The 57,458-nt window shown below is 47.2% G+C and carries 57 protein-coding genes, 10 tRNA genes, 1 pseudogene and 1 riboswitch (1 of these 69 cut by a window edge); of the genes and pseudogenes, 10 read left to right on the top strand and 58 right to left on the bottom strand.

Annotated features, from left to right (window positions below):
• The 9 genes from glpD to K3G25_RS00300 all read right to left on the bottom strand — a co-directional run.
• Window positions 1-91, bottom strand: the start of a protein-coding gene (gene glpD / locus K3G25_RS00340) for a glycerol-3-phosphate dehydrogenase (RefSeq protein WP_014417285.1). The gene continues 1,577 nt to the left of window position 1, outside the view; only the first 91 of its 1,668 coding nucleotides appear in the window; the start codon lies at window positions 89-91; the stop codon falls past the left edge of the window.
• A gap of 138 nt (window positions 92-229) precedes the next feature.
• Entirely contained in the window at window positions 230-1,720 is a 1,491-nt protein-coding gene (glpK, locus tag K3G25_RS00335) for a glycerol kinase GlpK (protein ID WP_095060939.1), read from the bottom strand.
• Window positions 1,721-1,736: 16 nt separating this feature from the next.
• A complete protein-coding gene (locus K3G25_RS00330) occupies window positions 1,737-2,564 on the bottom strand; it encodes an MIP/aquaporin family protein (protein WP_021494903.1) in 828 nt (275 codons plus the stop codon).
• 172 nt (window positions 2,565-2,736) lie between these two features.
• Window positions 2,737-3,312 carry a glycerol-3-phosphate responsive antiterminator gene (locus tag K3G25_RS00325; protein WP_007610287.1) on the bottom strand — a complete coding sequence of 192 codons (576 nt, stop codon included), beginning with the start codon at window positions 3,310-3,312 and terminating at the stop codon, window positions 2,737-2,739.
• Window positions 3,313-3,328: 16 nt separating this feature from the next.
• The gene (locus K3G25_RS00320; RefSeq protein WP_232489512.1) at window positions 3,329-4,681 is read right to left on the bottom strand and encodes an aspartate aminotransferase family protein; all 1,353 of its coding nucleotides are present in this window, start codon (window positions 4,679-4,681) and stop codon (window positions 3,329-3,331) included.
• 242 nt (window positions 4,682-4,923) lie between these two features.
• Window positions 4,924-6,462: a bifunctional GNAT family N-acetyltransferase/carbon-nitrogen hydrolase family protein gene (locus K3G25_RS00315; RefSeq protein ID WP_007408451.1), complete on the bottom strand. Its 1,539-nt coding sequence runs from the start codon at window positions 6,460-6,462 to the stop codon at window positions 4,924-4,926.
• Window positions 6,455-7,144, bottom strand: a complete 690-nt coding sequence (locus tag K3G25_RS00310; protein WP_003155347.1) for an HAD family hydrolase — start codon at window positions 7,142-7,144, stop codon at window positions 6,455-6,457. Before K3G25_RS00310 ends, K3G25_RS00315 begins: the two co-directional genes overlap by 8 nt.
• Before the next feature lie 128 nt (window positions 7,145-7,272).
• Window positions 7,273-7,695 (bottom strand): CBS domain-containing protein, encoded by a 423-nt coding sequence (locus tag K3G25_RS00305; RefSeq protein ID WP_007408449.1) that lies wholly within the window; start codon window positions 7,693-7,695, stop codon window positions 7,273-7,275.
• Window positions 7,696-7,825: 130 nt separating this feature from the next.
• The gene (locus K3G25_RS00300; protein ID WP_007408448.1) at window positions 7,826-8,221 is read right to left on the bottom strand and encodes a DUF5365 family protein; all 396 of its coding nucleotides are present in this window, start codon (window positions 8,219-8,221) and stop codon (window positions 7,826-7,828) included.
• A 109-nt stretch (window positions 8,222-8,330) separates the two neighbouring features.
• Here K3G25_RS00300 and K3G25_RS00295 point away from each other — a divergent pair, with 109 nt between their 5' ends.
• Window positions 8,331-9,239, top strand: a complete 909-nt coding sequence (locus K3G25_RS00295; RefSeq protein ID WP_014417281.1) for an RluA family pseudouridine synthase — start codon at window positions 8,331-8,333, stop codon at window positions 9,237-9,239.
• Here K3G25_RS00295 and K3G25_RS00290 read toward each other — a convergent pair.
• Both K3G25_RS00290 and K3G25_RS00285 read right to left on the bottom strand, forming a co-directional pair.
• Entirely contained in the window at window positions 9,236-9,832 is a 597-nt protein-coding gene (locus K3G25_RS00290) for a class D sortase (RefSeq protein ID WP_014720915.1), read from the bottom strand. The two genes, K3G25_RS00295 and K3G25_RS00290, sit on opposite strands and share 4 nt — an antisense overlap.
• A complete protein-coding gene (locus K3G25_RS00285) occupies window positions 9,829-11,883 on the bottom strand; it encodes a bifunctional metallophosphatase/5'-nucleotidase (protein ID WP_014417279.1) in 2,055 nt (684 codons plus the stop codon). The genes K3G25_RS00290 and K3G25_RS00285 overlap by 4 nt, the downstream gene beginning before the upstream one ends.
• A gap of 192 nt (window positions 11,884-12,075) precedes the next feature.
• On the opposite strand from K3G25_RS00285, the gene K3G25_RS00280 reads away from it, so the two are divergent.
• The gene (locus K3G25_RS00280) at window positions 12,076-12,741 is read left to right on the top strand and encodes a spore coat protein (protein WP_007610275.1); all 666 of its coding nucleotides are present in this window, start codon (window positions 12,076-12,078) and stop codon (window positions 12,739-12,741) included.
• On the opposite strand, the gene K3G25_RS00275 is transcribed toward K3G25_RS00280, so the two are convergent.
• Both K3G25_RS00275 and K3G25_RS00270 read right to left on the bottom strand, forming a co-directional pair.
• Window positions 12,742-13,644 carry a hypothetical protein gene (locus K3G25_RS00275; protein WP_232489511.1) on the bottom strand — a complete coding sequence of 301 codons (903 nt, stop codon included), beginning with the start codon at window positions 13,642-13,644 and terminating at the stop codon, window positions 12,742-12,744.
• Window positions 13,645-13,764: 120 nt separating this feature from the next.
• Window positions 13,765-14,304, bottom strand: a complete 540-nt coding sequence (locus K3G25_RS00270; RefSeq protein WP_003155362.1) for a YhcN/YlaJ family sporulation lipoprotein — start codon at window positions 14,302-14,304, stop codon at window positions 13,765-13,767.
• Window positions 14,305-14,448: 144 nt separating this feature from the next.
• On the opposite strand from K3G25_RS00270, the gene K3G25_RS00265 reads away from it, so the two are divergent.
• Window positions 14,449-15,021: a hypothetical protein gene (locus K3G25_RS00265; RefSeq protein WP_094295648.1), complete on the top strand. Its 573-nt coding sequence runs from the start codon at window positions 14,449-14,451 to the stop codon at window positions 15,019-15,021.
• Window positions 15,022-15,113: 92 nt separating this feature from the next.
• On the opposite strand, the gene K3G25_RS00260 is transcribed toward K3G25_RS00265, so the two are convergent.
• Window positions 15,114-16,505: an L-cystine transporter gene (locus K3G25_RS00260; RefSeq protein ID WP_014417276.1), complete on the bottom strand. Its 1,392-nt coding sequence runs from the start codon at window positions 16,503-16,505 to the stop codon at window positions 15,114-15,116.
• Between the two features lie 151 nt (window positions 16,506-16,656).
• Between K3G25_RS00260 and K3G25_RS00255 the strand changes: the two genes are divergently transcribed.
• Window positions 16,657-17,736 (top strand): GGDEF domain-containing protein, encoded by a 1,080-nt coding sequence (locus K3G25_RS00255; protein ID WP_065180683.1) that lies wholly within the window; start codon window positions 16,657-16,659, stop codon window positions 17,734-17,736.
• A gap of 16 nt (window positions 17,737-17,752) precedes the next feature.
• Here K3G25_RS00255 and K3G25_RS00250 read toward each other — a convergent pair whose 3' ends face one another.
• Window positions 17,753-18,583 (bottom strand): MetQ/NlpA family ABC transporter substrate-binding protein, encoded by an 831-nt coding sequence (locus tag K3G25_RS00250; protein WP_021494896.1) that lies wholly within the window; start codon window positions 18,581-18,583, stop codon window positions 17,753-17,755.
• 382 nt (window positions 18,584-18,965) lie between these two features.
• Here K3G25_RS00250 and cspB point away from each other — a divergent pair, with 382 nt between their 5' ends.
• The gene (gene cspB / locus K3G25_RS00245; RefSeq protein WP_003155376.1) at window positions 18,966-19,166 is read left to right on the top strand and encodes a cold shock-like protein CspB; all 201 of its coding nucleotides are present in this window, start codon (window positions 18,966-18,968) and stop codon (window positions 19,164-19,166) included.
• Between the two features lie 90 nt (window positions 19,167-19,256).
• Here cspB and K3G25_RS00240 read toward each other — a convergent pair whose 3' ends face one another.
• The 18 genes from K3G25_RS00240 to queG form a co-directional block, all read right to left on the bottom strand.
• Complete coding sequence (locus K3G25_RS00240; RefSeq protein ID WP_014417273.1) at window positions 19,257-20,204, bottom strand: ABC transporter permease; 948 nt, start codon at window positions 20,202-20,204, stop codon at window positions 19,257-19,259.
• Window positions 20,197-21,114 (bottom strand): ABC transporter ATP-binding protein, encoded by a 918-nt coding sequence (locus K3G25_RS00235; protein WP_012117151.1) that lies wholly within the window; start codon window positions 21,112-21,114, stop codon window positions 20,197-20,199. Before K3G25_RS00235 ends, K3G25_RS00240 begins: the two co-directional genes overlap by 8 nt.
• Window positions 21,115-21,831 carry an ATP-binding cassette domain-containing protein gene (locus K3G25_RS00230; RefSeq protein ID WP_017417327.1) on the bottom strand — a complete coding sequence of 239 codons (717 nt, stop codon included), beginning with the start codon at window positions 21,829-21,831 and terminating at the stop codon, window positions 21,115-21,117.
• Window positions 21,821-22,198 (bottom strand): GntR family transcriptional regulator, encoded by a 378-nt coding sequence (locus K3G25_RS00225; RefSeq protein ID WP_031304429.1) that lies wholly within the window; start codon window positions 22,196-22,198, stop codon window positions 21,821-21,823. Before K3G25_RS00225 ends, K3G25_RS00230 begins: the two co-directional genes overlap by 11 nt.
• A 2-nt stretch (window positions 22,199-22,200) precedes the next feature.
• Window positions 22,201-22,968 (bottom strand): hypothetical protein, encoded by a 768-nt coding sequence (locus K3G25_RS00220; protein WP_021494893.1) that lies wholly within the window; start codon window positions 22,966-22,968, stop codon window positions 22,201-22,203.
• A 119-nt stretch (window positions 22,969-23,087) separates the two neighbouring features.
• Entirely contained in the window at window positions 23,088-23,459 is a 372-nt protein-coding gene (locus tag K3G25_RS00215) for a hypothetical protein (RefSeq protein ID WP_014417269.1), read from the bottom strand.
• A 12-nt stretch (window positions 23,460-23,471) separates the two neighbouring features.
• Window positions 23,472-24,005 carry an NAD(P)H-dependent oxidoreductase gene (locus K3G25_RS00210; protein ID WP_003155386.1) on the bottom strand — a complete coding sequence of 178 codons (534 nt, stop codon included), beginning with the start codon at window positions 24,003-24,005 and terminating at the stop codon, window positions 23,472-23,474.
• A 24-nt stretch (window positions 24,006-24,029) separates the two neighbouring features.
• Window positions 24,030-25,625, bottom strand: coding sequence for an MFS transporter (locus tag K3G25_RS00205; RefSeq protein WP_003155387.1), 1,596 nt, complete (start codon window positions 25,623-25,625; stop codon window positions 24,030-24,032).
• A gap of 40 nt (window positions 25,626-25,665) precedes the next feature.
• Entirely contained in the window at window positions 25,666-26,331 is a 666-nt protein-coding gene (locus tag K3G25_RS00200) for an HlyD family secretion protein (protein ID WP_007610259.1), read from the bottom strand.
• Window positions 26,332-26,367: 36 nt separating this feature from the next.
• Window positions 26,368-26,832, bottom strand: a complete 465-nt coding sequence (locus tag K3G25_RS00195; protein ID WP_003155389.1) for a MarR family transcriptional regulator — start codon at window positions 26,830-26,832, stop codon at window positions 26,368-26,370.
• Window positions 26,833-27,018: 186 nt separating this feature from the next.
• Complete coding sequence (yhbH, locus tag K3G25_RS00190) at window positions 27,019-28,197, bottom strand: sporulation protein YhbH (RefSeq protein ID WP_017417325.1); 1,179 nt, start codon at window positions 28,195-28,197, stop codon at window positions 27,019-27,021.
• A gap of 190 nt (window positions 28,198-28,387) precedes the next feature.
• Complete coding sequence (prkA, locus tag K3G25_RS00185; protein ID WP_003155391.1) at window positions 28,388-30,283, bottom strand: serine/threonine protein kinase PrkA; 1,896 nt, start codon at window positions 30,281-30,283, stop codon at window positions 28,388-28,390.
• Between the two features lie 358 nt (window positions 30,284-30,641).
• Complete coding sequence (locus K3G25_RS00180) at window positions 30,642-31,352, bottom strand: hypothetical protein (RefSeq protein WP_014417267.1); 711 nt, start codon at window positions 31,350-31,352, stop codon at window positions 30,642-30,644.
• Between the two features lie 11 nt (window positions 31,353-31,363).
• Window positions 31,364-32,077 carry a polymer-forming cytoskeletal protein gene (locus K3G25_RS00175; RefSeq protein WP_029973228.1) on the bottom strand — a complete coding sequence of 238 codons (714 nt, stop codon included), beginning with the start codon at window positions 32,075-32,077 and terminating at the stop codon, window positions 31,364-31,366.
• Entirely contained in the window at window positions 32,068-32,700 is a 633-nt protein-coding gene (locus K3G25_RS00170; protein ID WP_015417094.1) for a YhbD family protein, read from the bottom strand. The genes K3G25_RS00175 and K3G25_RS00170 overlap by 10 nt, the downstream gene beginning before the upstream one ends.
• 136 nt (window positions 32,701-32,836) lie before the next feature.
• Entirely contained in the window at window positions 32,837-33,319 is a 483-nt protein-coding gene (gene trmL, locus K3G25_RS00165; RefSeq protein ID WP_007610253.1) for a tRNA (uridine(34)/cytosine(34)/5-carboxymethylaminomethyluridine(34)-2'-O)-methyltransferase TrmL, read from the bottom strand.
• A 36-nt stretch (window positions 33,320-33,355) separates the two neighbouring features.
• The gene (locus K3G25_RS00160; RefSeq protein ID WP_029973232.1) at window positions 33,356-34,267 is read right to left on the bottom strand and encodes an amidase domain-containing protein; all 912 of its coding nucleotides are present in this window, start codon (window positions 34,265-34,267) and stop codon (window positions 33,356-33,358) included.
• A gap of 76 nt (window positions 34,268-34,343) precedes the next feature.
• Window positions 34,344-35,504: a tRNA epoxyqueuosine(34) reductase QueG gene (gene queG, locus K3G25_RS00155; protein ID WP_029973233.1), complete on the bottom strand. Its 1,161-nt coding sequence runs from the start codon at window positions 35,502-35,504 to the stop codon at window positions 34,344-34,346.
• A gap of 84 nt (window positions 35,505-35,588) precedes the next feature.
• On the opposite strand from queG, the gene K3G25_RS00150 reads away from it, so the two are divergent.
• Window positions 35,589-36,212, top strand: a complete 624-nt coding sequence (locus K3G25_RS00150) for a hypothetical protein (RefSeq protein ID WP_022552809.1) — start codon at window positions 35,589-35,591, stop codon at window positions 36,210-36,212.
• A gap of 90 nt (window positions 36,213-36,302) precedes the next feature.
• On the opposite strand, the gene K3G25_RS00145 is transcribed toward K3G25_RS00150, so the two are convergent.
• A tRNA-Gly gene (locus K3G25_RS00145) sits at window positions 36,303-36,376 on the bottom strand.
• A gap of 189 nt (window positions 36,377-36,565) precedes the next feature.
• On the opposite strand from K3G25_RS00145, the gene K3G25_RS00140 reads away from it, so the two are divergent.
• Window positions 36,566-36,769: a helix-turn-helix transcriptional regulator gene (locus tag K3G25_RS00140; RefSeq protein WP_003155407.1), complete on the top strand. Its 204-nt coding sequence runs from the start codon at window positions 36,566-36,568 to the stop codon at window positions 36,767-36,769.
• Window positions 36,766-37,233 carry a hypothetical protein gene (locus K3G25_RS00135; protein ID WP_012117138.1) on the top strand — a complete coding sequence of 156 codons (468 nt, stop codon included), beginning with the start codon at window positions 36,766-36,768 and terminating at the stop codon, window positions 37,231-37,233. The genes K3G25_RS00140 and K3G25_RS00135 overlap by 4 nt, the downstream gene beginning before the upstream one ends.
• Before the next feature lie 20 nt (window positions 37,234-37,253).
• Here K3G25_RS00135 and rpsN read toward each other — a convergent pair whose 3' ends face one another.
• The 6 genes from rpsN to K3G25_RS00105 form a co-directional block, all read right to left on the bottom strand.
• The gene (rpsN, locus tag K3G25_RS00130) at window positions 37,254-37,523 is read right to left on the bottom strand and encodes a 30S ribosomal protein S14 (protein WP_007610245.1); all 270 of its coding nucleotides are present in this window, start codon (window positions 37,521-37,523) and stop codon (window positions 37,254-37,256) included.
• A gap of 174 nt (window positions 37,524-37,697) precedes the next feature.
• On the bottom strand, window positions 37,698-38,834 hold the full coding sequence (gene ssuD, locus K3G25_RS00125; protein ID WP_017417315.1) for an FMNH2-dependent alkanesulfonate monooxygenase: 1,137 nt from the start codon (window positions 38,832-38,834) through the stop codon (window positions 37,698-37,700).
• Window positions 38,835-38,858: 24 nt separating this feature from the next.
• Window positions 38,859-39,692 carry an ABC transporter permease gene (locus K3G25_RS00120; protein WP_021494885.1) on the bottom strand — a complete coding sequence of 278 codons (834 nt, stop codon included), beginning with the start codon at window positions 39,690-39,692 and terminating at the stop codon, window positions 38,859-38,861.
• A complete protein-coding gene (locus K3G25_RS00115; protein ID WP_208480219.1) occupies window positions 39,692-40,681 on the bottom strand; it encodes an aliphatic sulfonate ABC transporter substrate-binding protein in 990 nt (329 codons plus the stop codon). Before K3G25_RS00115 ends, K3G25_RS00120 begins: the two co-directional genes overlap by 1 nt.
• Before the next feature lie 15 nt (window positions 40,682-40,696).
• A complete protein-coding gene (locus tag K3G25_RS00110; RefSeq protein ID WP_014417255.1) occupies window positions 40,697-41,464 on the bottom strand; it encodes an ABC transporter ATP-binding protein in 768 nt (255 codons plus the stop codon).
• A 222-nt stretch (window positions 41,465-41,686) separates the two neighbouring features.
• Entirely contained in the window at window positions 41,687-42,622 is a 936-nt protein-coding gene (locus tag K3G25_RS00105) for an amidohydrolase family protein (protein ID WP_095284601.1), read from the bottom strand.
• 256 nt (window positions 42,623-42,878) lie between these two features.
• Here K3G25_RS00105 and katA point away from each other — a divergent pair, with 256 nt between their 5' ends.
• On the top strand, window positions 42,879-44,324 hold the full coding sequence (gene katA, locus K3G25_RS00100; protein ID WP_003155420.1) for a catalase KatA: 1,446 nt from the start codon (window positions 42,879-42,881) through the stop codon (window positions 44,322-44,324).
• Between the two features lie 71 nt (window positions 44,325-44,395).
• On the opposite strand, the gene K3G25_RS00095 is transcribed toward katA, so the two are convergent.
• The 6 genes and pseudogenes from K3G25_RS00095 to K3G25_RS00070 all read right to left on the bottom strand — a co-directional run bounded on the left by K3G25_RS00095 (window position 44,396) and on the right by K3G25_RS00070 (window position 50,182).
• The gene (locus K3G25_RS00095; protein ID WP_014417253.1) at window positions 44,396-45,361 is read right to left on the bottom strand and encodes an ABC transporter ATP-binding protein; all 966 of its coding nucleotides are present in this window, start codon (window positions 45,359-45,361) and stop codon (window positions 44,396-44,398) included.
• Complete coding sequence (locus K3G25_RS00090; protein ID WP_014417252.1) at window positions 45,354-46,340, bottom strand: ABC transporter ATP-binding protein; 987 nt, start codon at window positions 46,338-46,340, stop codon at window positions 45,354-45,356. Before K3G25_RS00090 ends, K3G25_RS00095 begins: the two co-directional genes overlap by 8 nt.
• Window positions 46,337-47,242: an oligopeptide ABC transporter permease gene (gene opp4C / locus K3G25_RS00085; RefSeq protein ID WP_017417311.1), complete on the bottom strand. Its 906-nt coding sequence runs from the start codon at window positions 47,240-47,242 to the stop codon at window positions 46,337-46,339. Before opp4C ends, K3G25_RS00090 begins: the two co-directional genes overlap by 4 nt.
• A gap of 12 nt (window positions 47,243-47,254) precedes the next feature.
• Window positions 47,255-48,211, bottom strand: a complete 957-nt coding sequence (locus K3G25_RS00080) for an ABC transporter permease (protein WP_007610211.1) — start codon at window positions 48,209-48,211, stop codon at window positions 47,255-47,257.
• 68 nt (window positions 48,212-48,279) lie between these two features.
• Window positions 48,280-50,000 (bottom strand): annotated as a pseudogene (locus K3G25_RS00075) (ABC transporter substrate-binding protein).
• A 2-nt stretch (window positions 50,001-50,002) separates the two neighbouring features.
• Window positions 50,003-50,182, bottom strand: a complete 180-nt coding sequence (locus tag K3G25_RS00070; RefSeq protein ID WP_021494877.1) for an FbpB family small basic protein — start codon at window positions 50,180-50,182, stop codon at window positions 50,003-50,005.
• Window positions 50,183-50,441: 259 nt separating this feature from the next.
• Between K3G25_RS00070 and K3G25_RS00065 the strand changes: the two genes are divergently transcribed.
• Complete coding sequence (locus K3G25_RS00065; RefSeq protein ID WP_029973240.1) at window positions 50,442-51,797, top strand: FAD-binding oxidoreductase; 1,356 nt, start codon at window positions 50,442-50,444, stop codon at window positions 51,795-51,797.
• 40 nt (window positions 51,798-51,837) lie between these two features.
• Here the strand turns inward: K3G25_RS00065 and thiC are convergent, their stop codons facing one another.
• The 12 genes from thiC to K3G25_RS00005 form a co-directional block, all read right to left on the bottom strand.
• Window positions 51,838-53,610, bottom strand: coding sequence for a phosphomethylpyrimidine synthase ThiC (thiC, locus tag K3G25_RS00060; RefSeq protein WP_029973241.1), 1,773 nt, complete (start codon window positions 53,608-53,610; stop codon window positions 51,838-51,840).
• A 121-nt stretch (window positions 53,611-53,731) separates the two neighbouring features.
• Window positions 53,732-53,842, bottom strand: a riboswitch (TPP riboswitch).
• A gap of 49 nt (window positions 53,843-53,891) precedes the next feature.
• A complete protein-coding gene (locus K3G25_RS00055) occupies window positions 53,892-54,590 on the bottom strand; it encodes a Type 1 glutamine amidotransferase-like domain-containing protein (RefSeq protein ID WP_061861996.1) in 699 nt (232 codons plus the stop codon).
• 84 nt (window positions 54,591-54,674) lie between these two features.
• Window positions 54,675-56,246 carry a Na+/H+ antiporter NhaC family protein gene (locus K3G25_RS00050; RefSeq protein WP_232489510.1) on the bottom strand — a complete coding sequence of 524 codons (1,572 nt, stop codon included), beginning with the start codon at window positions 56,244-56,246 and terminating at the stop codon, window positions 54,675-54,677.
• A 145-nt stretch (window positions 56,247-56,391) separates the two neighbouring features.
• Window positions 56,392-56,473, bottom strand: a tRNA-Leu gene (locus tag K3G25_RS00045).
• A 245-nt stretch (window positions 56,474-56,718) separates the two neighbouring features.
• A tRNA-Leu gene (locus tag K3G25_RS00040) sits at window positions 56,719-56,807 on the bottom strand.
• Between the two features lie 7 nt (window positions 56,808-56,814).
• Window positions 56,815-56,885: transfer RNA gene (locus K3G25_RS00035), tRNA-Cys, on the bottom strand.
• 6 nt (window positions 56,886-56,891) lie between these two features.
• A tRNA-Gly gene (locus tag K3G25_RS00030) sits at window positions 56,892-56,966 on the bottom strand.
• 53 nt (window positions 56,967-57,019) lie between these two features.
• A tRNA-Gln gene (locus K3G25_RS00025) sits at window positions 57,020-57,091 on the bottom strand.
• 9 nt (window positions 57,092-57,100) lie between these two features.
• A tRNA-His gene (locus tag K3G25_RS00020) sits at window positions 57,101-57,176 on the bottom strand.
• Window positions 57,177-57,205: 29 nt separating this feature from the next.
• A tRNA-Trp gene (locus K3G25_RS00015) sits at window positions 57,206-57,279 on the bottom strand.
• Between the two features lie 10 nt (window positions 57,280-57,289).
• A tRNA-Tyr gene (locus K3G25_RS00010) sits at window positions 57,290-57,374 on the bottom strand.
• Window positions 57,375-57,385: 11 nt separating this feature from the next.
• A tRNA-Thr gene (locus K3G25_RS00005) sits at window positions 57,386-57,458 on the bottom strand.

Raw genomic sequence — 57,458 nt, 5'->3', positions numbered from 1 at the left:
CTCCGCCTATAATAAACAGATCGTATGTTTTTTTAGTCATGTCTTCCAGCATATGATCCCGTTCCAAACTTGAAAATTGGTGATTCATCATTACGTTTCCTCCTTGTTGTCACGGTATAGAAAAAGAGACCACAACAGCCAAAGCGCATGTCATCACTTTGGTGCTGTGGTCTCTCCTCATCTCAGGACCGTTCCTATTAACTTGTTTTCAGTATACCACATTTTTATCTTATTTAAAAGCCATAGCTGCATTTACTGCTTTTTTCCATCCGCCGTACAATTCATCGCGTTTTTTATCTTCCATTTCCGGTTTGAATTGCTTATCAAGGTTCCATTGATCGGCGATTTCAGTGCTGTCCTTCCAGTATCCGACAGCGATTCCGGCCAAATACGCGGCACCGAGCGCCGTCGTTTCATTAATTTCCGGACGTTCGACCGGCACATCAAGCAAGTCGCTTTGGAACTGCATGAGGAAGTTATTTTTTACCGCTCCGCCGTCTACACGCAATGTTTTTAAAGAGATGCCTGAATCAGCCTCCATGGCATCAAGCACATCTTTCGCCTGATAAGCGAGAGATTCAAGCGTAGCCCGGATGAAATGCTCCTTCGTCGTTCCGCGTGTCAGGCCGAAAACTGAGCCGCGCACGTCACTGTCCCAGTACGGTGTGCCTAATCCGACGAAAGCGGGCACGACATAAACACCGTCAGCGGAATCCACGCGCTCTGCGTATGTCTCGCTTTCTTTTGAATCCTGGAACATCCGCATGCCGTCTCTCAGCCATTGGATGGCAGAACCTGCGACAAAGATGCTTCCTTCCAGTGCATACTCGACTTTTCCGTCTAATCCCCAGGCGATTGTCGTCAGAAGGCCGTGATCAGAAGTGATGGCTTTTTCTCCGGTATTCATCAGCATAAAGCAGCCTGTGCCGTATGTGTTTTTCCCCATGCCTTCTTCAAAGCACGCCTGGCCGAACAGCGCTGACTGCTGGTCTCCCGCCGCTCCCGCAATCGGAATGTTTTTACCGAAGAAATGATAATCAACCGTTTTCGCGTACACATGAGAAGACGGTTTCACTTCCGGCAGCATTGATTTCGGCACGCCTAAAATATCAAGCAGCTCGTCATCCCATTTTAATTCATGAATATTAAACATCAGCGTTCTTGAAGCGTTGGAATAATCCGTTACGTGCGCCGCCCCTCCGGACATTTTCCAGATGAGCCATGAATCAATCGTTCCGAACAGAAGATTTCCGTTTTCCGCTTTTTCCCGCGCGCCTTCTACATTGTCAAGAATCCATTTGACTTTCGTTCCTGAGAAATAAGGGTCGATCAAAAGTCCCGTTTTTTCTCTGAATGTATCATTATATCCTTTTTCACGAAGCTCTTCGCAAATGCCGGATGTTTGTCTCGATTGCCACACAATCGCATTGTATACCGGCTTTCCGGTATCTTTATCCCATACGACCGTCGTTTCCCTTTGGTTCGTGATGCCGATGCCGGCAATTTGATCAGCGCTGATTCCGGACTCGGAGATCACAGTCGCGATAACGGCGAGCACCGATCCCCAGATTTCGTTCGCATTGTGCTCCACCCAGCCCGGCTGAGGGAAATGCTGTGTGAATTCCTTTTGAGCGGAATGCACGATTTTTCCTTCTTTATTAAAAAGAATCGCTCTTGAACTTGTTGTGCCTTGGTCAATTGATAAAATATAGGTCTCCATGATGCCGCTCTCCTTTTTAAATATATTCAGAATTTGATAATATTTTCCGTGATTGAGATTTCTTGGTATAAATATAGAGTATGAAAAGCACTACAACCATTATAACGCTTACAAACCAAAAGCTAGGTGTCACATTTCCTTTAAACGCGGCATTGTAAAATACGCCGCCGAACGCACCGCCCATGATCGGACCGACTACGGGAATCCAGGCATATTTCCAATTTGACGGCCCTTTTTTCGGAATCGGCAGAAAGGCGTGAGCGATTCTCGGCCCCAAATCCCGCGCAGGGTTGATCGCATATCCGGTCGTCCCTCCAAGAGAAATCCCGATGGCAACGATGAGGAATCCGACAATCAGCGGGTTCAGCCCTTTTGTAAATTCATTCGCTCCGATTGCCAAAATGCCGAGCACAAGCACAAACGTACCAATGACTTCACTTATCATATTCCCAAATGTATGAGGAATACTCGGGCCGGTCGAGAAAACGCCCAGTTTAGCGGCCGGATCATCCGTCGCCTTCCAATGCGGCAGATAATGAAGGTACACAACAACCGCACCGATCATTGCTCCGATCATCTGCCCCGCAATATAAACAGGGACCTCTTTCCAAGGAAAGCTGCCTTCAAGCGCAAGGCCTATCGTTAAAGCCGGATTCAAGTGGGCGCCGCTGATACTGCCGACGGCATATGCCGCCATGGCTACTCCCAATCCCCAGCCGAATACAATAACAATCCATCCGGATTGGTATGAAAGCGATTTCTTTAAATTGACTCCCGCACAAACGCCGCCGCCGAAAATAACAAGCAGCATTGTACCGATTACTTCTCCCCAAAATGCTGTCATCATCATTCCTCCTAAATGACAAAATAGCAGGTTTGACAGAGTTATAGAGAATAAAAAACCCACAACAAACCGCTTTACGCTTTATTGCTTCCGTAAAGAGCTGTTGTGGGTCTCCGGGTCTCCATCACATAGTATTAACCTAGGTCTATTGTAACAATGGGTGTAAGCGGTGTCAATCTTTTTTTGTCATAGAATGTTCATATTTAGCCCATAGTTCGGTGTCTGAAGTCGTCACGGCCGTGGCTCCTGCCTGCAAGGCGTTTTCAACGTCCTGCTCCGTGCGGATGAAGCCGCCGGCAAAAATCGGAATCCCCGTCATTTCTTTAATTTCTCTGATTAAAGTCGGAACGATGCCCGGGAGAACCTCGATAAAGTCAGGCTTATGCTTTCCGACGAATTCCATGCTTTTCTCCATGGCGCTCGTATCCAAGAGAAACAGACGCTGGATCGCGTATATTTTCTTTTGTTTCGCTTTGACGATGACTGATGATCTCGTCGAAATGATACCCGCGGGCCGGATATCCTGACAAATAAACTCCGCACCGTATTCGTCATGCTTAATGCCGTGAATTAAATCGACGTGAACCATCAGAAGTTTTCCGTGTTTTTTCGCTTCATTCACGACACCTTTTAATTGACCGAGGTGGATATCTAAAATGACGCCGTATAAGAACGGACTTTCTAAAAATGCATCGAATTGCTTCATGTTCCGGATTGCCGGTAGAATCTGCTGGTTGTGAAAACTCATGTTTTACTCCTTTACATTAAAAATCAATGCTCAGCACGCTTTCCTTGACGGTCGAAATGATGAAAGAGAGCTCCTCGTCCGACAGGCAAAAAGGCGGAGACAGCTGAATGACATTATTATATCCCGCTACAGTATCGCCATTTTTCCCGACAAGCAGGCCTTTTTCTCTGCAGGCGGTGATGACGTGCTGCACAAGGGCGGCATCAGCGGGTTCCTTCGTGACTTTGTCCTTGACGAGCTCAATGCCGGCAAGAAGGCCCTTGCCCCGTACATCTCCGACCGCCGGATGTTCTCTGATCGGCTCAAGCTCACGGAGCAGCCTTTCTCCAAGCTCACGGGAGCGGGCGATCAGATGTTCGTCCTCCATCAATTGCAGGTTTTTCAAGGCCAGGGCGCAGGCTGCCGGATTGCCTCCGAATGTATTCACGTGCCGGAAGCGGCCGTACGGCTCACCGCCCGAATACGCCTCAAAAATCTCCCGTTTTACTGCCGTTGCCGACAGCGGCAGGTAAGCGCTCGTAATGCCTTTTGCCATTGTGACGATGTCCGGTGAAACGCCGTAATGCTGAAATCCGAACGGCTCTCCCGTGCGGCCGAAACCGCAAATGACTTCATCACTGATCAGAAGCGCGCCGTGGCGGCGGCAAATGCCCTCTACCTTTGCCATATACCCGTCCGGGGGCATCAGTATCCCTCCGCCTGTAATAATCGGTTCCATAATAACGCCGGCAATCGTTTCGCTTAATTCCCACGTCATGATCCGGTCGATGTCATGCGCGCTTTCCAATGTGACGGCATCTCCGGGATTCCGATAAAGATCAGGCGGCGCCGCATGCAAAAAACCTTGTGAGAGCGGCTCATATTTATATTTTCTCTGCGCCTGGCCGGTAGCGGCGAGCGCCCCCATCGTATTGCCGTGATAGCCTCTGTACCGGGAGATGAATTTGAAGCGGCTGTGATCGCCGTTTTCAATGTGGTATTGGCGGGCAATTTTGAACGCGGTTTCATTTGCTTCCGATCCGCTGTTGGAAAAGAAGATCACATAATCGCCGCCGAGCCATTCATTCAGTTTTTCCGCAAGCTCAATCGCGGGTTGATGGCTTTGGGTCAGCGGATAATAAGGAAGCTCCTTCAATTGGCTGTAAGCCGCATCGGCAAGCTCCTTTCTCCCGTACCCGATATTGACGCACCACAGGCCTGACATGCCGTCCAAATACCGTCTGCCGTCAATGTCCGTAACCCAGGCGCCTTCCCCTTTTTGAACGATTATGCTGTCATCCGGCTCCGCCCCTTTCATCGCGTGCCAAATCAGCTCTTTATCCTTTTGTTTGAGTGACTGATTTTTTTGTACATGTTCCACACCGCTCATCTCCCTTTCAATATCATTGCACTGTATCGAAAGCTGCCCGGCTTCTGACGCCGATTCTCTTGGTGAAGTTTTCCTCTTAATAAGAATATAAAGGCGCGGCATGGGCGAGTCAATAAAGCGGCGGCAATTAAAAAAACGCTTTCTCCCAGAAAGCGAAAGGGCTACAAGAGCATATCCCGAAACCGGGGCCGGCGCAAGTGTTTTTATAAAAAACCCGCCCCTTAAGCGGAGCGGGCGTTTTTTTATTTCAGGTGCGTAATCCGGTAAATATCTTTGCGCCGGTCTTTCAGCTGGCGCACGGTTCCGTTTTCACGCTGCCTTCTTAAGATTTCAAGGTCCACGTCCCCGATCACGACCATTTCGATATTCGGATTCGTTTCACCGACGATTCCGTCTCTGGCGAATTCAAAATCAGACGGAGCAAAAATGGCTGACTGCGCGTATTGAATATCCATATTTTCTGTTTGCGGAAGGTTTCCGACCGTACCTGAGATGACGGTGTAAATTTGGTTTTCAACCGCTCTCGCCTGAGAGCAGTATCTTACGCGCAAGTAGCCTTGGCGGTCTTCAGTGCAGAACGGCGTAAAGATAATTTTCGCTCCTTGATCCGCGGCAATTCTCGCAAGCTCCGGAAATTCGATATCGTAACAGATCTGAATGGCGATCTTTCCGCAGTCCGTATCAAATACGCGCACCCTGTCTCCGGCGCTGATGCCCCACCATTTCCGCTCATTCGGCGTAATGTGAAGCTTATATTGTTTTTCAATCGTGCCGTCACGTCTGAATAAGTAGGCGATGTTATAAATTTTCCCCTCTTCTTCAACGAAGTGGGAGCCGCCGATGATGTTGACATTATATTTCACCGCGAGATCTGTAAAGAGGCTGATATAGTCCTCGGTATATTCGGTAATCCTCTGAATGGCCAGACTCGGCGAACGCTCCTCGAGAAATGACATGAGCTGCGTCGTGAAAATCTCCGGGAACACCGCGAAATCAGATCTCGCATCGGAAGCCACATCGACATAATATTCAACCTGATTGGCAAATTCCTCGAAGGAGTAAATCTTTTTCATTTCATATTGAATGACGCAAATGCGCACCGGAAATGCCGATTTGTAATAGCGCTTCGACTGCGGCAAGTAATCGACATTGTTCCATTGCATTAATGTCGCATATTTAATGGACGCGGTGTCATCCGGGAGATAATTCGGATTGATCCGCATGAGCGTAAATCCGTTCATCAGCTGGAAAGAAAGCACCGGATCATAAATCTGATGGCGCGTCACCTGTTCGACATAGGCTCTCGCCGTCATTTCTTCCGCATACTTATGATAATTCGGAATCCGCCCGCCGATAATGATGCTTTTCAGATTCAATCGTCTCGCCAAGTCTTTTCTCGCCTCATACAGCCGGTGTCCGATTTTCATCCGTCTGTATTCCGGGTGAACCATTACCTCAATCCCGTACAGATTCAATCCGTCCGGGTTGTGGTTCGTGATATAACCGTCGTCTGTAATGTCCTGCCACGTGTGGCGGTCATCATATTCATCGAAATTGATGATCAGGCTTGAGCATGAACCGATAATTTCCCCTTCATACTCGGCGCAAAACTGACCTTCCGGAAAGTGCGCGAGATGGCTGATTAAATGCTCAGGCTCCCACGGCTCCATCCCCGGAAAACAATCCTTTTGCAGCTCAATTATTTTGTTGATATCTTTCTCTTCCATATTCCGTATGACCATTTTCTTTTCAAAACGGGTCAGATCAAGTTTCTCAGACAATGCTGCTTCCCCCTGCCGGTTCGTTTTGATCGTTCAATCGCTGTAAGAGTAATTCAAGTTCCATTTCCGCCATCGATTCCAGTCTGTGATCGTATTCTTCAAATAACAGGGCGCTTGTTACCTTATTCGGGACGATGACACATTTCATTCCGGCACGTTTGGCTGCGATTGAGCCGTTGACCGAATCCTCAAAGGCCAGACATTCAGATGGTTCAACGCCTAAATGTTCCGCAGCTTTCAGATAGAGCTCCGGATTCGGCTTCACTTCTTCTACGTCGTCAGCCGTCTGAATCACTTCAAATTCATCAAACAGGCCTAATTCCTTCAGATGGCCCGATACCCATTTAAAATCTGAGCTGGACGCGAGCCCCACTTTCAATCCTAATTCTTTTGCCGCGGCTAAATAAGCCTCCACCCCGGGACGCGCCGTTTCCGTCTTCATCCGCTGTTCGAAGCGCCCGCGCCTGATCGCCGTCAGTTCATCATGATCGAGCTTTCTTCCCAGCTGCTCCTCTAAATATGCGAACGGCTTAAACCCCGCGGCCGTTCCGATCACCTTTCCCCAGACGGATAAAGGCAATGTTGAACCGTGTTCTTCAAACATTTCCTGCAGCACTTCATATTCATGGGTTTCTGTATCTAAAATTAACCCGTCAAAATCAAAGATTAATGCTTTTATCAATGGTTACAGCTCCTTTAGCTAAAACGTACTGACCTATGTATACACTATACCGTGAATTTCTTTCGCGTTCAAAATGTAACATTCTGACGGAAAGAAGAGCCTGCATGAGTGCAAGCTCTCTTCATCCGTTACTGTGTGTTTTGACTGGAAATATTGGAAAGAGCTGCTCCCGCAGACTCATTTGAACGCTGATCGACCGCTAAGTCTCCAAGCGCAACGATCCCGACCAGATGATTTTGATCGACAATGGGAAGGCGGCGGATTTGGTGTTGGGCCATCAGATGTGACGCCTCTTCAAGACTCATTTCCGGGTTTCCGGATACAACTGCAGAAGACATCACGTGTGAAACAGGTGTTTGGCCGTCGCGGCCTTGAGCCGTTGTTCTCAATGCGATATCACGGTCTGTCAGCATTCCTTTTAATTCCCCTCCGTCAACGACGGGAATTGCTCCGACATTATGCTGGTGCATCAGCGCAGCCGCTTCCTGAATCGTTTGATTGGGAGAAACGGTAGCCACGTGGGTAGTCATTGATTGTTTGATTGAACTCATTGTAAAGCACCCCTTTCGACATTTATTATGCTCGGGGATTTGTCTCATTATAAAGGGAGTTAGAGGAAAGAAATTGTGGTATCATGTCAAGGAAGCAAAAAAGAGCCTGTTAAAAGGCTCTTTATACCCGTCAGATCAGCCTTCTGTGACCGCAGGCTTCTGATCCGGCCCCTGTCTCGAAATCATCATAGGTAAAGGGAAAATTCATTCCGCATTCATTCAGCAAAGCGCAATTTTTATCAAACAGCGCCCGCTCTTTGACGTCATATACCGGGTGCGGCTTTGACAGCATGATATGTACCGTTTGCAGACAAGCCATAATTTGAAACGCTTCTTTTAAAGTTCCTTGGTAACGTTGGTTTTGTAATGATAATACGCCCCTTTTTTTAAAGCGCTGAATTTCCAGTTCGGAGAAATAAAGAGGAAAGACATTTTGAAACAATTCAGAGGAAAGCTCTTGTATCGCGCTTTCTTGTCCGTCAGTCGCTGCGTTCACAATTCTCACATCAATCACCTTTCTTGCCATGTGAATATCCTTAATCTTTATCAAGAATAGCATAGAAAAAAACGCGAAAGCTAAGGTAAGTGTTTCCTATTGAAACAGCCGCTTTCCGCTTGAAAAGGAGCTTTATGATATGAAACAAAATGACCGCGGTCTGGAACTCCTGATTACGGAAAAGCACGCCGGACAATGGCTGTTTTCAGTCCTGAAATCTGAATTCCAGGCGTCAAAACCCGTAATTACGGAATGGATGAACCAAGAAAGCATTCAGGTGAATCGGACATCCCCGAAAAACAATATCATACTGAAGACCGGAGATCGCTTATTCATTGATCTTCAGGAAAAAACGGGTTCTTCGGTGACTCCGGAATACGGAGAGCCGGACATTTTATTTGAGGACAATCATATGCTGATTGCAAATAAGCCGGCGGGAATGCCGACTCATCCAAATGAAGAGGGTCAGACCGGCACCCTCAGCAACCTGATCGCTTACCATTTTCAAATCAACGGCGAGCAGGCGAAAGTGCGCCACGTTCACCGTCTTGACCGTGACACGTCAGGCGCGGTCGTTTTCGCGAAACACCGCCTGGCCCATGCAATCCTTGACCGTCAGCTCGAAACCAAAACATTAAAACGCACCTATATCGCCGCGGCGGAAGGAAAAATCACGCCGAAAAAAGGCACGGTTGACTCGCCGATCGGCCGCGACAGGTCACATTCCGTCAGACGGCGCGTCTCACCCGGCGGACAAGCCGCCGTCACCCATTACAAAGTGAAAGGCTATCATCCCGGTGCGCAGCTTACATTGGCAGAGCTTGAACTGGAAACCGGGAGAACACATCAAATCAGGGTGCATATGGCAAGCATCGGCCATCCGTTGGCGGGCGATGACCTGTACGGCGGAAGCAGGACGCTGTTTCACAGGCAGGCGCTTCACGCCAAAAAAGTCAGTGTCGTCCATCCGATCTCAGGAGAAGAAATCGTTGCCGAGGCGCCGATGCCGGCTGATCTGGCTCATTTTACCGAAACGTATTTTTCTTAAACCGGGTCGGCATATATAATATATCGTTTCGGCGCATTTCCAATGTAAGAAAACGGATAGCAAGTGGTCAGGATCAGTTCCTCCCGCTTGTGCTGAAGGGTGATGACAGATGTATCATCCCGGCTGACGATTTTTGTACGGCTGAGTTTATAAGAAAACGTGCCGTAAGACAAAATCACGTTCAGTCTGTCTCCTTTTTTCAGTTCGCCGGTCCGGCGGAACACCGTGTCCCTGTGGCCGGATAACACAATTTGGCCGTGATCGCCCGGATAATAGCTGTCCTTATAATGTCCGACGCCTTTTGCTAAATCATCTGCGTCAGTCCCTTCGACGATCGGGAGCTCAGCGTCGATTTCAGGAATTTCTAAAATGCCGCTTGCCTCACCCGTTTCGGGGTGAAATTCTTTTTTGCGCTGTGTCAGCACAGCGCTTTTTGTTTCGTTCTTTTCCAAGACAGGTTCTGTTGCTTGTTTTGCTTCTTCAAGCGATTGGTTCGTTTTCATATGTGAATCAATGATCTTCCAGCTTCCGTAACATGTGATGATGATACCGGCGATGATGACGAGAAGCGGAATATGTTTCAGTTTGTTCATCGTGTGCGGATTCCCCTTTTCTTTCTGAAAAGCCAATATACGCCGGCACCCGTGATCACCAGGCCGGCCAATGCCGTCTGATGGCTGCCCGCTGAAGTATCAGGCAATGGGCGGCCTTTTTGTGTGCCGCTTTCAGTCTGTTTTGTGCTTTGTTCCGAATTTGCGGCAGACGCCGGACGGGATTCAGGAATTGACTGCACTGTATCAGATGCTGTTTCTTTTACGACAGGACGTTCAGGTTTTTTGGTTTGATCAGGCTGTTCTGCTGCATCCGGTTTTTTAGCGGGTTTTTCCGCTTGAGGTTTTTCTCCTTTATCAGGCCTGGTGCCGCCCGGTGTTTCCCCGCTTCCCGGCTGATTGCCGGTGTCATCAGGTGTTTTGGCGGCTGATGCCGTGCGGATGCGGCCGTCGGTTTGATAAGAAATCGGTGCGGAAAAGCTTTTGACATAGTCTGCTGTCGCTTCCAAATCCTCAGGCCCCGTCACCGGATTCTTGCCGAGTTTCCCGATCGGACCGTATTTTGCCCCCGCCGCCGTCGCCATAAATTGATTGACTGTTACTGTATATCCTTTTTCGGGCTGTATGTCTGTCCCGTCCGCCATTTTCATATCAACCGCTTGTCCGGTTTCCGGGTTCCATGTATAGGAAAATCCGCTGATGCTGTAATCCGGTCCGTACACCGGAGAAATTTGCGCGTTGATGATCTCCCGCAAATCTTTTCCTTTGATTTCAAGCTTCGTCAGCACATTGCCGAACGGCTGTACATTATAAAGGTCTCCCCATATGATCGGCCCTTTTTTTATGCCGTCCCGGATGCCTCCCCCATTCATAAGCGCAAAATCGGATTTCATCTTCGCTTTCATACCGTCGGCAATCAGATTTCCGAGCGCCGTGTCGCCGTCATTTGAATACCCGCCCGTTATATCATGGGCCGCTTCCCCGACCGTTTCGCTGATAATCGGTTTCACTTTCTCTTCATATTTGCTTAATATGCCTGCCGCAGCCGGGTCAGGCTTGATTTTACTTTGATCGATATATTGGATTTCCGCTGATTTTTTCACGATATCCTTCGACTCTTTATCAAGTTCAAGATCGGCGATTCCGATTGCTTTTCCGTATTCAAATGCCTGCACAATCAGCTTGCCGTTGATTTCTCCGTTTACGACTTTATGATTGTGCGCGGCGAAAATCACATCAATCTCTGAGTCTGTTCCGCTTGCAAGCTTTGCGGATTCTCCAGTGATTGCTGAGCCATTTTGTTCAGCAGACATATGGGCGAGTACGGCGATTGCTTTAATTCCTTTTTTCTTCAAGTCAGCGGCGGCGTCATTGACGGCCTTTACCTCATCCGTAAACGTAATATTTTTAATTCCGTCCGGGATGACCATGCCTGCCGCCGATCTGGTTACAACCCCGATAAATGCGACCGGAATTCCGGAAACGTATTTGATTTCATACGGCGGCAGAAAGGACTCCCCTGACTTCAGTTTACAGTTTGCGCAGACGAGCGGGAAATTTTGGCCGTCATAACCGCTTGTCCCCTTACCGTCCGGATGATCTCCTCCATTGATGATCCGTTTAAGCTCATCCGTTCCTTCATCGAATTCGTGATTGCCGACAGTTCCGACATCAAAACCGATGTCTTCCATCAATTCTACTGTCGGTTCATCCTGAAAAAGGGCTGACACGGGAGAGCTGCCCCCGATCATATCGCCCGCATGCACGACAAAGGCGTGTTCTTTCTCGGCTTTCGCCTTTTTAATGTACGCGGCGGCGTAGTCCATCCGCCCGAAAGTGCCATCCGGTTTACCGTCTCCGTTAAGGTCAAGCTCATATTGCTGATCAATTTTTCCGTGCAGATCATTCATGCTGATGATTCTGAGCGGGACACGGCCCGAGTCTTCAGTCTGCCGTTCTTTATACGCTTTATCCGTTCCAGCTTCATTCAGTGATCCGGCTTGTCCGATTGCTTCCGCATCTTTCACGCTGAACATCATAAAACAAACCGTCAGCAAACAGCACGAAAGACGCATACCCCTTTTTTTCTTCATTCATTTCCCCCCTGTCTTCTAAGAAATACGTTAGCTTATTTTCTTAAAAATCACATCACTTTTTTGTAAAGATTGTCTTCACTGGCGCAAAATAGTAAATAATCCCCACGTAACGAAATAGGTCTTGATGTATAACGGATCGGCTTTTTTCACATCTTAATGATGATTTGACATGAAGGAGGAAAACAACCAGTGGAACAGCAGCAGAATCAGCAGCAGCCGCCAGTAAATCAGGGGATCCCGGGTTCACCGCAAGTGAATCACGGAGGACATGAGCTTTTCGATATGCATGAAGTGCTGGCCGGAACAGTCGGCGTTTTGGATCAATTTATGATGCTCAGACAGTTTATACAGGATCAGCAGCTGGCCGACATCCTTGACCGCCAGTATCAATTCATTCTCGGACTCTATAATCTGACGGCAGAATGCTTTAAAACCGGCCAAAAGCCTTCTCAGGAAACGTCGACATATATGATGAAGGAACAGAACCAGGCCGTCTACGGTATAAAACCGACTCAGCCGAAAAAACCGAATCAATCATTAAATGATGTCAAAGATCTCGGGATCAGCGGCCATATGCTCGGCCTGATTAAAGCTCAAGCTTCTCTCTTGACGATGAGCTCGCTTGAAATGACCAATCCCGTCACAAGAAGAGTGCTTTCCGCCCAAATTCAGCAATATGTCGAAATGGCGTTTGAAATCTTCTTATACCAAAACAAACACGGTTATTATCAGGTTCCTCAGCTCAATGCACAAGATATGCAGACCATGCTGAATTCATTTGCACCGGCCCAGGGACAGCCGCAAATGCCTCCGATTAAAGGACAAATGGGACAGCAGCAGCAAAACCTCCATTGATTAAAAAACGGCGTTGGAAACCTGACTCTCCAATGCCGTTTTCTTTTTTCCATATGCTTTTGTGAAATCATGTTCAAATCGTTTTAGGCTTTCTTTCGTAGCCGCTTCAAAGCCTTTTTCAAAATCCTGTGTTTCGGCGGTTTTGTTGATAATGGTTAAGATAATGCCTTCTCCGAATGTTTCGGTTAAGTCCTTTATCATATAGAAGCTTTGCAAATAGACATCCGTTTCATATTCCATACGCGATTTCTGCCATTTTCGGTCGGTCGTTAATTGATCAAACGGCACGACGGAAAATGCAATCGGATCAATGACTACATCATAATGCGCGACCCACTCGCTCAGCCCCTCATGAAACCAAAGCGGAAATACAGACGTATCCGTCCCCAATTGCCGCGTTTTTTGATGAAACGCGTAGTGTGTATATTCATGTATAATCAATTGCTTATACATGAAAACGGCCAGCTCATCTTTTTTCAAAAGCTGTTTTTTCTCTTCAGGCAAAAGCCCCATCATCTGCTCCTGTTCTGAATAAAAACCGACTACATTTTTCAATCCTGAATATTGCTCCATTTCAGCTTCATCCGAAAAGAAAATGAGTTCAAGCGGCGCTGCACCTTTATAGCCGACAATGATTTGATTGATACGCTTTGCGTGGTCCAGCGTAAGCTTGGTCAGATCCAAGAGCGGCTTTTCATCCGCCGTATAGTAAATCGCTGTATGTTTGTAAATTTCTTTATTCATGTGTTCAGTCACTTGTTCCTTCGTCGGAACAGAGCGGCTGTTTTGGCCTGACAGGACGTACATCATACTTACTGAAACGGCTGAACTGACAGCCAATATGACAAGGACTCCGCACAGGATCAGAGTGAATGCCGCCCGTTTCCCCATGCCGTCACGCAAACAAGCTCCCCTCCCCGATCCTTTAATTTTCATCTCATTCTTTACTTTATGCTCAGGAGCGCTGGGTCGTGACGGCAGATAAAATAAAAAAGCCGCAGCAAATGCGGCTTTTCCATTCATTTATTTATTGGGGTTTGGGAATACACGCTGCACCATTTGGCCGAATTCATCAAACAGACCGGATACAGGATGTCCGTTTTGGATTCGTTTTCCGTAGCCTTGCATACGTTCAACGAAGTCCGGGTTCGCTGATACATATACAGTCCGGACATGTTTATCGGCTGATTTCACCTTATCGGTAATTTTATTTTTTAAATGGTTGGCGATGGCGCCTTTTTGCCCGTTTGTCAGAACAACGGCAACATATGCGCTGTTTCCGGCAACGATCACAGTCGCATTTTTAACTTCTTTTAAATCAGTCACCTTGTCAGCGGCTTTATCAGCCACTCTCAGGTTACGATTGTCATTGTGATCGGTGTTTTGGTTATGACGGTTCACTGTATTCATATTTGTCGCACCGTCGTTAGGCGTGTTGCGGTAATTTACATTCTGGGTGCGGTTGTCATTTCGTTTTCCTTCCCCCTGGTTCCCCATACTGCACCCTGCGGTAATCAGCATCGGCAGAAGAAGGGCAGAGATAACTGCTTGCTTTTTTATCATGTGAATTCCTCCTTTCTCACTTTACGTATAGGTTTTTCTATTCGGCGGGATTTATGCACGCCGTTTGCATTCTGAGCGGTTTGGATAAATATCAGAAGGAAAGGGAAAGGTAAGCGTAATCAATTGAATGAGGAGGGATTTAACTTGTTCAGAAAAAAAAGCGGCGTCAGCCCGACAGCGCTGCTGATCGGATCATCGATTCTGATTGCAGCTTTATCACCCGAAATCCGCCGGAAAATCTCCGGAATGGTTTCAGGCCGAATGCAGCATAAAGATGGTACACACTCCATGCAGCCTGCTGACCTGATTCAACAGGCGTTCGGCGGGGAATCCGGCGGACAGCAGCACACAGACAAAGCCCGGCATTCACAAACCGGCTCCACGCAGCCTGCCGAGCTGATCAAACAGGCTTTCGGCGGGGATTCCGGCGGACAGCAGCACACGGACAAAGCCCGGCATTCACAAAACGGCTCATTGCAGCCTGCCGAGCTGATCAAACAGGCTTTCGGCGGGGATTCCGGCGGACAGCAGCATGAGCAGACTTCCCGCAATCACTCCGGCTCATCCCATACGGACGGACAGGCAGACCGCAGTAAAGAAACTTCGCCGAAGCCTCACTATACCGAGCCGATTCACTTCGAAGAAAGCGCGGTAAATGTTTTAAATGACAGCACCGTGATGAATATGCTGGAAGAAATTGAACCCGGAAATCATTAGAAACGAAAAAATCCTTCATTCGTTCAACGATGAAGGATTTTTCGTTTTAGCGCTCTATCTATTATTTTTCTATAAGAGAATGAACCATCGTTTTAAGCTTCTTCAGCTTCAATGACGATTGAGGAATCATTGTACACCGCGGTATCGGTTTCCTTCGTCATTTTACTTGTTAACAGCCCTGCGGTCATACTGCCGCTGACATTTAAGGCGGTGCGCCCCATGTCAATTAACGGCTCAATTGAAATGAGCAGCCCGGCAAGCGCGACAGGCATGTTCAAAGCGGATAGGACGAGCAGAGCCGCAAATGTCGCGCCGCCTCCCACGCCTGCTACACCGAATGAACTGATTGCCACGATGGCGATGACGGAGATGATGAATCCCGGTTCAAACGGGTTTTGTCCTACTGTCGGCGCAATCATCATCGCGAGCATCGCCGGGTAAATGCCGGCACAGCCGTTTTGGCCGATCGATAAGCCGAATGAACCGGCGAAGTTCGCAATTCCTTCCGGGACGCCCATGCTTTTTTGTGTTTTAATATTAAGCGGCAAAGCCCCTGCGCTTGAACGGGACGTAAACGCAAACACCATGACAGGAAATGCTTTTTTCACGTATGTGATCGGATTTAAACCGCTGAACGTAATCAGCAGCAAGTGAATGATAAACATGACGATAAGCGCGGCGTATGAAGCGATCACAAACATCCCCAGTTTCGCAATGCTGTCGATGTCGCTTGTCGCGATCGTCTTTGTCATAATCGCCAATACCCCGTAAGGCGTCAGTCTTAAAATTAATGTCACGACGCGCATAATAATCGCGTATACCGCATCGACAATTCCGCTGAAAGTCGCAGCGTGCTCCGGCTGCTTCCGTTTCACGCCCAGAAAAGCGATGCCGAGGAAAGCGGCGAAAATAACGACTCCGATGGTGGAAGTCGGTCTGGCCCCCGTGAAATCAAGAAACGGATTTCCCGGCAGAAGCTCAACGATTTGCTGAGGCAGCGTTTTGGCCGTCATATCCTCAGATTTTTGCTGCAGCTCCTGGCCTCTTGATAACTCGGTGCTTCCCTGGTCGATATGAACGGCTTTCAGATCAAAGGAAAGCGCCGAAACAATTCCGACTGCCGCAGCAATTGCTGTCGTAGCGATCAAAATTCCGATGATCAGTCCGCTGATTTTCCCGATGTTATGGGTCAGTTTCAGCTTCGTAAATGCGCCGAGAATAGAAATAAAGACTAGCGGCATGACGATCATCTGAAGCAATTTGACATAACCGCCGCCGGCAATATTAAACCAATCGGCCGTTTGTGTCACGATATGTGAAGCCGGCCCGTAAATCAATTGCAGTGCAAAACCGAATACAATGCCTAGTCCGAGCGCGGTAAAGACACGTTTAGAAAAGGAAACGTGTTTTTTTTGCATGACAAACAAACCTGCTATAAGCAAAAGCATAATAAAAACATGTAAGACTATAAATAAATTCTCCAAAACAGGTAAACACTCCCTTGCTCATTATCCTTTAACACTATATTATATGAATTCCGATCGGTCAAGTAAGAATTGACAAAATATGTATTTTTATAGACTTTTCTCTTTTCTTTCCACCCTTTCTCTAGTAACTTATATAAGGGTGATTGTTATGCTGAAGGAACTGTTTCTTAATTTGACAATTTTAATTACATTTAATTATCTGTTCACCCTTCTTTTTAAAGAGTCGCTTTCGTATAAAGAAGACCGTCTGATGTTTCAATTACTGAAGGGGACGGTCTGCGGGCTTTTAGGGGTTTTTCTGATTGCTTTCGGCTTTTCTTACTCCGATTCCATCATTGATCTCAGAAATATCCCCATTATCATCGCCGCTCTTTACGGAGGCTGGGTGTCTACGGCAGCCGCCTTTGCGATTATCGTCGCAGGCCGTATCCTGATCAATTTCAATGCCAGCGCCATTTTTTCCATCGCCGCCGTCGGGGTTATTGCGATACTTTCTGCGGCCGTCCTCAGAGGAAAAAAGCCGGATCACAAAATGGCGTTCGTTATGCTGCTTTTTTCAAATGTTATTTTCACCCTGACGCTGCTGTTTCTTATGCCCGAACAGCCTGCCGGGGCCCTCGTTTATTATTGGCTCATTTCCGTCTTGGGCGGAATGCTGTCGCTGTATATTATTAAACACGAAGCCGATGCCCGCCTTTTGTTCAAGCAATACAAGTTTCAAGCGAATTATGATTTTCTGACGGGGATTTTTAATAAGAGAAAATTCGAGGAAGTCTCGCGCGTTCTGTACGATCGGGCGTCTCAATCCCCCTCGTCTCAGCTCGCGCTTATTTATTTGGATATTGATCACTTTAAGCAGATCAATGATCAATACGGCCATTATGAAGGGGATCAAGTGCTGAAGGAACTGGGGGCGCGCCTGAGGTTCTTACTCAGCAGTTCTGATCCGTCAGCCCGCATCGGCGGGGAAGAATTTGCCGTGCTTATGCCCAATTGCACGTATACGAAAGGGCTTCACCTCGCAGAGGAAATCAGGCACACGATTGACGCGAACCCGATTCTGCTTACGAGCGGAGATACAATTCCCGTGACCGTTTCCCTCGGCATCGCGCATTATCCGACAAATACATCGGATCCTCAGACATTGCCCCTGATCGCAGACCGGATGCTGTACAAAGCGAAAACATCAGGGCGCAATCAAGTGTGCAGCACTGAAAAAAAAGAATGATCGCCCGAAGCGGAAATCATTCTTTCTTTTCAGTGAGAAAGCCGCCCCTCAGGAAAACAGGAATCAGGCTGCCCTCATATTCTTTTTCAATAAACGCCGCGGTATCATCTGATTGATACAAAGACAGGAGTTTTTGCATCCGTTCATCATCTTTATCCTCAGCTCTGACGGCGATCAGATGAATATACGCTTCCTTCATTTGCGCCGATCGGATCAGCGCGTCCTTCTCCGCATGAAATCCTGCTCTTTTCGCCTCGCTTTGACTGAGAACTGCTGCGTCAGCATGTTCCGCCGCCTGATATGCGTTCTTTTTTGTTTCCGTTTTTAAGGTCAGATGCTTCGGGTTGTCCTTGATCATATCAGTTGAACCCGTACCGGTGAATCCCTTTTTCAATGTCATCAGTCCGGCCTCCTGCATGAGAAAAAGCGCCCTGCCGAAGGCCGCCGCTTCATCAGGCACGGCAATGACCGCTCCGTCCGGTATATCCTTCAGCCGTTTATGCTGCTTGGAATACACCCCAAGCGATGCCGCATATGTCGTTCCTAAAGGAGCCAGCTTCTTTTTCACATGAGGCGGCAAAGATTGAAAATAAGAAACGGATTGAAACGCATTGGCGTCGAGATCCCCGCCGGCAAGTGCCAAATCGGCCTCGGCATAATCCGAAAACGTTACCAAAGAAAGCTGCAATCCTTCCTCACCGGCTTTTTTCGCGACAAACTCCCAGATCGATTGATCAGATTCATTGATTCCGATAGTAATTGTCCGGTTCCCGTCAGGATAATGGCATGAAGTAAGTAACATGATCAAAATGAAAAGAAACAGACTGTTTATAAGCCGCAGGTTCAAGTTGACCTACTCCCTATCTATTTTTATGTACAGAGGCTGCACCATGGTATTCGGGCTCATGATTACATACAATACCGATTAAAAAAAGGGTTGTCAATTGCTTCCTTAAGAGGCTGCAAAGCGGTTTTTATCAGCTGAAAATGGGCTGTTCTAGTCTCAAATCAGATTTCCGTATCAGAGCGTTCTCCTCTTAAAACATGTTATTTCGAAAAAAGTTACATTTAGCAGTTGTTTTTTCTTCGAATTACTGGTAGAGTAAAGGTAATTATTTTTGTTCGAACTATCTTTAAGAAGAAAGTTTTGTAAGAGTTTTCGTCTTGGAAGTTTGTTTTAGAGCAAGAATAGTGAATTTAAGCGTTATGTCGCTTTAGGAGGAAATTTCATGTTAGAAGGTAAAGTAAAATGGTTCAACTCTGAAAAAGGATTCGGATTCATCGAAGTAGAAGGTCAAGACGATGTATTCGTTCACTTCTCTGCTATTCAAGGCGAAGGCTTCAAAACTTTAGAAGAAGGCCAATCTGTTTCTTTCGAAATCGTTGAAGGAAACCGCGGACCACAAGCTGCTAACGTAACAAAAGCATAAATTGTTTAAAAAACCTGCCGGTTTACGCCGGCAGGTTTTTTTCATCTAAAACGAAAAGCTGTTTTGCAAAGGCAAAACAGCTTTTTTATATCAGGTGGCAATATCGCGTTTTAAGAAGACGCCGAATGCGAGCGCCAGAAAAATAACGAAGTAAATCACAAGCATCACAACCGAAAATGTCATCGTCATCCCCTCTACTAAAGGAGTCCCGTTCATATATTGCGACAAATCTGTGTTCGCAAATAAAATATATTTGGTCCATTCAAATTTCGCAGCAAGAAATACCGTCGCCGTGTTCCCCATAACCAATAGAAAAATAGAAAATCCGACCGCTAATGAGCTGTTCCGGAATACCGCAGACAGCATAAACGCCATCGTCGCAAGCATAAAAGCGGAGACAGATTCATAGACATATGTTTTAGCGAGGAAAGCGATGATATTTTGCTCAAAAACATGGCCGTCTTTGTATACGAGATGAACATCAGCCGCAGTATCTCCGCCTGTACCGAAAAAGACCAATCCCAACAGAGCGGAGCCGGCAAATAAAATCACAAGCATCAGCAGTCCGAACAGCAGCACCGTCATATATTTAGATAGCAAAATCTGAAAACGGCTGAGCGGACGGATGGCCAGCAGTTTGATGGTTCCCCAGTTGAACTCATTCGCCACGATGCCTGCGGCAATGATAATCGTAAACAGCCCGGTCAAAACAGTCATCATCGAAGAATCAGCTACGTATGACCACACTGTGTACCCTGTATCCTCGGGGATGTTATGATCCATACGGTATTGATTTATCGCGACATTCTGTTTCAGGTTATCAATGAGCGTCTGGTTTCCGGTTTCCTTCATCTGCTGTTTCATTTCTTTGTTTTCAGCTTGGAGCTCCTGTTTCCAATTCGGATTGGCTTCGTTCGAGGTGAAATGGTTTGACAGAAGCGCAAAACCGATCATCGAAACGCCTAAAATTACAATCATAGCCCACGTGCCGACGCGGCTGAAAATTTTTATCCATTCATTATAGATCAGCTTAAACATATTGAACCTCCTCTTTCGTCCCGCCGGTAATCTCCAAGAAACGGTCTTCCAAAGATTTTGTCATGATTTTCACTTCATATAAGCGGATGTTTTCACGGACGAGCAGAGATATCACATCAGGCACTTCCTGTTTTGACAGCTTGATCTCAATACCGTTTGTCTTCTTCACACAGTCAAACTGACTCAGAACGGCAAGAGCCTCTTCTCTTTGTTCAATATGGAAGAAGTATGTATCTTTGTCCTCTTTTCCTTCATCCCTTACTTTTTGAATATCGACAAGCTCCCCTTTTTGCAGAATGCCGATTCGGTCGCACATTAACTCCATTTCTGACAGCAGATGGCTAGAGACGATGACAGCCATTCCTTTTTCACGTGTCAGTTTTTTCAGATGGTCCCTGATTTCCCTGATGCCCGCGGGATCAAGGCCGTTTGTCGGTTCATCCAGAATCAGCACCTTAGGATTATGCAGCAGGCTTTGGGCGAGGCCGAGACGCTGTCTCATTCCGAGAGAGTAGGTTTTTACTTTGTCATGTATTCTGTCCTGCAACCCGACGAGCTCGATGACCTCATCTATTTTTTCTTTCGTAACGCCTTTTACCATCCTTGCGTACTGCTGTAAATTTTTATAACCGCTCAGGAATTTGTACAGCTCCGGGTTTTCCACGATGGCTCCGACGTGCCTGACCGCTTTTGCATAGTTTTTCGTAATGGATTCCCCGCAGATTACGATGTCTCCCTGAGACAGTTTCATTAATCCGACCATCATTCTGATCGTAGTGGTTTTCCCCGCTCCGTTCGGCCCTAAAAATCCAAACACTTCGCCCGCCCGGACGGAGAAGCTCAGATCATGAATAATCGTTCGTCCTTTAATCGTTTTCTTTACCTGTTGCAGTTCTAATACCGTTTCCAATTAGAATCCCCCTTCTATTTCGTGCGCCTGCATGACGCTTCTGTACCATTGCAGCACGGACATTCCTTCCTGTTCCCGAATTTCTTCGACCTCGCGCCGTTCAGCGATTTTCCCTTTTATGAAAACCATCACTTCGTCTAACAGCGTCTCAATCTCGCCGATCTCATGCGTGGCGATGACGACGATCTGGCTGTCAAAATCAATATAAGATACGAGACTGTTGACAATCGACTCTCTGACCGCCGGATCAAGACCTGAAAACGGCTCATCCAGCAGAATGACGGATGCTTTTCTCGACAGGGCCAAGACGATTTTCAGCCTGCCCCGGCTGCCTTTGGAGAGCTCTTTTATCTTCTGCTTCGCTGAAAGATTCATTTCCGTTAATAGGTTATGTGCTTTTTCGAGCTGAAAATCCGGGAATTGCGAATGATAAAATGTGAGCATATCACCGACGGTCGTCCGGGCGGAAAACATATCATGTTCGGTTAAATAAGCCGTACGAAACAGCATGTTCCTGCTTACTGCGCAGTCTCCGATCCGGACGGCGCCCGATGTCGGGAACGCAAGCCCGGCAAGCATTTTAAGCGTTGTTGATTTCCCGCTTCCGTTCGGCCCTAAAATTCCGTAGATTTTACCCGGAGACAATGAAAATGATACATCGCTGACCGCGAGCCTGCGGCCGTATTTTTTTGTTACGCGTTCAAAATCAAGATTCATCGTTTGCTTCCTCCGCATATCGTTTGATCCCGTCGAGCATTTCCTCAGGAGATAACCCCAGCTCCGCCATTTCCTGAATAAAGCGTTTGAAAACGTCTTTTGTCAGCCTGTCTTTCAGCTCCGCTTTCAGATCGGATCTTTCCGCTATAAAGGTTCCCTGTCCTCTTCTCGTCTCCACGATCCCCAGCCTTTCCATTTCACTGTACGTTCTTTGTATCGTGTTCGGATTCACTTTCATCTGTACGGCCATCTCCCTTACGGACGGCAGTTTGTCCCCCGGTGAAAGCTCACTTCGGATCAGCCGGTAATATACACGATCGGCAATCTGCAGATAAATCGGCTTGGATGACTGAAATTCATTCTCCATCATTACACCTCAACCTTTCGATTCAGCAGCATAGAGGCCAGCGCAAGACAGAGCGCCGTAAGCACGATCACTGCCAGGAAGCTGAAAAGCGAAATGTGGACGGTTTTCAGCTCCATCGTCCATCCGGTCAATTTTGTATAATGAAAATGAAAATTCGCATACACTTTTACCGGCCATAAATCATGTTGAGATGAAGTGAAAGGCGTAATGATTTTATCGTCAATATAGGTCCAGACAAACGCAAGCACGATGCAGATCACCCAACGGAGGACGGGAACATGTTTTAATGAGTGAAAAACAGTCCAAAATACGGCCACGATTACAGATAAGTACGCTGAACTGATCAGCAGGTAAGCATTCAGTCCGGTTAATGTGCCGGCCAGGGGAATGGCGTGTTCCAGCGCTCCTTTTGCAGAAAGCATCCGGTACATCCAAATGCCGTAACCGGTCAGCGCCAGCTGCCCGATCAACTGATACAGCAGTGAGGCCGTCAGCTTGGAAGCCAGCAGATAAAATCCTCCATTCGGATTGTAAAGCCACAGCTGGTTTTTTCCTTCTTTATGAAGGTGATAGTACATAAAAAGCGGCGCTACAAGAAATTGAAAAAACCCCATTGCCGCAAAAAAGCCGAAAATGACGAGCGGTTCTTTCTGACGGGCAGCGATGACGTGGGCTGCAAACGCCAAGCAAATCATGCCGCAAAGCCACACCGCGAGCCAAATCCATGAAACCTTCGCATCTTTTTTCAGCAAACCTAAAAACGATGTCATTCTTGCTCTCTCCATTCGGATCAAGTGTATGAGTAACATAGTACACTAGATCATCACGTATTACAATATCTTCAATAAAAAAAAGACAAATCCGCTCTTACGCAGATTTGCCTTTTCAATTACTTCTTTTTGTTTTTTAAGGAGAGCAGCGCATCACGATAGCTGCTATCCTGCATTTTGCCGCCGCTATCAGGATCGTTTGTTTCCCGATCCGTCTCAGAAGTCTTAAACTTCTGAAGCGCCTGACGGTACACATCATCGCCCATTGTATTCTTTTTCTCACGGGGAGATTCAGATTTCACAACGACGGGAGCATGCTCGGCTGAGCGCTCCTCGGCCGGATCATGCTTTTCCGGCTGTTCGGCTGTAGTGCCGATCGCTTCTCTCTTTTCTTCTTTGACATCCTGTCCTGCAGAAGTGCTGCGGACATTGAATGTGATAAGAAGTGCAATCACAATGACAGCAGCAATAACCGCTATAATAATGGCCATATAACCCTCTCCTTACTGTCGTCCGGCAGTTAGATTACCTGTGACTTGGCTGACACGTCTGCCAAGCGCACGGCCTAATTGAAGGCCTTCTTCCGTCATCAGCACATCGCTGTCAACCGGGCATGTGACGCCTGCGCCGTAGTAAGAGCCGTACAGCGCGTTTTCAGGAACGTTGCCGGGAAGTCCGACAACAATCATGCCTTGGTGAAACATAGGAGTGATCAGATTGTGCATTGTCATTTCTAATCCGCCATGTGTTGTCGCCGTCGTACAGAATACGGCGCCGACTTTATCAATCAGCTCGCCTTCAGCCCACAGATAGCCGAGTCTGTCGATCCACGCTTTTAAGCCTGAACTGATGGTGCCAAAGTGTCCCGGGCATCCCCAGATAATGGCATCCATGTCTTTCAGCTTGCGGATGTCTGCTTGATCGACATGGTCGATCAGGACTTCAGCCTCAGCGTTTTCTCGCGCTCCTTCGGCAATGGCTTCAGCAAGGTGTTTTGTGTGTTCGCCTTCACTATCGTACACTACGTAAATTTTCATTCAGGAAACCTCCCATTCAGATGATTAAGATTCCTTCACTTCTTTAGGGGCCGGAAGCAATGACAGCTCCTCTTTTTTCTTCGCCCGCTGTTTGTCTTTCCGTACGTCACGCAAGAACAGACTCAGGACTACGCCGATAACCGCAAAGATCGTCGCCCACATAAACGCGTCATTAATCCCCATAACGTTGGAATTAAGTGAAGCTGTTTTGTAGAGATATGAATAAACGGTTTGTTTCGCCGCATCAAGCGACATGTTCATGTTGACCATTAAATTCGAAACCGCGCTTTGGAACGACTGCATGAAGCTTGGATCAGCCGTGCTCGTTTTATCCGCAATCTGCGAATAGTGCATTGTCGTACGGTTCGTATAAATCGTTGTGATCAAACTTGTTCCGATTGAACCGCTGATCTGGCGGAGCGTGTTGCTCATCGCCGTGCCGTGGCTGTTCAAGCGTGCCGGAAGCTGGTTCATTCCGGCTGTCATAACAGGCATCATTAACAGTGACATACCGAATGCGCGGATGGCATAGACAAGCATAATGTGCGTGTAAGGTGTGTCAATTGTCAATTTTGTGTACTGGAATGTCGTTGCGACCGTGATGACCAGCCCGATAATCGCAAGCGGTCTCGGACCGATTTTGTCAAACAGAATACCGGAAATCGGCGACATGATCAGCATGACAATCGCGCCCGGCAATAGCAAGAGACCCGATTGCAGCGCCGTAAAGCCGACTAAGTTCTGCAGGTAAATCGGAAGCAGGAACATTCCTGTGTAAAGCGCAACGGTAATAATGATGTTAATCACACTGGAAAGTGAGAAAATATCATATTTAAATACCCGGAAGTCGAGCATCGGTTTTTCAGAGCGCAATTGCTGAATGACAAACGCGGCAATCGCGATGACACCGACAATGACGGTAGAAAGCACGATCGGATCTCCCCAGCCGTCGCTGCCCGCTTCACTGACTCCGTAAAGCAATGAGGCAAATCCGACAATGGATAGAATCGCACCCAAGCTGTCGAGTTTGATTTTTTGCGGTTCCACCAAGTTCTTAAAGAGGAAAAACGCTATGATAATAACGATTGCCCCGATCGGAACAAGACCGTAGAACATAATGCGCCATGTGTAATGCTCGATGATCCAGCCGGAAAGAGTCGGTCCGACCGCCGGAGCAAACATCATCGCAAGACCGAAAATCCCCATTCCTTTCCCCCTGCTTTCAGGCGGGAAGATAAGCAGAATGGTTGTCATGACCAGCGGCTGCAGGATACCGCCGCCGACCGCCTGAATTAACCGGCCGATCAGCATGGTTGAGAAGTTAGGCGCGATTCCGCAGACTAACGTTCCCGCTGTAAAACAGAACATGGCTACGAGAAAGAGGCTTCTCTGTCCGAACCGGGTAATTAAGAACGCAGATAACGGAATCAAAACACCGTTGACCAGCATGTATCCGGTCGTAAGCCACTGAATCGTCGTCGCACTCACACCGAACTCGGTCATTAAGTGCGGCATCGCCACGTTAAGAAGCGTTTGGTTCAAGATCGCCAGGAATAACCCGGCCATAAGCACAATAAGCAATGTTTTAGGACTTTTTACTTGATTATCTGATTTAGCCACCTAAGACAACCTCCCTTCATGGTTTGATGACTGATCTGTATTATTCAGAGATTTTTACAGATGCGTTCATACCAGGAAGCACCTTGTCAGATGGGTTGCTGAGTGAAATTTTAACAGGAACTTTTTGCGTTACTTTTGTGTAGTTGCCGCTTGAGTTTGAAGAAGGCAGCATATCAAATGTTGAATTTGTCGCATAACCGATTTCTTCTACTGTTCCGTCAAATGTTGTATTAGGGTCGCCGTCAACAATTACGTCTACTTTGTTTCCTACTTCAATGTCTCTAATGTCTGTTTCTTTAATGTTTGCAGTGATGTAAAGATGTTTCATGTCAATTTCCTGGGCAATTGTCGTACCGGCTTGCACCATTTGGCCGTTTTTCACTTCGTTTTTCACGATTGTTCCATCCATGATGGCTTTTACGTCAGCATTTTGCTGTCCTTTGATTTTTGCAACAACGTCGTTTTTGCTTACTTCTTTCCCCTCATCAAGGTTCCAGTCAGTTACTTTACCCGCAGCAGGAGCTGTGATAGCAGCCATGTCGCCGGCAACTTTTGCTTCATCGGTTTTTACATAGTGTGTGCTTTGATAATAGTAGTAAGCACCTCCGCCTATAATTGCAAGAACAACAATCAAACCGATAATGTTGGTCAGAATTAAACGTCCTCTGTTCATTTTGTTTTCTCCTTTCGTTTCTTCCTCTATCATTTTGTGGAATGATGATAAAAATATGTGGGGATTTTTTTATTTTCCGTTTTTCACTGCACAGCCGTTTGCAAGCTTCGTTAAACTTTCCGCAAGCTTGCGCAGGTACTGCAGTTCAGCGGTATTGAGCTGCCGGTATAAGACCGCCGCTTTTTCGGCATATTGAACAGCAGCTTTCTTTAGAAGTTCTTCCCCCTCTTCGGTTAACTGAATCATAACAACACGCCGGTCGTCGTGATAGTCGCTCCGAACCATTAGGCGGCGCTTATACAGAATATCGGTCATTCTCGTGACAGACGCCGGTTTCAGATCAAGCGACAAAGCCAGCCTTGAAAGCTGCGTGCTTTTGCTCTTATGTATTTTGAACATCAGCAGATACTGCAGTACTGTAATATCAAAAGGTTCAAGAACTGTCTCCAGAATCATTTTCTGCTTTTTGTAAATCGATCTGGAAGTATCAAACAGTTGTTCAAAACTGAGCAAAGCGAGCTCTGATTCAATCACCGTATTTTCACCTCATTCCCTTAATAATAGTTCACAAGATAAAATATTAATAAATGAAAGAAGGTTTGTAAAGAGAAAAGTTTCATTTTTTAAGGATTTTTTTTATGCCGTTTTTTCTCTTTATTTTTAATTTAAAAAAGCCGAGTGAAGAACCGCGGCCGCACGATTCTTCACTCGGCTTTATATTTAATACGATGCTTTGCTTACACCGGCTTCCTCATTTTTAAAAAAGCTTTTCAGCGCTTGAAATACGTCTGATTTCTGTTTCAGGATGTAGTATTTAAATTTATCATCTTTGACATTTTTATAGGCGGACATGAGGGTGGAATGCCTGTTATATTGATTGACCTCCCCGTAACAGAACAGATTCGATTTTTTCATGATGTCATTGACGAGCTTTACGCACCGGGCGTTATCCGAAGTCAGGTTATCTCCGTCTGAAAAATGAAACGGATAGATGTTGTAGCGGGCGGGGTCATATTTTTCATCAATTAATTCAAGAGACTTCCGGTAAACGGAGGAACAGATGGTGCCCCCGCTCTCGCCTTTCGAGAAGAAATCTTCTTCCGACACAACCTTCGCTTCCGTATGGTGGGCGATAAATTCGATATCAACCGTTTCATACTTTGTCCGTAAAAATCGTGTCATCCAAAAAAAGAAGCTCCTCGCCATATACTTTTCCCATACGCCCATCGAACCGCTTGTATCCATCATGGCTAAAACGACAGCTTTCGATTCCGGCTTCGTCACATCATTCCATGTTTTGTATTTCAGATCTTCCGGATAAATAGGGTAAAACGACGGCTTGCCTGTCATGGCGTTTCGTTTATAGGCCGACAGCATCGTCCTTTTCTTATCGATATTCCCTGTCAGCCCGGTTTTCCGGATATCATTGAACTCGATATCGGTATGGACGATATTGTCCCTTTCCTTTTGCTGCAGATTCGGCAGTTCTAATTCCTGAAACAGCGCTTCTTCCAGATCCATCAATGAAACTTCCGCTTCATAATAATCCTCGCCTGCCTGATCGCCGGCTCCCTGGCCTTTTCCGGCACCCTGCTTTTTATCTGCGCCGTCTCTTGCGACGACATCGCCGACTTCGCTGTCGCCGTCGCCTTGGCCGACATGTTTATTTTTATCATAGTTATAACGGATTTTATATTCATCAAGCGAACGAATCGGGATTTTCACGACATCTTTTCCGTTGGACATAATAATGCTTTCCTCAGTGACAAGGTCCGGAAGGTTGTTTTTTATCGCTTCCTGTACTTTCTTTTGGTGGCGCTGCTGGTCGTCAAAGCCTTTGCGATGGAGGGACCAGTCTTCCTCTGAAATCAAAAAATTTCCGCTGTCATTACGGGACATGAATTCCCCTCCTTAACCGTTATGGTCGTTTTACATGTGTATTCCGGCTTGGTCCTGTTTATGAAACAAGTCCGGCGAAAAGATTTATTTTTATCTTATGCCGGCCGGACTCTCCAATTGACAAACAATTGCGAAAAACAGACAAAAGAACCCGTCCTTTTACAGACGGGCCTCTCAATGAAATCAAACATCAGCGGTTTAACAAGCTTCCGACATACTTCAGCAGTTCATTAGCGCTAGTCGAATTATAGCCGTGTTCATCTATTAACCTTGCTACTACCTCATTGACCTTTTTAAGCTGCTGCTCATCCGGCGTTTTGGTGGAGGTCGTAATTTTCACCACATCTTTTAAGTCTGCGAACAGCTTTTTCTGAATCGCTTCGCGGAGTCTTTCGTGCGAATTATAGTCAAAGCGTTTTCCTTTTCTTGCATAGGCGGATATGCGGATTAAGATTTCTTCGCGGAACGCTTTTTTCGCGTTTTCTGAAATGCCGATCTGCTCTTCAATGGATCTCATCAGTTTTTCGTCAGGATTCATTTCTTCACCCGTCAGCGGATCGCGGAGCTTATTTTTATTGCAGTACGCTTCCACATTATCTAAATAATTGTCCATGAGAGTTTTCGCGGATTCTTCATATGAATAGACGAACGCCTTCTGCACTTCCTTTTTGGCGATGTCATCGTACTCTTTCCTGGCGGCGGAAATAAAATTCATATACCGCTCTTTGTCCTCGGCGGAGATGGACGGATGCTGGTCGAGCCCTTCTTTTAAGGAACGCAGCACATCAAGCGAATTGATCGATTCCATATTTTTTCTGATAATCGTTGAGGAAATGCGGTTGATGACATAGCGCGGGTCAATTCCGCTCATTCCTTCATCATGGAATTCCTTCTTCATATCCTCAAGATCAACGGAATTGTAACCTTCAACGCTTTCTCCGTCATAGAGCCTCATTTTTTTGACGAGATCAATATCAGAGCGGTTCGGTTCCTTCAGCCTGGTCAAAATAGAAAACATCGCGGCCACTTTTAATGTATGGGGGGCGATGTGTACGTCAGAAACATCACTTTCAGAAATCATTTTTTCATAAATCCGTTCTTCCTCTGACACCTTTAAATTATAAGGAACAGGCATCACGATGATCCTGGAGTGAAGGGCTTCATTTTTCTTATTGGCAATAAACGAGCGGTACTCCGTTTCGTTCGTATGCGCAACAACCAATTCGTCGGCTGAGATGAGCGCAAACCGTCCGGCTTTAAAATTCCCTTCCTGCGTGAGTGACAGAAGGTGCCACAGAAATTTCTCATCGCATTTCAGCATTTCCTGAAACTCCATCATTCCGCGGTTCGCTTTATTTAATTCACCGTCAAACCGATAAGCGCGCGGATCTGATTCAGAGCCGTATTCGGCAATCGTTGAAAAATCAATACTCCCCGTCAAGTCGGCGATATCTTGTGATTTCGGGTCAGACGGGCTGAAGGTTCCGATTCCGGTACGTTTATCCTCCGAGAAGAATATACGTTCAACCTTTACATCCTCAATTCTGCCGCCGTATTCTTCTTCAAGCCGCATGACATTAAGCGGAGAAAGGCTGCCCTCAATTCTGATGCCGTATTCTCTGTAGAAGTCGTCGCGCAGATGATGGGGAATGAGATGGAGAGGATCTTCATGCATCGGGCAGCCTTTAATGGCGTAAACAGCGCCGTTGTCTGTCAATGAGTAGGCTTCAAGCCCTTTTTTCAGCATGGTGACAAGAGTTGACTTTCCGCCGCTGACGGGTCCCATCAATAGTAAAATCCGTTTTCTTACATCGAGCCGCTTGGCAGCCGGGTGAAAGTATTCCTCCACGAGCCGTTCCAGAGATTCCTCAAGGCCGAACAGCTCCCTCGAGAAAAAGCTGTATGTCTTTTTACCGTCATCCTCCTCGATTCCGCTGTCTTTTATCATATTAAAAACGCGAGAATGAGCAGACTGCGCGACCAATGGATTTTCTTTTATGATCTCCAAATAATCAGCGAACGTCCCTTCCCATTTGAGACGCTGCTCTTCCTCTCTGTACTTTTCAATTTTCTTTAATATATCCATAAGAACCTCCTCTATCATGGTTAATGCACTAGAAATAAGGTACTTTGTTACAATCTATGCGGTGACGTGATAATACATGCTTTTCGTTTCTTAAAAATAAAGACGTTATAAGGCCATCATTGACAAGGGTCCGGTGCACCGTTCATAATGAAAGAAATACAGTTTCATCCAGACTCGGACATCAAATGGAAAAGCAAAGAGGAGGAGAAATGATGAAAACGATCATTTTACTTGGGGTCATTCTCACTTTTTTAGTATCCATTTTTACGGCGGGTTACGACAGCAAACCTGAAAACAAATAACGGCAAAAGGGTGCTCTTCATCAAGAGCACCCTTTCCTGTACAACATAACAATGTTTCACATTTGAATATGTTCTTGGACTGTTGATTTTTCATGAGATTTGCAGCTTGTTTGATACTCGATTTTTCCGATTTTGCAGCCCGGGCCGATTTCCACATGCTTTCCTCTGACGATGTCCGCTTCCGTGTATTCGAGGTAAATTGCGTCCCCTTCGATCAATTCAGCAGAAAGCGTGCCGGCTTTCCGTTTAAGAAAACCGGGTTTCCGTCTGACGGTGATCGATGTGCCGCCGATTTCTTTCACGCGGCTTCGGTCATAACGCAAATGGATGTTTACGTCCCCCGCGTTTAACAATCCCGCCACATTGATACATCCTGTTACATGAAGCAGCTCCGTCTCGCAATCGCCGCCGACTGTGAGACTGCCTTTTATATGACACTGCTCTCCCGCGGCCCCGCCGCCAATTTCAGCAAGTCCTTTCAGCCTCATCGTGGCGAAACGCATGGAGCCGCCGACTTTCAATGTGCCCATCACATTTGCTGAACGTGCTGATAAATCTCCTGCAACTTCATGCTCTCCGAAAATTTTCAGCCTGTTGATCTCGGCATCTCCGAGAAAAAGTCCCGTACCGAATATCCGGCAGCGTTCGCTTTGAAGTCCTTCGCCGACAGTTCCTTCCCCTTTAATGCTTACATTTTGGTAGGAGCCGCCGGAGGCGTGTCCGGCTCCGTACATTTTTAAATGACTCAATTTTTTTGTCGTTTCCATCGCAGTTCCTCCTATCGTTTCACGACTTTGTTAACCAAAGCGGAAGGATCACATGTAAAATCGCCGCTGTATTCCACAGTCCCAATGGTGCAGCCTGCGCCGATCCGCACATGATTTCCGCGGACTGTCTTCGCGTTCGTGTCCGCCAATTCAATGATGTCACCTTCAATCAGCTCCGCTGTCAGCACCGGGGCCGGCATCAGCTTAAAACGCGTAAGCACGCTCTTTCTGCTCATCACTTTCAAATGGCGGCAGCCGATTTCTTTCACCCGGCTTTCTCCCGCCGCCAGCTTAATACTGACTTCATCGGCATTCAGCAGGCCGCCGATCTTGCATTTGCCTTCCGAACGGAACGTCTCTGTCTCGCAATCGCCTTCAATCCCGGCTTTCCCGGATATGAAAATATCATCAGCTTTCACACCGCCGCCGAAAGATGAAAATCCCGCGACGTTCAGCCGCTCCGTTTTGACATCACCTTTAATGACACCCGTTCCGTTGATACGGATGGATTCAGCTTCGGCACTGCCGGAAATTTTCCCCGAACCGCTGATCGTCAGTGTTTGCGTCTTGACATGTCCGTCTGTTTTTCCGCTGCCGTTAAACAAAAAGCTCGCGCACTCCACATCACCTGACACCGTGCCGCTTCCGTTGATCTCCACTGTATGAAAACGGCCTCCTTTTGAACTTCCTGAACCGTTGATGATTAATTTATCTGTTACTTCCATTGATGGTCCTCCTGCATCCATTTCGTTTTTAATTCTTCCGATGCCGCAGCAAGCGCCACCCGTTCAACCACTTTGACAGTCGGTTCAAACAAAATATGTTCCGCGTCTGCGATGAAGCACGTCGTTACGCCAAGCTTTCGGAGCATGACAAGCTCCGTATTCGCTTTCAGCTCGGAAGCCTCATACGTTTTCAGCACCCCTGCCGCCAATTTTCCTTCCTCAAGGCTGATATTGCCCGATTGCAAAAGCCCTTCAAGCACATATAAAGACAGCAGCGCGCGGGACGTGAATGTCACGCCGTCTTCGCCATAAACTTGCAGCGCGGCTTTTGAAATCAGTCCCTTTTGAAGCAGTTCCGCAGACGTTATATTGACATCAGTCATTTGCGGAGATAGCATTTCTCTCATTTCATCCAGAGACAGATTTTCTTTCATTTTCTGTATTTTTGAGATGCGTTTTAATATTTCCGCTCTCGGAAAAAATGTTTCCTGGCCTGTAAACGTCGATTTTCGGATAAACCATTCTTCAGGAATTAAATTTTTCCGTTTCCACCGGTACAGCTGCCCGTATGAAATTGATGTTTCTTCCAGCAATTCTTTTTTAGAAATCAGTTGCTCCTCCATGAATCCAGCTCCTTCGATGAATGTATTGTAACATAACACTGTTACGTTGTTAAGCCTGAAAATATAAAAATGCCGTGAACCGCTGCTGCCCGTCTTTTTATTCAATAAAAAAACGCCCGGATGCGGGCGTTTTTTCTCACGTCAAATCTCTGTAATTTTGCTGGCGCAGCGCTTCATATACAAGAATCGCGGCCGTGTTGGACAGGTTTAATGATCTCACATGCTCGGTCATCGGCAGACGCAGGCAGCGGTCCATATTGTTTTCGATCAATTCTTTCGGAAGTCCGCTCGTTTCTCTGCCGAATACGAAGAAAAAGTCTTCCTCCGTATTTGAGTAATCAAATGATGTGTGCGGCTTTTGGCCGAATTTTGTAATGAAGAAAAACTTTCCGTTCTCATATGCCTCAAATAATTCTTCCAATGAATCATGATATACGACGTTGACGAACTCCCAATAATCGAGTCCGGCGCGCTTCAGCATTTTATCATCGGTTGAGAATCCGAGCGGGCGGATCAAATGAAGCGTTGTGTCTGTTGCCGCACAAGTACGTGCGATATTTCCCGTATTGGCCGGGATTTCGGGTTGATATAAAACGACATGTAATGCCACGATGTTCACCTCTGTTTTTTATTCCGCCCACCATTATATCATTAATTACTCTTTTGTCGTATCATCCGTAATATGAAAAAACGCATATCTGATGGAAGGAGTATACGCCGTTGAATCCTCATATGACCAATATCTCATTCTGCTGTCATACGTTTGGGCATTGACGAGCGGCATATTGCTTTTATCTTTTGCGACCACGATCGCCGTATGATTAAAACGGCCGTCTCCTTCAAAATCATAGCAAATGATATCTCCGGGCATCAGTTCTTCAGCTCTTGATACTTGCAATGCGCGGAGCCCTGCCTTGGATTGGGCGAGATACATCTTCATCGAATGCGCGACCGTCCAGCTGTAGCTCCACGAGCTTGCCTTCATCCACCAGCCTGAGCCTCTGTTCGGATGCCCCCGCATCGGTGCTTTTCCGGCATGTAAACATTGGGAAATAAAATTGGTGCAATTATCGCTGAAATTTTTATAAGCGGGATTTCGTTTATTCCAAAACTTCTCCGCGTACTGCACGGCAGCCAGACGGTCGTATTGAAACGCCCGCCCGAAATCTTCCCGTTCACTCCGCTCATATTCAATTACGCTGTTTCCGTCAGAAAATCCAGCCGGTTTTTTCTTTACTTCCCGGTCTTTAATCAAAAGCTCATCATAGAGAAATGCAGTCCGTTCCTCAATCTGCTCTTCTAAGTAAAGGTGTCCGTCATGCTCCTTGCACAAATATTCGAAATGAATCGTGTACATGACACATAACGTGCCGTCGTCCTCAAGACTGCTTTTGACAATGACGGCTTTTGCCTTCGCCTTCACGATATCAACTTTCCGTTTTTCAAACAGCTCTTTTTTTCTCGTCAGGACCTCAAGATCGCCGGCCTGCCCATTCTGCCTCATCTCAGTTCCGTTGATTAAATAATGAAGCCGGGCCTCCGCTAAATCTTCAATAATATGCTTCAAGCGCTCCACCCACCATACGATTTTATAAAGAAAAAACACTTGAACTCCGGCCAAGTGCTTTTTCTCTATACATATGTCAGGACCGGCCGGTTTTAGTCTTATCAGAAACCGATAACAGCTCCAGTCCCTTTTCAATTTCCCGTATGGCGTCCTCATCCTGCTCCTTTTGAAGCGCTTTTTCTAATTCCTCCGCATAATCAGGATCACCGATTTTCCCGATGGCCCAGGCGGCCGTACCCCTGATGACGGGGCGCGGATCTTGGTGCATCAAGGCCGTTAATTCCGGAAGAGACGAGGCATCTTTAAAATGAGCCAAAGCTAAAATCGCATTCCGCTGTATCGGCTTCTTGCCGCGCCATGATCCCGATACATGTCCGAATTTTTCTTTGAATTCGCGGTTGCTTATGGTCAAAAGCGGCTTTAACAGCGGCTTTGCGATTTCCGGATCAGGCTCCATCTGCGGATGAAGATGAAAATCTTTCCCCTTATTAATCGGACAGACCGTCTGGCACGTGTCACAGCCATACAGACGGTTTCCGATTTTCGTGCGGAACTCATCCGGCAAAAATCCCTTTGTCTGGGTCAGGAACGAAATACAGCGCTGGGCGTTAAGCTGTCCGGGATTGACGAGTGCGCCGGTCGGACAAGCGTCTAAACATTTTGTGCACGTACCGCACATATCTTCAATCGGCACATCCGGTTCAAAGGGCAGATTGGTGATCATTTCAGCCAGATAGACGTAAGAACCGTATTCAGGCGTGGTGATCATGCAGTTTTTGGCGCTGAAGCCGATTCCCGCCCGTTCAGCCACGGCCCTGTCGGACAATTCTCCTGTATCCACCATTGACTTTGTGCGGATATCCTCATGTTTGCTTTGGAGAAAATTTTCCAGCAGATCAAGCTTTTCCCGCAGCACATCATGATAATCCTTCCCCCAGGAAGCTCTGCAAAAAATGCCGCGCCGCCCGTCTCTCGTGCTCCTCGGCGCATCTTTCATTTTGGAAGGATAAGCAAGGGCGATGGCGACGATTGATTTGGCTTTCGGGAGAAGCAAAGACGGAGTAACCCGTTTTTCAATATCCGGCTCTTCAAAACCGGATAAATAGCCGAGTGATTCCTGAAGAATCAGCCGGTCCCGCAGACTGTCGAACGTATCAGCCGTCGTAAACCCGATTTTGTCAACTCCGATGCTTTTGGCGTATTCGATTAATTCCTCTTTCAGTTTATGAATATTCATTTTTTGCACAGCCTCCTTTCTTTGTGATCAGGCTCCCGCACGGGTATAATAGAGTTTTATCATCCCGAAATGGAGTGAACACACTTGAACATCAGTTTAGATCCACTTATTGCTGAACGGGTGCCGGGGATCAAAGCGGCAGCCGTCTTATATGAACAGATCGAAGTCGGGCCTGCTCCGCAAATGCTGAAAGGCCGCCTCCGTTTATTTCAAGAATCTCTTTACTTTGATTATGCTGACGGCGGTATAGATGAGCAGCCTTTTGTTAAAGAGTGGGCGCGTATGATGGAACAGCTCAGTCCCGCCTTTTCAGGACAAAAAACGCCGATGGAGCTTATGCTCGGCGATATTTCCCGGGAACGATTCATTGAAAGTGTGAATTCAGCCCATGATACCATACTTTTTTTCTCCTTGAAATATTCATTGCCCATAATGGCGTATGACGCCGCAGAAATAGATGAACCGATTTCGATTACAATCGGAGAAAAAGAACACGTACTTGCTTTCTCCGACTCTGGCGGCATTTTCGGCGGCCTTACCGGACATATCAACACCCGCCCTGTAACAACCGGCACAAAGAAAATGCTGCAGCTGATCTTTTTCCCGCCTTCATTTCATGCCGACGCGGCGGATGAGCTGCTATCATCCTTAACCAAAATGTTTGAACAAATTCACGGAGGCACGCATACCGTCTCTTGGCTTTCATAAAAAGACACGCCTTTCGTGTCTTTTTTCACATAAAAAAACGCAATACTTCGTTTATCAGAGAAACGAAACACTGCGTTAATAACGTATGTATGGAGCGGGTGATGAGAATCGAACTCACGACATCAGCTTGGAAGGCTGAGGTTTTACCACTAAACTACACCCGCATCATAATTCTTTTTTGTCAGTACCGCTTTGACGTTTCTAATATTACATGTTTATTTTTTTTTCGTCAAGGGAATGTTAAAAAATTTGTCGAAAAAAATTCTTTTTTTGTCCACATGTTAAGTTGGGTTTACATTTTGTTAAGAATCTCATACAATATGAAAAGAAGAAAACTTGAGGTATGCCTGATGATGAAAAATAAAGTAAAAGAGCTGAGAGCCAGATTCGGCTATTCTCAGGAAACGCTCGGAAAAGAAGCCGGTGCCACCAGACAGACGATTGCAGCGATTGAAAAAGGAGATTATGTGCCTTCACTTTTATTGGCGCTTAACATCTGCCGGGCTTTCTCCCTGCCGATGGAGGAAGTTTTCTGGCTGGAGGAGGAGAAAAAATGAGTTTGAAAAGAAAAGCTTGTTTTCACCTTGCACTCTACGGGTTGGCCTGCTGGACGCTTATTTCCTTTATGGAAGCGGCGCCGCGGATCGCCCAGTTTTTCCAAACGGAGGGGAGCGGTTCATTTGAGCTGAATATCACGCCGTTTCTGCTGTTTACCGTTTGTGCCGCATTGTATATCTATGCCGAAAAGAAAAAACGAAACGGCAAAAAGCACAGGCTTGTGCCCGATGAATTTGAGGAACAGGATGAAAGAGAACGAATGATGACGGCTAAAGCTTGCCGTTCCTCGTATATCGCCGTTTACTTCTCATTGCCGGCCGCAGCCGTTCTGCTTTTGTTTTATCCGCTGATTCAGCCGCATCTTCCCTTTTTTCCGATTCTTTTAATTTTCATTCTGATGATGATTCAGCATTTGGCTTATGTTTTCACTTTTCATAAGCACGGCAAAAACTCCGGTTCATGACAGATCCGGAGTTTTTTACATTACCAGCTCGCTTTTTTCACCCCGGGAATCCGGCCTTTATGGGCCAGCTCCCTGAATGCGATTCTGGACAATTTAAATTTTCTCATATATCCGCGGGGCCGCCCCGTCACCGTACAGCGGTTATGAAGCCTGGCCGGAGCAGAATCACGCGGCAGTTTGCTCAGCGCTTCCCAGTCTCCTTTTGCCTTTAATTCTCTTCGGATGTCCGCATATTGTTCAACAAGCTTCTGCCGCTTGAGCTCTTTGATCACTTTTGATTTTTTGGCCATTTCAGCACTCCTCTCAAATCGTAATTATTACGTTTTGTATCATATCATCCATATGATCATCGTGCAAGCTAAGCGCTTAAAAAGGCGGGTGAATACCCGCCTTCACTGCCGGCATTTCCCCGGAAATGAATCCGCAGAAAGCGCCCGCCGTCAATTATCCGCCTTGCGACGGCATCAGACTGTCGCTTTATTTCCTCTTGCAAAATGGTCGTTGCCCATTGCTTCACCCAGTCTGCGCTCAAGCTTTTTAGTCCGTTCATTCTGAAACGGCAGAAGCGGAAACACGAGTTCAGCCAGATAATAAGCTTCTTCCAGATGCGGGTAGCCTGAAAAGATAAACGACTCAATGCCGAGTGCCTGATACTCTAAAATTCGAGCAGCGACAGTCTGCGGATCACCGACAAGCGCCGTGCCCGCTCCGCCTCTGACCAGTCCGATGCCGGCCCAGAGATTCGGACTGATCTCAAGCTTCGAGCGGTCACCGTTATGGAGATCGGCCATCCGTTTTTGTCCCGAAGAATCAGCGCGCCGGAGCGCAGCCTGCGCTTTCGCAATCGTCTCTTCGTCTAAATGGCTGATTAATCGTTCAGCCGCTTCCCATGCCTCTTTCTCAGTCTCCCGGACAATCACGTGAAGCCTGATGCCAAAACGCATTGTCCTTCCTTCCTTGGCAGCCTGCTTTTTAACGGTTTCAATCTTTTCTTTTACTTGCTCCGGCGGCTCTCCCCATGTTAAATAGACATCTGTATGTTTCGCCGCAGCCTCAATTCCCGCCTGTGATGAACCGCCGAAATATAATGGCGGATGCGGAGACTGTTTTGGCGGAAACAGCAGATTGCTGTTTTCCACTTTGATATGGTCCCCTTCATATGTCACCGTTTCGCCCCGCATGAGTCCGCGCCAGACGGTTAAAAATTCTTCAGTCGCCTTATAACGTTCATCGTGGCTGATAAACATGCCGTCTCCCGCCAGTTCATAAGGATCTCCGCCCGCTACGACATTTACGAGCAAACGGCCGTCTGACAGCCGGTCCATTGTCGACGCCATTCTCGCGGCGACAGACGGCTGCATCAGTCCCGGACGGACCGCCACTAAAAATTTCAAGTCACTCGTTTCCCCCGCTAAAGCCGCAGCCGTCAGCCACGGGTCTTCACATGATCTCCCCGTCGGCAGCAGAACCCCCGTATACCCGAGTCTGTCCGCCGCCTGTGCCACTTGCTTAAAATAAAGATGATCCGCCGTTCTCCCTCCCGTTTGCGTCCCTAAATACCGGCTGTCACCATGCGTCGGAATAAACCAAAGAATCTCCATATGAATCTCTCCTTTTTTAATAGGTTACCCTTCATAACTGTTCCGCCATTTTAATAGTTTCCGTTCGAGCATTCTGACCAATGCATCTGTCAGCTTGCCGACAGCCGCAAAAATGATAATGCCGACAAACACCTTATTTGTCTGTGAAAATTGTCTGGCATCCATAATCATATAACCGACGCCTTCGCTCGAGCCCATCAGTTCCGCCACCACAAGACCGAGCCACGCAATGCCCAGAGAGAGCCTGATGCCGAGCAGGATATTCGGCAGAGATGCCGGAAGAATTAATTTCGTCATCTGCTGATACCAGCTAAATTCCAGCACCCGCGCGACGTCAAACAGCTTCGCGTCCACACTGCGGATTCCGAGAAACGTATTAATGTACACGGGGAAAAAAGCCCCCAATGCGATCAGCAGAATTTTTGATGTCTCATCAAATCCGAACCACAAAATGAACAGAGGAGTCACGGCCAAGTGCGGAACCGTTCTGAGCATTTGCAGAGACGGATCAAGATATGCTTCCGTCCGCTTTGAGAAACCGACCAGCAGCCCGAAAACAAGTCCGAGGCCCGCGCCAAGCAGAAATCCGGCAGCCGCCCGGTATAAGCTGATCTCTAAATGACCCCAAAGCTCACCTGATAGAAGAAGTTCCTGAAACGTCTGCAAGATGACGACAGGCGACGGGAGCACCGTGGCCGAGACGATACCCAGACTTGCGATAAACTGCCATACTGCGATGACCGCAGCCGGGAGTACAACCCCCTTCATCCATTGGTATGAATACTTCCGGGATCTTGCCAGAGCTTTCTTTTCTGATTGGCTTATTGCGCCGGCAGCCGTTGATGCTTCTGCTTTCATTACTTGCCATCCCCCGTTTCAAGCGCTTTTTTAATAAATGAATTGTCGACAACGTCTTTTACATGAATTTTCTTATGAATCGCTTTTGTTTGATATTGAAAATCAGCGGTTTCCTGCTGGGCTTTGACAATATCATCATTGATCGGTTCATTGAGAGGCTCAGTATTGTTAAGCACGTTTCTGACGACTTTCGGATCAAGATGTTTGATTTTCGCATATAAGGAGACAGCTTCATCTTTGTGTTCCTTTTGCCATGTAACTGCTTTATTGAACACTTTCAGAAAACGGACAACCTCATCCGGGTGTTCTTTGGAAAATCCCGTTCTGACTAACGTGAAACCGGGAGAATATAAATCTGTGCTTTCTCCGTTCGCCAATATTTCCGCCCCGTGCTGCAGCGTTTCAATCGACAAATACGGCTCCCAAATGGACCATGCGTCAACTGATTTGTTTTCAAAAGCGGAAACCGCCTCATCAGGCTGAAGCTGGATGATGGTGACGTCATCGGCGGAAAGCCCCGCTTTATCTAAAGCTTTATAGAGAAAATCAAAGCCGCTGCTGCCTTTGGCTACAGCGATTTTTTTACCTTTCAATTCTTTCAGGCTCTGAATCCCGCTGCCCTTGTTTACGAGAATGCCGTTTGCCTTTAACCCGTCCTGAGACAGCCCGATCTCTTTAAAATCAATTCCAGCCGCCTGACCGGAAATGACCGGTGAATTGCCGACCTGGGAAAAATCAAGCTTATCGGCGGCAAGACCTTCAAATTGCGGAGGACCGCTTTGGAATTCGACCCATTTTACTTTTATTCCGTCTTTTTTGAAGGCCTCTTCAAACCAGCCTTTTTCCTTGGCAATGAGAAGCGGGCTTAAACTCTGCTGGATGCCGATCCGGATTTCTTTCACCGTTTTCCCGCTCCCCCCTGTCCTGTCTGCACTGCATCCGGCTGACATCATGACTGCTGCGGCTAAAAGAATGATGATTTTTTTCACTTCACTTCGTCCCTTCTATATCCCGGACCCATCCGCAAACCGGAGGTCTTCCGTTTTCTCAAACTCAGAAAGCACCTTCTGCCGGACGGCCTGAAAATCCGCTGAGGTCCGATTGCGCGGATGCGGAAGCTGAATCGGCATCAGGCTGTGCAGCCGGCCGGGCTTTGCCCTGAGGATCGCCAGCTTATCGCCTAAATAGACGGATTCATCAATATCATGCGTGACCAGAATCATCGTCGTTTTTTTCTCGCGCCATATATCAAGCAGCACATCCTGCAAATGTTTCCTCGTAAAAGCGTCAAGCGCCCCGAACGGTTCATCTAAAAGCAGCACCTCCGGCTCGCGCAAAAGGGCTCTGGCGATGGCAACCCGCTGCGACATGCCGCCGGATAATTCGCGCGGATAAGCGTTCTCCGCTCCCTGCAGCCTGACAACCTCAATCAGATCATCCACTTTTTTCCGAACGGCCGGGTCGTTCATATTGAGATCGGCAGCGATGTTTTGTTTTACCGTCAGCCAGGGAAACAGCCGGTGCTCCTGAAAGATAAATCCCTGCCGGATGCCCGGTCCCGACACATTGCGGCCGTTTATTGTGACAGAGCCTTTATAATCGGTATCAAGACCGGCAATCAATTTTAAAAGCGTGCTTTTGCCGCATCCGCTCGGCCCGATGACAGTCAAAAATTCTCCCGATGCAATTGACAGCTCAATATCATTCAGCACCGGCGTTTTCCGGCCTTCATGCTCAAAAGCTTTTTCTTGTATGCTGATGGTTACAGCCATCTGTCTTCCCCTCTCTTTCTGCCGCGTGCGATCGAAAAACAAAAAGGCCCCCATCTCCGATTGCTTGCAGAGATGGGAGCCTTCGGCGGTCCGATCGGCAACCCGTTTGTTTTTAAATTTGAATATCATGTTAATTCAAATTATTCCGACTTGTCAACTGTTTTTTATAAGGATTAAAATACGCCCTCCGGTATAACCCTGCCAGAGAGCGCATCGGCTGTATCACGTATTTACTTCCTTTTCTTGGCGGGCGATTTTCAATAATGTCCGCGCGTTGTTGCCGAAAATGTTCTCTATATCTTCTTCCCGCATATTGATTTCCCGGCAGGTCCTCACCTGCTCCTGAAGATATCTGTATACATATCCTCTCGGAAATCCGTTCGAATCCGTCCCGAAGATGATCCGTTCAGCACCGATTAATTCAGATGTCTTCCGAAACAGAATTTCCAAATCAAGCGGGTACGGCATCCACCTCATCCACTGATTTGAGCCGGACGTGTCAATATACACATTCGGGCAGCTCCAGCACAGCTGCAGCAGTTCCTGATAATATCCGGCGCCGAAATGCGGAATGATGAACGGGATATCAGCATACTCTCTCGCGACGCGATAGATGGAGAGCGGGTTGATGTTGCGATGGCTGACAATGCCCCCCGCTCTTCCTAAAAGCCCGAAGTGAATTAATACAGGCAGCCTTTTGTCAGCTAAATACGTCCACAGCTTTTTCAGCGACGGATCATGAAAATCGATGTCTGTCAGCGGCCCGAACAGTTTATATCCTTTCAGACCGAGCTCTTCTACCGCTCTTTTCAGCTCTTCATACGCATCCTCCCGCTCCAAAGGATGATATGCAAATCCGGTAAATCTCGCGGGATTGGCTTGAATAAACGCCGCCATCCGGTCATTGCTCTCTGCTGTTAAAAAATTCAGCACGTCAATGCCATACTTATCTAATTCATTCTCCCATCTTGTCATCAAAGCGATTTCGCCGTCATCGCCCTCAACATCATGCGGATCAGGAAAATCCCAAGTCAGATTCATTCTTTCTGACCGCTCCCGGTTATAATCGGAAAATGTCTTATTGTTTTTGCCGAAATAAAGGCTGTACGGCAGATGACCGTGAATATCGACAGGTTTAAAATGCTGCCGGAAAAGCATACAATCGCCGCCTCCCTTACGGCCTGACAATAAAAAAAGGCCCTTATCCAGTGAAGAATAAGAGCCTCTTGTGTCCAAGTCAGCGGTTTCTATTTTTTCTCATCTTAAACCCATTATTCCCGTCAGTCAAGTATGCTTTCAAACCCAAACCCTTTTTTCGATAATAAAAATAATTATTTTATAATCATTATAAAATAATATTGACTTTTTAATGATAGGTGATATTATGTTTTTATAAATCTAAAGAGGTGATCACATGAGTTCAAATAAATTGACAACCAGCTGGGGCGCTCCTGTCGGAGATAACCAAAACTCAATGACGGCCGGCGATCGCGGTCCTGCTTTAATACAAGACGTCCATCTGCTTGAGAAATTGGCGCACTTTAACAGAGAACGTGTTCCCGAGCGTGTCGTTCACGCAAAAGGCGCGGGCGCACACGGTTATTTTGAAGTCACAAATGACGTTACAAAATATACGAAAGCCGCATTTCTGTCAGAAGTCGGTAAACGCACGCCGCTCTTCATCCGTTTCTCAACCGTTGCGGGCGAACTGGGCTCTAGTGACACAGTGCGCGACCCGCGCGGATTTGCCGTTAAGTTTTATACAGAAGAAGGAAACTACGACATCGTCGGAAACAATACACCCGTGTTCTTCATCCGCGATGCCATCAAGTTCCCTGACTTTATCCATACACAAAAAAGAGATCCGAGAACACATCTGAAAAACCCGACGGCCGTTTGGGATTTCTGGTCTCTGTCACCGGAATCCCTGCACCAGGTAACCATTCTGATGTCAGACCGGGGCATTCCGGCGACTCTTCGCCATATGCACGGATTCGGAAGCCATACATTTAAATGGACAAATGATAAAGGCGAAGGCGTCTGGATCAAATATCACTTTAAAACAGAGCAAGGCGTGAAAAACCTTGATGTTAATACAGCCGCAAAAATCGCGGGCGAAAATCCCGATTACCATACGGAAGATTTGTTCAACGCGATTGAAAACGGCGATTTCCCCGCATGGAAATTATATGTTCAAATCATGCCGTTAGAAGACGCAAACACATATCGCTTTGATCCGTTTGACGTCACAAAAGTATGGTCTCAAAAAGACTATCCGCTGATCGAAGTCGGCCGCATGGTTCTGAACCGTAATCCGGAAAATTACTTTGCGGAAGTAGAACAGGCGACGTTCTCTCCCGGCACATTAGTCCCCGGCGTCGACGTCTCACCTGACAAAATGCTTCAAGGCCGGTTGTTCGCATACCATGACGCGCATCGCTACCGTGTCGGCGCGAACCATCAGGCGCTGCCGATCAACCGTTCCCGCAATGAAGTGAAAAACTATCAGCGTGACGGACAAATGCGTTTTGATGATAACGGCGGCCGCTCCGTCTACTACGAGCCTAACAGCTTCGGCGGCCCGAAAGAGTCACCTGAAGATAAACAGGCGGCATATCCTGTATCAGGTTTCGCAGACAGTGTAAGCTATAATCATCATGATCATTACACACAAGCCGGCGACCTGTACCGCCTGATGAGCGAAGAAGAGCGCGCGCGCCTTGTCGCCAATATCGTCAGTGCGATGAAACCTGTGGAAAAAGAAGAAATTAAGCTGCGCCAGATCGGCCACTTCTACAAAGCTGATCCTGAATACGGCAGACGCGTTGCCGAAGGACTCGGACTGCCATCACCAAAATAACATCAAAAAACCTGCCGGTCTGCCCGGCAGGTTTTTCCTGTTTATTATCAATAAAACCGTTTTTTTCTCAATTACACGAAGTGGCATGCCGCAAAATGATGAAGCCCTTTTTCTGACAGCGCCGGACTTTTCTCAGCACATATCTTCTTGGCTGCCGGGCATCTCGTTCGGAATTTACAGCCTGAAGGCGGATCAGAGGGGCTCGGTATATCACCCTTTAAAATTATCCGCTCCCTTTTCGCTCCGGGATCAGGAACAGGCACGGCTGATAACAGCGCTTTCGTATAAGGGTGAAGCGGCCGTGAAAAGAGCTCCTCCTTTGACGCGTATTCCACAATCGTCCCTAAATACATAATGGCGACCTTCGTACATAAGTGCTCCACCACGCTTAAATCATGAGAAATGAACAAATATGACAGCCCGTGCTGTTTTTGAAGGCTGCTGAACAAATTGATCATCTGCGCCTGGATGGAGACATCTAACGCCGCCACAGGTTCATCCATAATGATAAATTGCGGCTTAAGCGCCATCGCTCTTGCAATCACGATCCGCTGACGCTGCCCTCCGGAAAATTCATGCGGATATCGGTCGATAAAGTTTGCGGAAAGCCCGCAGGCTTCAAGAACCTCCGCCGCTTTATCACGCGCATTCCGCTTCACCGCCAATTGATGCTCGATCATCGCTTCACCGATGGCTTCTCCGATCCGGCGCCGGGGATTTAAAGAACTGAACGGATCTTGAAAGATGAGCTGCGCTTCTGATCTGAAAGTTTTGAGCTCGCGCCGGCTCATCCGAAACACATCACGCCCCTGAAAAAACACCTCTCCCCCTGTTTTCTCATGAAGCCTCAAAATGGTCTTGCCGATTGATGACTTTCCGCTGCCCGATTCTCCCGCTAAGCCGAACACTTCTCCTTTTCCTATCGTAAAACTGACACCGTCGACCGCTTTTACGGGATTTTTGCGGGTCTTTCTCATCCCCCCATGTTCCTCGTAATATTTTTTCAGCCCCTTGACCTCCAGCAACGCATCACTCATCTGCTTTCTCCTCTCTGTAAAGCCAGCACGCCGCCTGATGTCCCTTCCCGAATTCAGTAAAATGCGGGCTCGATCTCCGGCATATTTCCGTGCTGTGTTCACATCGCTCCGCAAAATAACAAGACGATCCCGACAGGTCCGCAAGCTCGGGGACCTGCCCCTGAATGGTGTACAGCATCTCCCTTCTTTGACCGATAACCGGCTTGGCCGCGAGCAGCCCTTTCGTATACGGATGCTTCGGATCAGAAAACAGCTTTGCAACCGGTCCTTCCTCCACAATTTTTCCCGCATACATGACAATCACATAATCAGCCATTTCAGCAACCACGCCCAGGTCATGTGTAATGAATAAAATAGACGTGCGAAATTGCTTTTTCATATCCCGCAATAAATCCAATATCTGCGCCTGAATGGTTACGTCAAGCGCTGTCGTCGGCTCGTCGGCAATGATCAGTTTCGGATCGCAGCTTAGCGCGACAGCCGTCATGATGCGCTGCAGCATGCCGCCGCTCAGCTCATGAGGATATCGGTGCATAACCTGCTCGGCATGCGGGATCTCCACTAACGTGATCAGTTCAACGGCCTTCCGCCATGCTTCTTTCTTACTCAGCAACAAATGTTCGCGAATCGGTTCGGCCAGCTGCTCACCGATTGTAAACACCGGATTCAAAGATGTCATCGGTTCCTGAAATATCATCCCGATTTCGCTGCCGCGGATTTTCTGCATGTCTTTTGGTTTCAATTCCAACAGGTTCCGTCCGGAAAAATGCACCGCTCCCCGTTCGATTCTCCCCGTCTCGGGAAGAAGCTGCATAATGGACAATGACGCCATGCTTTTCCCGCAGCCGGACTCCCCTACAATACAAACCGTTTCCTCCTCATGTATCGTAAAGCTGACATCGTCCACAGCCTTTACCGCCCCCTCCTCTGTATAAAAAGCCGTTTCCAAATGCCTTACTTCTAAAAGCGGTTTTTTCATTTCACTTTCACCTGCCGTTTTACCTTAGGATCAAAAGCGTCTCTTAAACCGTCTCCAAGCAGATGAATCGCCACAACGGTCAGAAAAATGGCCGTTCCCGGCGGAATCCACAGCCACGGGCGGAGTGTAAAATCCATAAAATGATTCGCCGCTTCCATCATGTTTCCCCAAGAAGGTGTGGGCGGAGCAACGCCAAGTCCGAGAAAACTCAGCGCCGATTCACTCAGCATCGCTCCCGCCACATGCAAAGTCGCCGCTACCAGTAATAACGGCAATGTATTGGGAAGCAAATGATAGAGGATTTTCCGTTTATCACTAAGCCCCAAAACTTCCGCGGCCATCATAAACGGCTGCTCCTTCAGCGACAAAATCTGTCCGCGTACAAGCCGCGCCAAACCGGGCCATCCGATCAGGCTTAACATCATCATAATCAGGTACATTCTGTATTCAGAAGGCACTTTCCACTCCGACATCACCGCAGCCAAAATCAAAAGCAGCGGCAGGCCCGGGATGGACATGAGCATATCAGCGATGCGCATAATGATCATATCTGCGGCTCCCCGATAAAATCCGGCCGCAGCCCCGAGTAAAGAACCGATGACAAGCGACATCACCATTGAAGCAAGCCCCACGGTCAGAGAAATCTGCCCCGCCAGCATCAGCCTCGTCAGCACATCTCTCCCGTACTGGTCAGTTCCCAGCCAATGATGGATTCCCGGCTGCTGATTGGCATTTGAAATATCCGTCCGATCTGTTATGTACGGAGAAAAAGACGGCCCGATAAAGCACAATAAAAACATAAAACATAAGAAAAGAAGACTGATGACCGTCAGCTTATGCTGCAGCAGGCGGCGGTACGTCTGCTTCCAAAGAGAAGGCGGCACCCCTTTTTGTTTTTTCATTCCGAACACCCCCTATTTCAGCCTGACCCGCGGATCAACCGCGGCATAAGCGATATCCGCTAAGAAGTTCCCCACAATCGTTAAACAAGACAAAAACAAGGTAAACGCCATCAAAACCGGATAATCACGATAATGCACAGATTCCAGCTGAATACGTCCGACTCCCGGCCACCCGAAAATCTGTTCAATAATGATGGCTCCGGAAAACAGTCCCGGAAGTTCAAAAGCAAGCAGGGTGATGGCCGGAATGAGCGCGTTTTTCAACGCATGTTTCCAGATGACGGTGCGCTCTTTCAATCCTTTCGCTCTCGCCGTTCTGATATAATCCTGTCTGATCACGTCCAGCATGCCGGAGCGGAAATACCTTGTCAGCGAGCCGATGCCGAGCATAGATAAAATCACGACCGGAAGAATCATATGTCTGGCGGCTTCAAGCACGTACGAAAAACCTGTACTCGTGCTTCCGGTATCAATCATCCCGCCGACGGGCAATATTTTCAAATCCACCCCAAACCACTTAATAAACAGAAGGCTGATAAAAAAAGACGGAAACGCCATGGAAGCAAACACAAGAAACGTCACGATCCCGTCAAACCATGAGTATTTCCTGACAGCGGATATGACACCCGTTATCATCGCGGCTGACCATGTGACAAGCAACGCCAAAAACGCGACAAAAAACGAATTCCAGACATATTTCCGAAGCAGTGACAGGACGTTCTCCTGATATTTCAAAGAAAACCCAAAATCTCCGCTGAGCACATTTCCGAGCCACGTCACATAACGCTGCCAAATCGGCTGATCCAGCCCGTAAAGCGCTTTTAACTCCTTCGCTCTTTCAGGAGTCAGGTTTACATTGGAATCGATATAGTCGCCCGGCAGCATGGCGAATAAGAAAAAAATAATAAAAGACGTACCGAATAAGATCACAAGCATTTGAATGAATCGTTCTGCGGCATACCGTTTCATAAAAAGCCCCTCCTTTCCGCTGAAAGGGCAAAATCCCCAGGATGCACCGGGTATTTTGCCCAACCGTTCTATTGAATTGAGACATTTGAGAGACTTGAACTGATTCCAGAATAATTGTCAGGCTCAAGCCCTTTTATTTTTCCGCTGACCGCCCTTGCGCTCTGACGGTAATGAATCAGAATGTAAGGCGGGTTTTCCCCGAGCTCCCGGTACAGCTGGTGATAAATCTCTTTTCTTTTGCTGATATCAAGCGTGCCGGCTCCTTTCTCTATCAGCCGGTCCGCTTTCGGATTGGAATATCCCGTTACATTATTGGGATGGCCGGAAGCCAGCTTTTCCACCGTGTCATTCGGATCAAGAATCTGCGAGGTGGAAACGGCGGCAAGGTCGTATTGTTTGTCATTTATTTTCGCTACTTCTGTATTAAAATCCATGACTTCCGGTTTTAATGAGATTCCGATGTCCGCGTAATTTTCTTTCGCGATCGGGATGAAATCATCATCCGCTTTAGACGTGTAATAGCTGATTTCAAGCTTTTTGCCGTTTTTTTCACGTACACCGTCTTTGCCCGTTTTCCAGCCCGCTTCATCGAGAAGCTTTTTGGCTTTTTCAGGGTTAAACGCGTACCGATTGACACCTTTGTCATCATAAGCCCACGAAACCGGAGACACCGGAACATTCGCGACCTCTCCGTAGCGTTTAAAGCGGACATCGACGATTTTTTGACGGTCAAGTCCGTAAATAAGCGCCTGGGACACTTTCTTATCTTGAAAAGGCGGACGCTTGTGATTGACGTACACAAGCCCGTAATCATTCACGACAGATACGCTTATATTGGCAAAACCGAGACTTTTTAAATGCTGAACCGTATCATCATCAGGTGAGAAAGAAGCGTAATCAAGGTCACCCGTTTCAAACAGCTGAAGAGAAGTTGACGGATCGATAATTTTATAAATCAGCTTTTCCGTTTTCGGTTTTCCGGCATAATAGTGTTCATTAGCCTGATAACGTATTTCCTGTCCCGGAAGGTATTCTGTAAATTGATAAGGTCCCGCTCCGAGCGGTTTGGCATAAAGCTCTTTTAAATAGTCCAGTTTGCCGAATTGATATTTCTTCCCGTAGTAGGCTTCTGACAGCACCTGCCCGCCTAAAAGAAGCAGCGACTTCGCACTGACTTTCTCAGTCGTAATTGAATGGTTCTGTCATCAAGGACGCGTATGCCCTCTATCGTCTTTGCCTTTCCTTCTTTGTAAGCCTTACCGCCTTTAATATAGGCCGTGGTGATATCTTCATAGCCCGCGTATGCAGGATCATGCAGCAGTGTTAAAGTGAATGCGGCATCCTTTGCGGTCAATGGTGAACCGTCGCTGAAAACGAGATTTTTTCTTAAACGGAACGTGTATGTAAGCTGATCTTTGGAAATTTTCCAGCTTTCCGCAAGAGCCGGGGCAGGCTTCCCCGTTTTATCCAGTTTGACTAACGGTTCAAAAATAGGATCTGTCGCATTTCCGTCCCAGCCGTTTTCGTAAAAGTACGGCAGAAACACGCCGCCCGGCGCGGAAATCCCAGCAACAAAAGTGTCAGTTCTGGCTTTCGATTTAGCGGGAATCGCCGCCGGATGAGAAGCTTTAAATTCCTTTGTCTTGACTTGGGCGATACGTGTTTCTTCCTTTTTATCAGCCGCAGATGACGGTTCTTCTCCGGCACTCCCTAACGCGCACCCTGATAACATGATGGATACCGACAGCGCGAGTACCGTTGTTTTTATCCTCCATTTTCTCTCCTTCATCTTTATCGAACCCCCGCATGCTTTTCATCTATCTTTATATAAATCTGCTCCATCTGTTCCTTATTTCTCATAATCTCCCGTTTGTTTTTCTCTACAAGCAGTTCGAAATTCAATGTGTGTTTTCTGTACTTTTTTCGTTTTTTGCTCTTTTTGCGCACATGTGATACCTTTTTTAACGCCACTTTTCATCCCTCCGCTTTTCATTTCATTCAATGACTTTCACGCAAAAAAGGCCCTTATCTGTTTAAAAGATAAGAGCCTTCGGTGATCCGATCAGCCATCGTTTGGAAATATGTAATGATTATGTTAATTCATATAATCCCTACCTGTCAACTATAATTTAAAATATCGTTTCCTTCCGGGGGTTTTCCTCATACACTCTCTCATTTTTCCGCATATGCTAGAAAACATAGCAGAGTACAAGTGAAAGTGAGTGAGAATGTGGAAAAGACAACATTGACCGGTCGCATCGTCAAAAAAGATGACCCGGACTATAATGCTGCAAGAACCAATATCAATTTAAGCCTGCAAAGATATCCAGACATCATTGTGTTTTGTCAAAATAAACATGACGCCCTCAATGCGCTGAGATGGGCGCGTGAGAACAATGTGCCTTTCCGTATCAGAGGCGGAAGACACAGCTACGAAAATTTTTCCCTGTTAAATAACGGACTAGTCATTGATCTCAGTGAAATGAAGAAAATAAGAGTAAATGAGGATACACGGCTGGTCTCGATTGAAGCGGGAGCCGAATTGGGAGAAGTCTACCGGACACTCTGGCGGTACGGCTTGACCCTTCCGGCGGGAACCATTGCGAATGTGGGAATCACGGGGCTGACGCTCGGGGGAGGAATCGGATATTTAACAAGGACAGCCGGACTTACTTGCGATCGTCTCCTCCAGCTCGAAATGATCATAGCGGACGAAAAAGCGGGTGCTGACTTGATCACAGTCAACCGCTCAAAGCACTCTGATCTATTTTGGGCGTCTCAGGGCGGAGGGGGAGGCAACTTCGGCATTGTCACATCCATGATGTTTAAAGCCGTGCCGATCTCGTGCGTGTCTGTTTTTTCTGTCACTTGGGGCTGGGATGATTTTGAGGAAGTATTTAACACATGGCAGCGCTGGGCTCCATTTACAGACAACCGGCTTACCTCATCAATTCAGTTTTGGCCTAAGGAAGTAAACCGCATAGAAGCGCTCGGTCAATTTACCGGGACAAAGGATGAGCTGAAAGAACTGCTGGCTCCGTTAATGAAAGCGGGAAAACCGGCAAGCGGCATGGTCAAGACAGTCCCATTTATTAAAGCGGCAGCCTTTTTTAACAGCCCGGGAGGCAATCAGCCGCAAAAGATGAAGCGGTCAGGATCCTTTATTGAAAAACCATTATCTACACGCGCGATTTCCACTTTAAAGCGCTATTTAGAGCACGCTCCGAACGAAAACGCCAGTGTCTGGCAGCAATCTCTCGGCGGGGCGGCCGGACGGATCGCTCCGGACCAAACGGCATTCTACTATCGCAACGCAATCATTGCCCAAGAATATATTACAACTTGGACATCTGCTGAAGAAGAAAGACAAAATGTCCGCTGGATCGAAGGACTGAGAACGTCTCTATCAAGAGAAACGATGGGAGATTACGTGAATTGGCCTGATAGAGAAATCAGAAACTGGCTGCAAACATATTACGGAGAAAATGTTCACCGCCTCCGTCAAGTCAAAACGAAATACGATCCGGAAAATATATTCCGATTTGAACAGAGCATTCCGCCGCTTCGCCGTTCACCGTTTTTCTAAAAAAGATGAAGATGGGCAAACTCCATCTTCATCTTTTCTTTTATTGATATAAGCGGCTTCCCTTCTCCGCAAACTCTTTTGCTTTTTCTTTCAGCCCTTCATTGACGGCCTCGTCTTCAGTAAGTCCGTTTTCCTTCGCATAATCACGAATATCCTGAGAAATTCTCATGCTGCAGAACTTCGGACCGCACATCGAACAGAAGTGAGCCGTTTTTGCGCCTTCAGCCGGCAGCGTTTCATCATGATATTCGATTGCTCTTTCAGGATCAAGCGACAAATGAAATTGATCACGCCACCGGAATTCAAACCGCGCCTTAGACAGAGCATCGTCACGGATCTGTGCACCCGGATGCCCTTTAGCAAGGTCTGCGGCATGTGCCGCGATTTTGTACGTAATGACGCCTTCTCTTACATCATCACGATTCGGCAGCCCCAAATGCTCCTTCGGCGTGACATAGCAAAGCATCGCCGTCCCGTACCAGCCGATCATCGCCGCGCCGATTGCTGAAGTAATGTGGTCATAACCCGGAGCGATATCCGTCGTTAATGGCCCGAGCGTGTAAAAAGGCGCCTCTTTACAAATTTCCAGCTGCTTGTCCATGTTTTCCTTAATTTTATGCATCGGCACATGACCCGGTCCTTCGATCATCACTTGCACATCGTGCTTCCACGCGATCTCCGTCAATTCTCCGAGAGTCTCCAATTCCGCAAACTGCGCCTCATCATTGGCATCCGCAATCGAACCGGGGCGAAGCCCGTCACCAAGTGAAAAAGCGATATCATAGGTCTTCATGATTTCACAAATTTCTTCAAAATGCGTGTACAGAAAGCTTTCCTGATGATGAGCCAGGCACCATTGCGCCATAATCGCCCCGCCGCGGGATACGATTCCCGTCGTGCGTTTGGCCGTTAACGGGACGTAACGAAGCAGTACGCCGGCATGGATGGTGAAATAATCCACGCCCTGCTCCGCCTGCTCAATCAATGTGTCACGATAAATGTCCCACGTTAAATCCTCGGCAATGCCATTTACTTTTTCAAGCGCCTGATAAATCGGCACCGCCCCCACAGGCACGGGACAGTTGCGGATAATCCATTCACGCGTCGTATGAATGTCTTTTCCCGTGGATAAGTCCATCATCGTATCGGCGCCCCAGCGAATCGCCCACGTCATTTTTTCGACTTCTTCTTCGATAGAAGATGTAACAGCCGAGTTGCCGATATTTGCATTAATTTTCACATGAAAATTCCGGCCGATAATCATCGGCTCGCTTTCCGGGTGGTTGACATTAGAAGGAATAATCGCCCGTCCGCTCGCCACCTCTTCCCTGACAAATTCGGGAGACACATGCTCGCGAATTGCGATAAACTCCATTTCCGGCGTAATGATGCCTTTTCTCGCATAATGCAATTGTGTTACATTTTTCCCCGGCTTGGCCCGAAGCGGTTTTCGCTGTAGGCCGGGGTATTCGGCGGCACGGCCCTCTTTTTTATAACCGTTGTCTTCAGGCTTCACGGTCCGTCCGTTATATTCTTCTACATCTCCGCGCCCGGTAATCCACTTTGTGCGGAGCGCCCCCAGCCCTTCATGAATATCAATTTGTACATCCGGGTCTGTATACGGCCCGCTCGTATCATAAACACGGACCGGCGCATTCTCCTCTTCCCCGAATGCCCCCGTAGTCGCACTCAGGCTGATTTCCCGCATCGGCACTCGTATATCGGGCGAAGAACCTTCTGCATAAACCTTTTTACTGCCGGAAAAACTCGACATAATGGAAATGTTCGCTTGCTGTACTGATTGATTTTGCATACAAATCTCTCCTTTATCATTTGAATAACAGAACCAAGCTCAGCACCAGCACAAAAAAACCGGGTTCAAAGAAGAACCCGGTTTTGCAGTCAGAAAGAAACTATTATTGTTTTCTTCAACAATAATAAAACCTTTACTTCCCCACGCTGGTACGAACCAGATCAGGTCCAAAGGGTTAAGAAGCCGCCGCTTCTCTCTCAGCCCGCTCAGACGGGCACCCCCAGTAACTATTGATTTCGCTCTCATCGTAACATAAGTTGTGTACAAAAAAAAGCATATTATCAAAATTCAGATAACGGGACAGTCATAAGCTCTGCTTCCCGAACGCCTTCTTCGGTATTAAAAACCCGATAACCCTTTGCGGTTTCCCGGGAAGAGACAGCCCGGATCAGCTGACCGTCTTTATAATGAAGCGCAGCGCCGTCATCAGCGGCATAGCCCTCCCTGAGTTTCTTTTCTGAAATCAGACGGTGATACACCGGCCGGCGCCCCGCTTCTCCGTCATAGTGCGGACAAAAGCTGCCCGGCAAAAATCCTAAAGCTCTTAACTCTCTCAAATCTCCAGCTGAATCCGTCAATCCTTCTTCATACCAGCAAATCGCCCCGGCGCTGAGACCCGCCAACATGATGCCGTTTTCCCAAGCCTCACGAAGAATACGGTCAAGCCCCCATTCTTTCCATAAGACAAGCATATTGCGCGTATTTCCGCCGCCGACATATATAATATCTTTCTTCATGAGAAAGGATCTGAGATCAGAACCCGGCGGTTTAAACAACGACAAGTGATCCGGCTCACACCGCAGCTTTTGAAAGGCCTGATAAAACCTGCCGATATAATTCTCCGAATCTCCGCTTGCCGTCGGCAAAAAACAAACTTTCGGCTTTGACCGCGCCGACTGCTCTAAAATATACTGATCCAGCACAAGATGATCCGGCTCCATGGAAAAGCCTCCGCCGCCCATTGCAATAATCTGCTTCACGTCATCACCTCTTTTTTTCTCTAGTATAACAGCTCATAAAAAGGCGTTATCCCATTTTCGGATAACGCCTTCAAAAAGTATTTGTTATCTGAAAAATGAAAACGCACCGTATAACACAACGGAGATCCCTGCGGCGATAAGCGCCGGAACAAGCTTCGAACGGGCATACTTCACAACATCGATCCCCAACACCGTACAGGTTGTCACCGTATTATCACTGAGAGGAGAAGCAAACGCTCCAAATGTTCCGCTCGCAAACACAGCCCCGATCGCTAATAATAAGCTGGTATGTGACTGAACCGCCAGCGTTACGCCGAGCGGCATTAATAGCCCCCAAGTCCCCCAGGATGACCCGATAAAATAGGATATAACAGCCCCCAGTATAAAAAGAGACGGCGCAATAAACATATGAGGGATCCATGACGTTAAATGAGAAGTAACATATTTCGAGAATCCCAGATCTTCAGATACTGCTGTTACGGCCCAAATCAGCGATAACATAATAATAACGTTGACCAATTCGTTTCCGCCCTTAATAAAATGGGTAACAAGCTCGCCTGCATGAAAACGCTGAAACATAAAAAGAGCAAATGCTGCAATAACTGCTGCCAATAATGCGGTTAACATGACGCCAAGCATATCACTTTTGATAAAAGCATTCAAAAACCCTTGTGTTTTTGAATGACCGTCCCACCAGCTGAGAAAGAGTGTTAATAGCAAAAACAGACCGATCGGAATGATTAAATTCCAAGGCCGAATCGGTGTTTCCTTAATATAAGCACGGTGAGCCGAATCCAGCTCCTCCTGCTGGTCAGCATGCTCATCACTTTCGAACATTCCCGTATGTCCACCGTGAATATCTGAGATCGTCCCTGTTTCCATGTTGAATGAACCTGAGCCTTTTGAAAGCAACACACCGCTGTTCCGCGGAATCGGTTCCGTATTTTTGCTATGTTTGCGAGCAGAAGTTTGTCCGCTCTTTTCTGTTTTTTCTAAGCTTTCGTCCGCTTTTTGTTTCTTAAAAAAGCAGTAATAAATTCCGACTACTATAATCACAATGGAGAAAAAATTGAAAGGAATACTTTTCACATACACCGTGTAAGCCGGCTGATCTATTCCTGACGTTTTAAGGGCCTGTCCGATAATGGAAACCATGTAGCCGACAAATGCCGTTGCTATCGGAATCAAGGCAATGACAGGGTTTGCCGTAAATTCAATGGCATACGCAATTTTCTGTTTCGACAGGTCCAGACGCTTGCTTAACGCTTTCATGATCGGTGCAATTGTGACGATGCGAAAGTCCGGTTCACTGAACGTGCCAAATGTCGACAGCCATGCAAGCAGCATCGCACCTTTTTTGGTTTTAACTTTTTTACTGATCAAATGGACGAATCCTTTTATCCCGCCGGTCAGCTTTATAATCCCTACAAGACCGGCAAATGAATATAGAAACACAATGATTCTAATATTATTGGTGACGACAATATTGCTGATTACATATTGAACCATATGTTCAATCCCGCCAAGCAAGCTGGGATGCAAAAGATAGCTTCCGACCAGCAAACCGACAAACAGACCGGACTGCACTTGCTTTGTAATGATTGAAATGGGAATGACCAGAATAAATGGGATAAGACAAGCCCAAGTCCCTTCCACTAAAAACACCTCTTTCAAAGAACTTCTTGTTAGTATCTTTGAAAAAAGCGGATTTATACAATCAGCAGGTATCATGTTTTCACAAGCCTTGGAGGATATTTTCATACAACAAAAAAGGCTTCTACATATTGTAGAAGCCTTTTTATACCGGTGGCCGGGGTCGAACCGGCACTCCAGAAGGAACACGATTTTGAGTCGTGCGCGTCTGCCAATTCCGCCACACCGGCATGTAATGCGTCGTGTTCAACCGACATATATAAATATAACATGTATTTCATAAAACGTCAACGGTTTTAGCAAAGTTTTTTAAATGGTAATGCAGTATATACGATACAAGCAAAAAGCTTATATTGATAGTCATTACGTTTTTATTATATAAAAAGAGTGATCTGCAATATGCAAATCACTCTCATATATGTTTTATAATGTGAAAATTGATGACCAATTTAACATAGTTCGTTCAAAGTTAAATTGGTGCCGAGGGCCGGACTTGAACCGGCACGGTAGTCACCTACCGCAGGATTTTAAGTCCTGTGTGTCTGCCAATTCCACCACCCCGGCAATAGAAAGGCGACACCCGGATTCGAACCGGGGATAAAGGTTTTGCAGACCTCTGCCTTACCACTTGGCTATGCCGCCGTAATTTGGAGCGGAAGACGGGATTCGAACCCGCGACCCCCACCTTGGCAAGGTGATGTTCTACCACTGAACTACTTCCGCAACATGTAAAAGAACTTAATACATCTTATGCTGTTGTTTTTTAAAAAATGCAACTGGGCTAGCTGGATTCGAACCAACGCATGACGGAGTCAAAGTCCGTTGCCTTACCGCTTGGCTATAGCCCAATGATAATATGGGGCGATTGATGGGAATCGAACCCACGAGTGCCAGAGCCACAATCTGGTGCGTTAACCACTTCGCCACAACCGCCATAATCTGAAGATGAATAAATAATATAATGGCAGGGGCAGTAGGAATCGAACCCACACCGGAGGTTTTGGAGACCTCTGTTCTACCGTTAAACTATGCCCCTATTTATAAAATGGTGGAGGGGGGCAGATTCGAACTGCCGAACCCTGAGGGAGCGGATTTACAGTCCGCCGCGTTTAGCCACTTCGCTACCCCTCCATCATTTAGAGTGCCGGCCAGAGGACTTGAACCCCCAACCTACTGATTACAAGTCAGTTGCTCTACCAATTGAGCTAGACCGGC

Source organism: Bacillus sp. FCW2, from assembly GCF_021228595.1.
GTDB lineage: Bacteria > Bacillota > Bacilli > Bacillales > Bacillaceae > Bacillus > Bacillus velezensis.
The sequence above is the reverse complement of the archived record's forward strand: the minus strand, read 5'-3'. Positions and strand labels throughout refer to the sequence as shown.

Excerpts from the sequence above, each read along its gene's own strand:
- glpK (WP_095060939.1), bottom strand. The coding sequence starts at position 1,720 with ATGGAGACCTATATTTTATCAATTGACCAAGGCACAACAAGTTCAAGA.
- K3G25_RS00330 (WP_021494903.1), bottom strand. The coding sequence starts at position 2,564 with ATGACAGCATTTTGGGGAGAAGTAATCGGTACAATGCTGCTTGTTATT.
- K3G25_RS00325 (WP_007610287.1), bottom strand. The coding sequence starts at position 3,312 with ATGAGTTTTCACAACCAGCAGATTCTACCGGCAATCCGGAACATGAAG.
- K3G25_RS00320 (WP_232489512.1), bottom strand. The coding sequence starts at position 4,681 with ATGAGCGGTGTGGAACATGTACAAAAAAATCAGTCACTCAAACAAAAG.
- K3G25_RS00305 (WP_007408449.1), bottom strand. The coding sequence starts at position 7,695 with ATGAGTTCAATCAAACAATCAATGACTACCCACGTGGCTACCGTTTCT.
- K3G25_RS00300 (WP_007408448.1), bottom strand. The coding sequence starts at position 8,221 with ATGGCAAGAAAGGTGATTGATGTGAGAATTGTGAACGCAGCGACTGAC.
- K3G25_RS00295 (WP_014417281.1), top strand. The coding sequence starts at position 8,331 with ATGAAACAAAATGACCGCGGTCTGGAACTCCTGATTACGGAAAAGCAC.
- K3G25_RS00290 (WP_014720915.1), bottom strand. The coding sequence starts at position 9,832 with ATGAACAAACTGAAACATATTCCGCTTCTCGTCATCATCGCCGGTATC.
- K3G25_RS00285 (WP_014417279.1), bottom strand. The coding sequence starts at position 11,883 with ATGAAGAAAAAAAGGGGTATGCGTCTTTCGTGCTGTTTGCTGACGGTT.
- K3G25_RS00270 (WP_003155362.1), bottom strand. The coding sequence starts at position 14,304 with ATGATAAAAAAGCAAGCAGTTATCTCTGCCCTTCTTCTGCCGATGCTG.
- K3G25_RS00255 (WP_065180683.1), top strand. The coding sequence starts at position 16,657 with ATGCTGAAGGAACTGTTTCTTAATTTGACAATTTTAATTACATTTAAT.
- cspB (WP_003155376.1), top strand. The coding sequence starts at position 18,966 with ATGTTAGAAGGTAAAGTAAAATGGTTCAACTCTGAAAAAGGATTCGGA.
- K3G25_RS00240 (WP_014417273.1), bottom strand. The coding sequence starts at position 20,204 with ATGTTTAAGCTGATCTATAATGAATGGATAAAAATTTTCAGCCGCGTC.
- K3G25_RS00230 (WP_017417327.1), bottom strand. The coding sequence starts at position 21,831 with ATGAATCTTGATTTTGAACGCGTAACAAAAAAATACGGCCGCAGGCTC.
- K3G25_RS00225 (WP_031304429.1), bottom strand. The coding sequence starts at position 22,198 with ATGGAGAATGAATTTCAGTCATCCAAGCCGATTTATCTGCAGATTGCC.
- K3G25_RS00220 (WP_021494893.1), bottom strand. The coding sequence starts at position 22,968 with ATGACATCGTTTTTAGGTTTGCTGAAAAAAGATGCGAAGGTTTCATGG.
- K3G25_RS00215 (WP_014417269.1), bottom strand. The coding sequence starts at position 23,459 with ATGGCCATTATTATAGCGGTTATTGCTGCTGTCATTGTGATTGCACTT.
- K3G25_RS00210 (WP_003155386.1), bottom strand. The coding sequence starts at position 24,005 with ATGAAAATTTACGTAGTGTACGATAGTGAAGGCGAACACACAAAACAC.
- K3G25_RS00200 (WP_007610259.1), bottom strand. The coding sequence starts at position 26,331 with ATGATAGAGGAAGAAACGAAAGGAGAAAACAAAATGAACAGAGGACGT.
- yhbH (WP_017417325.1), bottom strand. The coding sequence starts at position 28,197 with ATGTCCCGTAATGACAGCGGAAATTTTTTGATTTCAGAGGAAGACTGG.
- prkA (WP_003155391.1), bottom strand. The coding sequence starts at position 30,283 with ATGGATATATTAAAGAAAATTGAAAAGTACAGAGAGGAAGAGCAGCGT.
- K3G25_RS00180 (WP_014417267.1), bottom strand. The coding sequence starts at position 31,352 with ATGGAAACGACAAAAAAATTGAGTCATTTAAAAATGTACGGAGCCGGA.
- K3G25_RS00175 (WP_029973228.1), bottom strand. The coding sequence starts at position 32,077 with ATGGAAGTAACAGATAAATTAATCATCAACGGTTCAGGAAGTTCAAAA.
- K3G25_RS00170 (WP_015417094.1), bottom strand. The coding sequence starts at position 32,700 with ATGGAGGAGCAACTGATTTCTAAAAAAGAATTGCTGGAAGAAACATCA.
- queG (WP_029973233.1), bottom strand. The coding sequence starts at position 35,504 with ATGAATATTCATAAACTGAAAGAGGAATTAATCGAATACGCCAAAAGC.
- K3G25_RS00140 (WP_003155407.1), top strand. The coding sequence starts at position 36,566 with ATGAAAAATAAAGTAAAAGAGCTGAGAGCCAGATTCGGCTATTCTCAG.
- K3G25_RS00135 (WP_012117138.1), top strand. The coding sequence starts at position 36,766 with ATGAGTTTGAAAAGAAAAGCTTGTTTTCACCTTGCACTCTACGGGTTG.
- rpsN (WP_007610245.1), bottom strand. The coding sequence starts at position 37,523 with ATGGCCAAAAAATCAAAAGTGATCAAAGAGCTCAAGCGGCAGAAGCTT.
- ssuD (WP_017417315.1), bottom strand. The coding sequence starts at position 38,834 with ATGGAGATTCTTTGGTTTATTCCGACGCATGGTGACAGCCGGTATTTA.
- K3G25_RS00120 (WP_021494885.1), bottom strand. The coding sequence starts at position 39,692 with ATGAAAGCAGAAGCATCAACGGCTGCCGGCGCAATAAGCCAATCAGAA.
- K3G25_RS00110 (WP_014417255.1), bottom strand. The coding sequence starts at position 41,464 with ATGGCTGTAACCATCAGCATACAAGAAAAAGCTTTTGAGCATGAAGGC.
- K3G25_RS00105 (WP_095284601.1), bottom strand. The coding sequence starts at position 42,622 with ATGCTTTTCCGGCAGCATTTTAAACCTGTCGATATTCACGGTCATCTG.
- katA (WP_003155420.1), top strand. The coding sequence starts at position 42,879 with ATGAGTTCAAATAAATTGACAACCAGCTGGGGCGCTCCTGTCGGAGAT.
- K3G25_RS00095 (WP_014417253.1), bottom strand. The coding sequence starts at position 45,361 with ATGAGTGATGCGTTGCTGGAGGTCAAGGGGCTGAAAAAATATTACGAG.
- K3G25_RS00090 (WP_014417252.1), bottom strand. The coding sequence starts at position 46,340 with ATGAAAAAACCGCTTTTAGAAGTAAGGCATTTGGAAACGGCTTTTTAT.
- opp4C (WP_017417311.1), bottom strand. The coding sequence starts at position 47,242 with ATGAAAAAACAAAAAGGGGTGCCGCCTTCTCTTTGGAAGCAGACGTAC.
- K3G25_RS00080 (WP_007610211.1), bottom strand. The coding sequence starts at position 48,211 with ATGAAACGGTATGCCGCAGAACGATTCATTCAAATGCTTGTGATCTTA.
- thiC (WP_029973241.1), bottom strand. The coding sequence starts at position 53,610 with ATGCAAAATCAATCAGTACAGCAAGCGAACATTTCCATTATGTCGAGT.